Genomic DNA, 57671 nt, shown 5'->3' with positions numbered 1-57671 from the left:
ACGTCCTGCCTGGCGATAGGCATCTTGACCTTTGCCCGGTCCGGATCCGAGCGACCGTGCCATCCTCCCAGAGGCCTCCAGAGCAGATTGACTTGGTACTGGTCAAACAGCTCGAACATACGCTCGCTGGCCAGATAGCAGTACGGGCTGCGAAAGTTGAAATATAAACGTAGATCAATGGTATCGCTCATAATTCCCTGCTCCGTTGGCAGTGCCTTTGAGGCTTAGATAAACCTTCCGGTTACGGTCCCCAGCCCCTGATAACGCACGGTGATATTATCCCCAGGCTCCACCGTGATGGCGGCGGTTATGCCACCGGTCATGATGAAGGTGCCCGCGGGAATGTGCTCACCCCGCTCTGCCAGCAGATTCGCCAGCATCGCCACGCTGGAGGCCGGATGGCCGAGCACGGCGGCACCCGCGCCTACATCGACAACTTCACCGTTCTTCTCGACCACCACGCCCAGGGTTTTCAAATCCACATCCGCCACATCGGCCATCTGGCCGCCGGTGATAAACCGGGTTGATGAGGCGTTATCCGCCACGACACTCACCAGGTCGAACTTGAAGTTCTCATAGCGGGAGTCAATAACTTCCACGGCGGGAATCACAAAGTCCGTCGCCGCCAGCACTTGGCCGATATGGCAGCCGGGGCCTTTCAGGGGTGCCTTGGTGACGAAGGCAATCTCGGCTTCGATTTTCGGATGGATCAATTCCTGGGTGTTGACCACGCCGCCGTCCGGCACACTGAAATAGTCTGCCAGGAAGCCATAGATCGGAGTCTCCACACCCATCTGGGCCATCTTTGCCCAGGAGGTGAGGCCCATTTTCATGCCAACGATCTTGTTGCCACGCTCTTCCTTGCGGCGGCGTATTTCCCACTGCACGTCGTAGGCATCCTCGAAGGTCATGTCCGGGTAGTCATTGGTGACCTTGGTGATGTCGTGGGCCTGCAACTCGGCGTTTTCCACGTGTTCGGCCAGGGCCAGCACCTGTTCACGGCTCAGTGTCTTGCTCATGCGTTCTGCTCCTTTTGCGCCGCCAGCAGATCCAGCGCCACATCCACAATCATGTCTTCCTGGCCACCCACCATCCGGCGTTTGCCCAGTTCAACGAGAATATCCACAGTCTTCAGGCCATACTTCTGCGCTGCTACCTCCGAGTGGCGCAGGAAGCTGGAATAGACTCCGGCGTAGCCAAGCGCCAGGGTTTCACGGTCCACCCGAACCGGGCGGTCCTGCAGCGGCCGCACAATGTCATCAGCGGCATCCATCAGTGCGTACACATCGGTACCGTGCTCCCAACCCATCTTGTCGAAGGCGGCAATGCACACTTCCAGCGGGGCGTTACCCGCACCAGCGCCCATGCCGGCGAGGCTGGCATCGACACGGTCACAGCCTTCCTCGACAGCCACGATGGAGTTGGCCACGCCCAGCGCGAGGTTATGGTGGGCGTGGATGCCCGTCTGGGTTTCGGGCTTCAGGACGTCTTTCAGCGCCCGGAAGCGGTCGCGGATGTCGTTCATGTTCATGGCGCCGCCGGAGTCGACGACATAGAGGCAGGTAGCCCCGTAGTCTTCCATCAGCTTGGCCTGTTCCGCCAACCCTTGCGGGGTCTGCATGTGGCTCATCATCAGGAAGCCGACGGTGTCCATGCCCAGTTTGCGGGCGTGCTCGATATGCTGCTTCGACACATCCGCTTCGGTGCAGTGGGTGGCCACTCTGACGATTCTTGCGCCGGCGCTGTAGGCATTGTCCAGGTCGTGGACGGTGCCGATGCCGGGCAGCAGCAGGGTGGCGATTTTCGAGTGGGTGACTACGTCCGCCACCGCTTCGATCCACTCCAGGTCCGTGTGGGCGCCGAAGCCGTAGTTGAAGCTGGAGCCCTGCAGGCCGTCGCCGTGGGCTACTTCAATACTGTCGACTTTTGCCTTGTCCAGGGCCCGTGCAATGTCCTGCACGTTCTTGATGGAGTACTGGTGACGAATGGCGTGGCTGCCGTCCCGCAGGGTCACGTCGGAGATGTAGAGTTTCTTGCCGGGGTTATAAGTCATGGTTCAGTCTCCTCACTTGACCAGCGATTCGGCGATGCGCTCGGCAGTACCAAGAGCCGCGGAGGTCATGATGTCCAGGTTGCCCGCGTAGGCCGGCAGGTAATGGGCAGCACCCTCCACTTCCAGGAAGATGGAGGTCTTCAGGCCGCTGAACTTACCCAGGCCCGGGACGTTCATGGGCTGGTCTTCAGGAATCACATCAAACTGCACTTTCTGCTTGAGGCGATAGCCGGGCACATAGCGGTTCACCGCCTTCACCATCTCCTCGACGGAGGCTTCCACTTCGGCTTTGTCGGCGGCATCCGAAAGCACGTACACCGTGTCCCGCATCAGCAGGGGTGGTTCGGCCGGGTTGAGGATAATGATGGCCTTGCCCTTGCCGGCACCACCGACCACTTCGATGGCCTTGGAGGTGGTCTCCGTAAACTCATCGATGTTGGCGCGGGTACCGGGGCCGGCGGATTTACTGGAAATGGATGCCACGATTTCCGCGTAATGAGCCTTGGCGACTCGGGACACCGCCGCGACCATGGGAATGGTGGCCTGGCCACCGCAGGTGACCATGTTGACGTTGCCCTCGGCCAGATGTTCCTCCAAATTAACCACGGGCACGCAGTAGGGGCCGATGGCCGCCGGAGTCAGGTCGACCACGCGGATGTCGGGTTTGTGTTCCCGCAGCAGTTTGTCATTGTGAACGTGGGCGCCGGCCGACGTGGCATCAAACACAATGCCGATGTCGGCGAACTCGGGCATCTTCACCAGCCCTTCCACACCCTCGGCGGTGGTGGCCACGCCCATACGTTTGGCACGGGCCAGACCATCGGACTCGGGGTCAATCCCGACCATCACCCCCATCTCGATGTGCTCGGCGGTGCGCAGGATCTTGATCATCAGGTCGGTGCCGATATTGCCCGAGCCGATGATCGCCGCTTTGATTTTGTTGCTCATGATGTTGTCCTCTTCAATCCGGGTCAGGCGAAGCGCACGGAAGCACTGCCGATACCACCGATATCCACACGCATGTAATCACCGGCCTTGACCGGCTCCAGCGGAACCAGGGAACCGGACAGGATGACTTCACCGGCTTTCAGGGTGATGCCGAACTCGCCCAGGGTGTTAGCCAGCCAGGTCACGCAGTTCACTGGGGAACCCAGGGCCGCGGCACCGGCCCCGGCGCTCAGCACACTGCCGTTCTTTTCCACCACCATGCCGCAGGTCACGAGATCGACCTTGCGGGGAGAAACCGCCTGATCGCCCAACACAAACAGGCCACAGGAGGCGTTATCCGCCACCGTGTCCTGGATGGCGATCTTCCAGTCCTGGATGCGGGAATCGACGATCTCGAAGCAAGGCATCACACACTCGGTGGCGGCCAGCACATCGGCATTGGTTACCCCGGGGCCGCTCAGGTCTTTCTTCAGGATGAAGGCAATTTCGCCCTCGGCGCGGGGCGCAATCAGCCGGTCACTGATGGGCATGACTTCACCGCTGTTGAACACCATGTCGTCGGTCAGGTACCCGAAATCCGGCTGGTGCACGTTCAGCATGTTCTGCACCGCCTTGCTGGTGACACCGATCTTCTTGCCGATGACGGAGGCGCCATCCGCCAGCCGGCGTTCCAGCATGCGCAGGGAAATGTGGTAGGCGTCGTTGATGGTGATGTCTTCGCCACGGTCGGTCAGCGGTGCGACCGCCTCCCGGTTCAGCATGGCCTGGTAAAGCTCGTCACCGAAGGCCTGGATGCGTGTCTGTTCCATTACTCTGCTCCTGAAGCCACTTGATCGGCCTCGGTCAGGAAATCGTTCACCAGCCGGGCAAACCGGTTGGCATGTTCAATCTGGGTCCAGTGGCCGCAACGCCCGAATACATGCAACTGGGCTCGGTCGATCAGTTCAGCCAGTTTCAGTGAGGCGGCCAGCGGTATCACCTCATCTTCGCGGCCATGAAGAACCAGGGTTTCGTGGGGCAGCGCCCGGATGTCCTTCTCCTCGCTGGCCAGGTTGTCGACCCAACGCTGACGCGGTGCCGGGAACATGGCGGCAAAGGATTCCTGGAAACCGGGGCGGATACTGGCCTGATAGCGCATCTCCGCCAGTTCGTCGGTGAGCAGGCCTTTGTTGAAGGCAAACACATCCATCAGGCGACGCATGTTTTCAAGGGAAGGCTGGTAGCCCCAGACGTCATCCAGGCCCTCGGTGATCGGAAAGCTGACGCCGGCGGAGCCCATCAGCACCAGACGACGAACCCGCTCCGGGTACTCGATCGCCAGCGCCAGCGCCAGGCCGCCACCGAAGGAGTTGCCGACCAGATCCACCTGTTGCAGATCCAGTGCATCCATAACGCCGATGGCATGGGCCACCCAGCGCTCCCGGTTGTAGGTGTTGTCTTCCGGGCGTTGGGTATACCCGAAGCCGAGCATATCCGGCGCCACCACACGGCGATTCTTCGCCAGCTCCGGAATCACCAGGCGCCAGTTGGCCCAGGCGGTCACGCCGGGGCCGGAGCCGTGGATCATCATGACAGGAACACCGCCCTTGCCATGGTCATGGACGTTGGTGCGGTAGCCGGCGGCGGATATCTCACGCCCGATTTCCGGGCTGTTTTCAGGTGCAGTCATGGTTAGCTCACAATTTCACACAGATGTTTTTCATCTCGGTGTAGAACTCCAGGGAGTGCACACCACCCTCGCGGCCAATGCCGGACTGTTTGCTGCCACCGAAGGGTGTGCGCAGATCCCGCAGGAACCAGCTGTTGACCCAGATGATGCCAGCTTCGATCTGGCCCGCGACCCGGTGGGCGCGGGTAATGTTCTCGCTCCAGATTGCTGATGCCAGTCCGTAGGGAAGGCTGTTGGCCAGTTCGATGGCTTCCTCTTCGGTGTCGAATGGGCACAGGTGGACACAGGGGCCGAAGATTTCATCGGTAATCACCGTCGAACTTTCCGGCAATCCGGTCCAGATGGTGGGCTGAACCCAGGCACCACCGGCCAGCTCGGCCGGCATATCGGGAACACCACCACCGGTCACCACCGTGGCACCGTCATCAACGGCTTTCTGGTAATAGGACAGAACCTTCTCCCGGTGTTTGAGGCTGACCAGCGGACCCATATCCGCCTCGGCATCATCCGGCGGACCAATCTTCATGCCTTCCGCGGCTTCTTTCAGTCGGCCAACGAACTCGTCGAAGATGGAACGTTCTACATAAACCCGCTCAGTGCCAAGGCAAACCTGGCCACAGTTGGCGAAGGCTGAGCGCATGGTGCCCTCGATGGCCTTGTCCATGTCGCAGTCGGCGAACACCAGGCCGGCGTTCTTGCCACCCAGCTCCAGGGAGATATCCCGGATGCCCTTCGCGGCTGCCTTCATGATGACTTCGCCGGTGCCGGTTTCGCCGGTAAAGGTGAAACCATCCACTAGCGGATGCTCGGTGAGGAAAGCGCCGGCTGAATCCCCACCGAAGCCGTGAACCACGTTGAACACCCCGTCCGGTACGCCGGCGTCTTTCATCACTTCGCCCAGCAGGGCGGTGGTGGTGGGGGTTTCCTCGGAGGGTTTGACCACCACGGTGTTGCCACAGGCCAGAGCAGGCCCGACTTTCCAGGTCATCAGCAGCAATGGCAGGTTCCACGGGCTGATCACCCCGATCACGCCCTTGGGGCGGCGTACGGCGTAGTTCAGCGCGCCGGTACCGTCCGGCGTGGGCATTTCGAAGGATTCCGTGGGCACGTTCTTGATCATGTCCGCGAACACCTTGAAGTTGGCCGCGCCCCGGGGAATGTCGATGTGGCTCGCCAGGGATTTGGGCTTGCCGGTATCCAGGCATTCCGCTTCCAGGAACTCGTCAAACCGTGCGTTGATGCCGTCAGCCACCTTGTGCAGGATGCCGGTGCGTTCCTCCAGTGTCATCTTGCCCCAGGGGCCGCGCAGGGCCGCTTTCGCGGCTTTGACTGCGGCGTCCACCTCGTCACGTCCGGCTTCGTGAACTTTGCTGATCACCTTGCCGTTGGCCGGGTTGACGTTGTCGAACAACTTGCCGCTGGCCGAGCCAACATACTGCCCATTGATGTAGTGCTTGATGTCTTTCATTGCTGCCTATCCTGTTAAATTAGCCCTGTTGAGTCGGATATCAATCAGGTCAGAACCGTCAGGAACCGTTCGTTCAGTACCCGGTCGTGGTAGAAGATGGCCTTACCCAACTGCTCGGCCTGCCAAGTCACCGGTTTGTGATCCGGGTAGATGTAGTCACCACCACAGAACACCTCATTACGGTTACCGGACGGGTCGAAGAAGTAGATAGTCTTGCCGTGGGTCAGGCCGTGACGAGTCGGGCCGATATCGATGGAGGTATCAGTCATGGAGATCAGGTCCGCGGCGCGCAGTACGTCTTCCCAAGTCTCCAGGAAGAAAGAGGCGTGGTGGAACTTGCCCTTCTCCTCGTGGTGAATGAAGGCAATGTCGTGCTCCTTCATGGACACGGTCAGGAACTGGGCAATACGAGTGCCGTCGCCATCCAGAACCTGCTCTGCGAGATGGAACCCGAGCACGTTCACGAAGATGTCGTACACCGCCGCCAGTTCAGGCCCGTAAAACAGACAGTGATCAAACCGAACGGCCTTCATACCGTCCAGGCCACGGGGCCATGCTTCAGGGTTAACGTTATTGATGCCCCATTTGCCGGTGTAGAGCTTGTCGGCATAGAGTTCGAAGGCGTGACCGGAAGGCACGGTAAAACGAACCCGGCGGCCACAGTCTTTCAGATCACCTTCGGGAACCTGCTCAACATCAACGCCGAAGTCCACCAGGTCTTTCTCCAATTGAACCAGAGCGGCTTCGTCCACAACCTTAAAGCCCATAAAGTCACAGCCAGGCTCGTCCGCCTCGCGAAGTACCACGGAAAACTTGTCCACTTCGGTCCAGGCTTTGAGATACACACGGCCCTGGTCGTCGCGGTCGGTTTCGATAAGACCCATCAGGTCCGTGTAGTGTTTGACGGCTTCATCCATATCGAGAACACGGATCTGGACGTGGCCGGGACGCATTACACCTTTTTTCATGACAGTTACCTCAACGCTGTTGTTTTTGTCTGCTTGCTTGCGAGACCGGGCTGCGATGGCGGCCGGCACTCGATGGTCAAATCAGTCAGGGGATACACCCGGCAGGCCAGGACCTCCCTTTTTTTCAGGGCTTCCGGCGGAACATGGACCTTGCTCATCTTTCCGCACTCGAACTCTCCTGCCAGAACCTGGATCTTGCAGTAGCCACAGCCACCGCCCCGGCAGCCCACGGGCACGCACTTCATGCCCCGTTGTTCCATGGCCTTGAGCACACTCTGGCCTGCCTCGCACTCAAAGGACTTGCCGCTGCACTGCTCGGTAATCCGATAGACCTGAGCCATGCTTCACCTCCGGTCAGATCTTCTTGAACAGGGCCGAGCGCTGGGTTTCTTCCGCGCCGTCTGCCGCTGTCAGGAACTTCTCCATGAAGATGTCCCGCTCAAACAACCGGCCCTGCATCAATGCGGTAATCGCGGCATCGATCATCGGCGGCGGCCCGCACAGATAGGCCTTGTGCTCGGCAAAACGACCACCGAAGTGTTCCCTGGCCGCATCGTGTACATAGCCCCTGAATCCAGACCACTCACCGTCTTCGTCCGCCTGGCTCAGCGCCGGTACGTAGGTGAAGTTGTCGTTGTCCCGGGCCAGGCCTTCGAACAGCTCGCGGTTGTAGAGCTCGGCAAGGTTACGGGCGCCCTGGAACAGGGTGATCTGGCGGTCGTCGCCCTGCTCCAGCAGGTCAATGATCATGGATTGCGGGCTGGAGAGACCGGAGCCGCCGGCAATGAAAATCAGGTTGCCGGGCTGCGAACTGCGCACGAAGAACTGGCCGTATGGACCTGACAGATGCAGTTGCTCACCCACGTTCAGTTGCTGGTGAATGTAGGTGGTTGCGGCACCCCCCTCGACCAGTCGCACATGAAGCTCTACCTCACCCGCCTTGCTCGGCGGATTGGCCAGGGAGAACGCCCTCGCGCCATCCACACCGGGCAGTTCGATATTGATGTACTGGCCGGCCTGGAAGGTCATCTGGCGGTCCAGCTTCAGATGGATGCCCTTGATGGTTGGAGACAACTCGACGATGTCTGTGACGGTTGCGGTGTAGTCCTCCACCGGATAGCCCTCGAAGTCTTCGTCGACATCGATATCCGCCTCGATGGTGACGTCGCTTTCAACTGTGGCACAGCAGGCCAGCACCTTGCCTTCGTCCCGTTCCACATCCATCAGGGCAAACGGCGAGGCATCGCCGATTTCAACATCGCCCTCGATGACCTGGACCTTGCAGGTGGCACAGGTGCCATGGCCGCAGGCAAAAGGCAGCCAGACACCCTGGCGCAGGGCGGCGGCAAGGATGGTCTGGCCATCCTCGACCTCGATCTGCTCACCAATGGGTTCGATAGTAACGGTGTGACTCATAGCGCTACCCTCAGAATCCGGCGCCGGCAAGGCCGTTAAGGCCCGGCGTGGTTACCGTCAGCATGCTCTTGTGATCGATGCCGTTGTCTATAAGGCTGGCATCTGCATCCGGCGTAAACGGTTCATCATTCAGCAGCCACTGCGCCGCCAGGAAGTCAGCGTTCGCTGCATCCGGATGGGATGCCGTGGCCGGTTTCAGGATCTCTTCAACCATGGCTCCGAAGGTCATGTCCGGTTGCACCAGCAGGGCAAACGGAGCACAGAACATCAGATGATTCGGCCAGAGCACATACAGCAACTGCATGCCGTTGAAGTTCTCGACCTTATCCCGTGGTTCAAACTTGTAGTCGTATAAAGCGTTAACACTCATGGTGGTCACCTTGTTGTTTTTTGCGGGCGAATCACCCGGCGTCAGATGACACCGGGTAATCTCCGTATCAGGCCGCGTCCTGCTTGGACCCTTCAGCCTTGTCATCAGACGACTTGCCCTTGATGGACAACCAGCGTTTGTGGTCCGGCGAGCCGACATACTCGAAATTGTCCTCGCCAATATTGATGTGGTAGTACTTCTGAACCACCGTCTCGACGTCGCCGCCTTCACAGTTGCCCTGGTAGATCTGGTGTACCGGCAACCACGCCTGAACGTACTTCTCCGGCTCGTGCTTGAAGATGTCGCAGCAGGCTTCCGAGCAGAAGTGGTAACGCTCACCTTCGTAGTTCATCTGGCGGTGGCTGAGCTTGGTGGGCTCGCCCATCTCGGTAAACAGCGTCGGCACCTGGCATACCTGGCACAGTTGCGGCAGGGTGTTGTTGTAGAAGCGGCGGCCTTCAGCATGCTCTTTGGCCCAATGCTCGTAGCGCGGGCGGTAGTACTTGTCGAAAGTCTCCGGGTACTTCTCGGACATCCAGTCCATTTCTTCCTTGCCGGGAATCCAGGTATGGAAGTTGGTGGCCTGACTGTACTGGTAGAACGTGCCCCATAGCTGATGGCTGATGTGGTGCTTGGCATCGTTGGCCACATCCTGATATTTGGGCGGGCGGATGCCGTAGCGCTCAAGGTCTTTGAACAGGGCGCCGCCGTTTTGCTCGTAATACACTTCCCAGGCTTCCGACCAGGACATGACCTTGTTCGGCAGCATGTAGTCCATCATCATGCTGACCAGGCTCAGCAGGCGGAAACCGCGCCAGAACCATTTGTCGATCCAGCGCTGGACGATGGGCACGTTGTCCTCGTGCTGCTCGAGGATGAACTTGATCACCTCAAGACCCAGGGTCATGTGCCGCGCTTCGTCGGACTGCGCCGAGAAACCGAAGGTGACGGTGGCCATGTCGCCGTTGTAGGCAGCGCCGGACATGAACGGCACGAACAAAAGGTTAGTCAGCACATACTCGAAGGAGAACGAGATCGCGGTCAGGAACTCGAACGGACCGGCCGAACGGGCATCATCGAAGAACGACTTGGGCACCGACAGGAACCACACCCGGTCGTGCATGTAAGCCGCATCGTGCAGGCCATTAAAATGCTTGTTGTAATGGCTCATCGCATGCTGCTGGGTCTGGGAGTGGCGCAGCTCATCAATCGCCTGCATCTGACAGGCAACACGCGCCCCGGCCCCACTGAACTGGCGACCCACTTTGGCGTAGCCCTGGAAAGCCGCGTGTTCCAGGGGCGACACACCGGTCAGGAACAGTTTCAGCGCATTCACATAACGGGCGTCCGAGATGTTCTGGTGGCCGTTGTTCTGGGCAAAGGCATCGAAAATGGCGTACAGCTTTTTCTCTTTTTCAGCCTGGTACTTCCAGTAGGCGTCCATGGTCAGACGGAACGGATCTTCCCATTGGGACCAATCGGTAATCTTGATACCTTCAAAGTCCTCGTCCGGGAAAATGTCCTTCTTCTTTTGATAGGTTGGTTCCCAGGCCATGTCCCGGGTCAGGTACTGGTACTTGTCCTTGAGATTCAGCTTCTTGTTTTTAACAGCCATGATAAGTCTCCCAATTAGGTCCACTGAAGAATGAAGTGGTCGTCGTCTTCGTCGACATTGCCGCCGATACTGATCACGTCGATGAGCATTTCCTGAACATCCCATTCGCGACCGAGCTTCTCTTCCATCGTTTCCCGGTTGATCACCAGGCGCTTCTCGGCCTGGATCCGGATCATTGCCGGCTGGTGCTGAACTTCCGCTTCCGGATTGTCTTCGGCGATGGCTTCCACCAGGTAGCGGGCGTTGTCGTTGTCCTGAAAGGCAATAAATACGAGCTGGCTCATGCGGATACTCCCTGGCTCTGCAGCTGGAATTTCTTGAGACGGGTGGAGAGTTGAGCCCGGGTTTCATCCAGGGCCTCAATGCCGGTGCTGGCCTCGGCCAGGGGCTTGAGTGCGCTGTACACCTGAGGTTCCCACTGATCGATCCAGGCCTGGAGCTGTTCGCGGTTGGCATCGCTTTCCGCTGCCACAACCTTGATCATGGCGTTGGTCCAGCGCAGGGATTCCTTGTACCAGTCCCGCATGAATTCGGTGAGCATGGAAACATCTTCGGCATCCTGCTCGCCCAGCCACTGGTCCATCCTCTCGTACACCAGGGGAAACAGCAGGCCATCCACCAGCACGTTCTGGACCAGCGTCAACTCGAACCAGTCATCCACCACCAGGGTGTCTTCCACCAGCTTGCGCATTGGCTGCCACAGCTCGTCATCCATCCAGTAGCACTTGGATTCGTCCAGTGCTGCACCGGTACTGCCATCCAGCATCAGGGCAATTCGAGACAGGTACTGGCCAATGCCCAGGCGATCCATGGCGGTATATATGTGCATCTGCGAGACCGTCGTGGCGTTAACATCGCCCGCGATCTTGCTGTTGTTCATGTTGGCACCCAGCTCCACGTGGCGCAGAGGCACCAGCAACCTCAGGATCTGCTTCTGAGTGGCTTCGGGAAGTCGGGTCAGCAGATTGCGCTTTTCGCAGAACCCGAAGCTGGTCTCCGCGGCCTCCTGCATCTTGGCCCGGTTACCAACATAGGCGCCGTAGTAGAACTGGCGGGGATCGGTGACGGCGTACCAGTCTTCCATGCGGATCGACGTGCGTGTGGGGTCGTTCAGCGTGTGCTTTGAATCCCACAGCGGGCGGTAGTGAAAGTTGGTTTTGGCTTCCAGGTCATAGCTGGCTTCCTGGTAGCGGGAGGCCGGCTTGTCGCCGAAGCGACGGGCGATGTGCCCGTATGTCTGGCGGATGGGTTCCACCGAATTGGTTTTGATCTCAATGCTCATATCAACTTACCGTTTGTTGTTTTGAGTGGATGATCGATTTGGTGACGTTCAGCGGTGACCCTTCTCGCCGAAGCGCCACTTGACCATGTCCGCATCAATCTCGCGGATCATGTCGGAATCCATGTGAACGACATTGTTGTGCTTGCAGAAGATTTCGAACGCTTCGCGGGGAAGGACAAGCTCAACAAACAGTTCGGGATGTCCGATGGCAAAATCGAACTCTACGAATCTGTCCTCTGGCCCACTTCGGACCCGGATGTAGCGGGTCAGCTCGTCGAAGCTTTTTGCATGCTCAGTCATCGTTGACACCCTTGTGTTTGTTATGGGTTGCCACAGCTGGAGCAACCGCTGTGCCAAGCATCGAAACCTGCCGTCAATAAAAACCCAGACTTCTGTTTTAAAAGGCTTTATATAGAAAGGCGGGCGCTGATACAGAGTGGATTATCGAAGGGTGAGATCAGGAAGCCAGACGAATTTTTCATCATTTGATCAACATGAAATCGTGATCTGAGCAAATGCTCAGATCAGCAGCCAACCGTGACTTTCGCCTGAAATTTCATCATTTGATTGATTTGTGACAAGGATAGGGTGTTATATGAAAAAGGCGGCGTTCGGCTGCCTTCGCGCTGGACGACCTTTCCAGGACGCGACCCCATACAATTACAAACGGGGCTCCTGAGTATGGCTATTACCTACAAACCACAATTGCAGTATGTGGATTTTCAGGATCTTACGGAGCAGATCCGGTTCCAGAGCACGGAAGGCAAAATCTGGTTTGGCGAGCAACGCATGCTACTGATGCAAGTCAGTGCCATGGCCGCCTTTCGTCGCGAAATGGTGAATACCATGGGTATTGAGCGCGCGAAGGGCTTTCTCCTGCGCCTGGGATACCAGTCCGGACTGAAAGACGCCGAACTGGCCCGGAAGCTTCGCCCGCACTGCAGTGAACTCGACATCTTTCTCGCTGGCCCCCAACTGCATTCACTCAAGGGCATGGTCAAAGTCGTTCCCATGGAGATCGACATTGATCACGACTCCGGCAGCTTCTATGGCGAGCTGGAATGGGTTGATTCGTTTGAAGTGGATATCTGCCAGACAGAACTTGGGCAGATGGATGAACCGGTCTGCTGGTCACTGCTTGGATACGCCTGCGCCTACACCTCCTCGTTTATGGGCCGGGAAATCATCTTTCGCGAGGTCAGCTGCCGTGGCTGTGGTGACGAAAAATGCATGATCGTGGGCAAGCCTGCCGAGGAATGGGAGGACGCCGCCGAATTTGCCCAATACTTCAAGGCAGACACCATCATGGAAGAACTGTATGACCTCCAGAGCCAAGTCAGTTCTTTACGCAGCAGCCTCGAAAAGCAGGAGGGGCAGTATTACGGCATAGGCCAGTCCGCCTCCTACAACAAGGTCTGCAAGATGATCGACAAGGCCGCTCTGGGTAAAGTGTCGGTCTTATTGCTAGGCGAAACCGGCGTAGGCAAGGAAGTGATTGCCCGCAGCGTTCACCTTCGCAGTGAACGAGCCGAACAACCCTTTATCGCGGTCAATTGCGCCGCTATTCCCCCGGACCTGATCGAAGCGGAACTGTTTGGCGTGGAAAAAGGCGCCTACACCGGTGCCAACCAGTCCCGGCCGGGCCGGTTTGAACGAGCCAACACCGGCACCATTTTTCTCGACGAGGTGGTTGAGCTCACGCCCCGGGCTCAGGCCACACTGCTGAGGGTGCTGCAGGAAGGGGAGTTGGAGCGCGTGGGTGACAACCGCACACGGGCGGTCGATGTCCGGGTTATTGCGGCTACCAACGAAAGCCTTGAAAAAGCCGTGGAAGAGGGCCGTTTCCGCTCTGATCTGTTTTATCGCCTCAATGTCTTCCCCGTGAAAATTCCGCCGCTCAGGGAACGGCTGGAAGACCTGCCGCTGCTGGCCGAACATTTCCTCAATAAATTCCACTCTGAGTATAACAAGCGCACGCTCGGGCTCTCCGACAAGGCCCTTGAACTCTGCCTGCACTACCATTGGCCGGGAAATATCCGGGAGCTTGAAAACGTTATCGAGCGTGGCGTCATCCTGACCGACAACAATGAGTCCATCAGCCGCGAATCCCTGTTTGCAGGTGTTCCCGAGCCGCAACCTAGCCAGCCCCAGGGTATTGTCGACAGCCACGGACAACTTGTTGAAAAGACATCTGAAACGTCCAGGGGCGACTGGGCCAGCCAGATACTGGGCAATGGCATCGGCCTGGACGATGTCGAGGAAACGCTGATGCGGCGTGCCATGGAAGAGGCCAACCAGAACGTTTCCGGCGCAGCGCGTATCCTTGGTCTGAGCCGCCCCGCTCTCGCCTACCGGCTCAAGAAATCCGGCATTCTCGCCGAAAGCTGAACCACAACCGTCGCGCCATGACAGGGATGTCCACGGTTCGTTTTCTGGTTTGACGATATCAACAAACGCCCCACCCGTTTCATCATTTGATAAATCTCAATCCTATTAACTGCCCCACCAAACTTCCCTAAAGCTCTCTAAAACCGTCACCTTCACCATTAAATACAGACAGTTAACAGCGCGAAAACGTGCATGGCACACGCGTTGCTAAATCACCGTCAGTCGCGTTATCCACAAAAACAAAGACGGTGACATAAAATGCGAAATGCCCCCCTGCGCAAATGGCGCACTACCGGCGCAGCCGTATCGCTGGTCGGATTGTTTTCGGTTCTGTTAACGGGTTGCGAAGCGCCCCTGGATCTTGACGCGGTTCGAGATCAGTCGGGACAGGCCGTTAAACGGACCGATTTCTATCAAGCCATTGCTCGCAATGACGAGGTTATCGTGCTGACTGGCAACAACGGTGTTGTGTTGGTCAGCTCAGACAACGGAGAAAGCTGGAAACGGCAGACGCCAACGTCGGAAAGCTTCCTTGCGTTGGACGTATGCCCGGACAACAGCTTTATTGCGCTGACGTTCAACAACGAAATCTGGCATGGCGATACCAGCGGAGATAACTGGACGGCGCATTCCCTGCCCAGCCAGGAACAGATGATGACCGCCGCTTGCGCTCCGGACGGCAACTGGTGGGCAGCAGGTGCTTTCACCACTATTCAGGGCAGCGCTGACCAGGGTGAGACCTGGACTGAGACTTCACTCAACGAAGACGCCATCCTCAACAACCTCCAGTTCATCGATGCCGACCATGCTTTCATAACCGGTGAGTATGGCCTGGTACTCAAAACCACGGACGGCGGAGAGAACTGGGACTATGCCGGCTACCTTCCGGATGAGTTTTACGCCCATTCCAGCTATTTCCGTTCAGACAATGAAGGTTGGGTTGGCGGCCTGAACGGTTTCATCTACCACACCGCCGACGGCGGAGAGAACTGGGAGAAATCCCCCACCGGCATCAACGCCCCGATATTCGGTTTCGTTGCCGGCCCTTCAGGGTTATACGCCCTGGCGGATAACGCCACCGTATTGCAGCAGACGGGGCGATCCTGGCAGAAGATCTCCGCGTCCGACCAACCCCTGTATTTGCGTACCGGCCTGATTCTCCCCGACCACCGACTACTCGCCGCTGGTGGCCGTGGCCTGCTGCTGAACCTTGAAACTCCCGTGGCCCACTCGGCCAGCACTGACTGAGGAACTCCGCCATGCCTGGACTGCATCGATTCACCCATCTCCTGCATTCGCTGGAGCTATGGATCTTCAACAACCCGCGCAAGGTATTGAGCGTGATCGCCATCCTCACGCTGGCGTTCGCCCTGCGTATCCCCGGGCTGAAAATCTACACCGACTTCGCCGACCTGCTGCCGCAGCAACATCCCTATATCGAACTGCACAACAGCATCAAGGACAGCTTTGGCGGCGCCAACGTTCTTACGGTGGGTGTCGAATTCGAAGATGGCGACATTTTTACCAACGAGAATCTCGCCAAGATCGACCGAATCACCCAGGCCGTGGACAACCTGCCCGGGGTTAACCACAACCTTGTGTCCAGCGTGACTCACCGGAATTCCCGCAAAATCTGGCTTACGGAAGTCGGCAGCATCAACTCGGAACCCTACTACGACTCCACCTCCGGCGAGTACTCACGGGAAGCACTGGCTGCCATGAAAGCCGATGTGGCGGCCAACCCACGGGTGTACGGCCCCCTTGTGTCTCCAGATATGAAAATGGCCCTGGTCAAGGCGCAACTGATTGAAGGCAAGCTGGATTACGAAAAGACGTTTGCACAGTTACAACAGCTGCGTGAAGCGGAGGAAAGCGCGGGAGTCAGGATCTACGCCACGGGACAGCCAGTCCTGGTGGGGTGGGCCTACACGTACATGGAGCAGATCCTCCAGATCTTTATTTTCACCGTAATCACCATGCTGGCCTTACTCGTTTTCCATTTCCGCAAGGCCTACGGTGTGCTGATCCCCCTGGGCGGCGTTTTGGTCTCCACGATCTGGGGGCTTGGGATCATCAGCCTGCTCGGTTACAACCTGGATCCGCTCGGGCTGGTGATCCCCTTTTTGATTGCAGCCAGGGCGATGAGCCATGGCGTACAGCTCGTTGAACGCTACTATGCGGAAACCCGCGAACTGGGTAGTGGCCCCAAAGCCGCAAAAGCGACCTTTGACAGTCTTTTCCGCCCTGGTTCCCTGGGTGTTGTGTCGGATGCTATTGGCCTGTCGCTCATTGCCATCGGGTCCATTCCGTTGAATACCCATCTGGGCATCTATGCTTCCCTTTGGGCGATCACTGTTGTGTTCACGGTGCTGATCGGCGTGCCACTTCTGTTATCCATTCTGCCAACGCCCAAAGACCCGAACCTGCGCGAAACCGCCCTGCGCCATATCGGCGCCAGTTGCTCACGCACGGTTGCACGGCCAGGCGCGGCGAAAGTGGTGCTGAGTGTCGCGGCACTGGCGATGGCCGCAGGACTATTAGCGGCGTCCAACGTGCAGATTGGCGACTCGGAGCCAGGCTCTCCCATCCTGTATCCCGACCACGACTACAACGTTTCTTCCCGCGTGGTGAATGAGCGCTTCCCGGGCTCCGAGGAGCTCTACATCGTGGCGGAAACCGAAGAGAAAGGGGGCCTGAAACGTCCGGAGGTACTGGCTGCCCTTTCTGATCTGCAATCCCACATGCTGAAGGACCCGGAAGTGGGCGGCAGCAAAGGCCTGCCCGACCTCGTTAAGCAAGTTAACCGCCTGATGCACAACGACGACCCCCGTTGGTACCAGATTCCTCACGATGCGGGCTATGTCGGCGGGCTGATGTTTACCTACATGGCCTCCAGCCCGATTCCCGGGGCCCTTGATGAATTCAACGACACCGACGACCGCGTTGCCAACTTGGTGTTCTATTACAAGGACCGCCAGGGCGAGACCATCCGCCGTGCCATTCACATGGCCAAGGAATGGATCGCGGAGAACGGTGACAGCGTTGAGGGCCTGACCATCAAACTCGCGGGGGGAACCCTTGGTGTTGCCGCCGCAATGAACGAATCAGCCTTCGAGACCAATGTCATTGTTCTGCCACTGGTTTTCCTGCTGATCTTTGCCTTTGTCATGCTGTTCTACACCTCATTACACGCCGGGCTGATGATGCTGTTGGCGATGATTTTCGCAACCACTCTCACCTACGCCTATATGGGCTTTAATGCGCTCAATATTGACATCAATACCGTGCCGGTGATTGCCGTGGGTATCGGCGTCGGCATCGATTATTCCATCTACATGATGGACCGGATACGGGAAGAAATGGCCCGACTTGGCAACCTGAGGGACGCCGTCAGGCGAGCCATATCCACCACCGGCATGGCCATCAGTTTCACCGCGCTGACGTTGATGGCGGGCATCATCATGTGGGTCATTTTCTCAGACCTCCGATTCCAGTCTGATGCAGCATTGCTGCTGTGCGTCATGATCGTGATCAACGGCATCGCGGCCATGCTTCTGGTGCCTTCCTGGGTACTGGTCTTCAAGCCTCGCTTTGTTACCGATGTTTACGCCGACGAAGACGGCATTCTCCATGCTGATCGTCATCCACCAACACCATCTCCATCGTCCGGTTCCCCACGGGAACAAGAGGATGGGTTCGTGCCGGGAGAGCCGTACCGGGCCTGAGCCCGGTAGGACACTCCACTAAAACCTGTAACGAGGACATGCCATGCAAACAACAATAAAAGGCCTGAGGCTCTGGTGCTATACCCTTGCGGGAAGTGCCGGCCTGGCGCTGTTACCAATCAACTCCGCCGTCGCCCAGGAAGATACCCGGGTAAACGGCTTCTACGAGAATGCAACCTACGGCCGGGATGGCGTAGGGCTTTCAAAATTCCGCAACACACTACAGCTGGAAGCAGAGAAACGGGCTGGAGATGTCGGCATTTTCAGTAATGTCTCCGTCAACGCCACGCTCCGTGGTAGCTATGACGGTGTTTACGACCTTAATGATGACGAATACGGCCGCAATGCCGGTGGACCGGTCCGCCTGGAAAACCGGGCAGCGGGACCCAACGCCACCGTGCCCCACGGTGGCGGCCTGAAGCTGCCGAACTCCTTCAGTGAAGCGAACAACCCCAACGAAGGCATGATCGTGTTGGGTGAAAACCTGCATGATACCGACGGCGGTGTAGCCTTCGGCGTGCCGGTTCGCCCCTGTGACGAGGACGAACGAGGGTGTATCGACGGTTATTTGGACAAAGACACCAACGACATGCGATTCCAGGAGTTCAACGACCGCGCCGATTTCATCCGCGAACTCTACGTGGATTTCGATTACAACTTCTCGAACGGTAATATCCTCAGCACCCGATTGGGCAAGCAGCAAGTCATCTGGGGACGTACCGACCTTTTTCGGGTGTTGGATGTGATCAACCCGGTGGATTACTCCCGCAACAATATCTACGACGAACTGGAAGACATCCGGATTCCCATGTGGATACTCCGGACCGACTACCGCATGGGGCCAACCGAGGTGTTCGATGGCCTCGCCTTCGACGACCTTAATTTCCAGCTGGTATGGAACTTCGACAAGTTCCGCCCGCACGATATCGGCCAGTGCGGTCAGCCCAACGTTATTCTCGATGCCGGCTGCTTCTTCCGCGGCATGAACAGCCTCTGGGAAAATGGTGGCACAGTGGCCAACTTCGCAGGCGGCGAAGCGGCAACGGATTTCGGCCCCGGCCAGATCGGTATCCGCGAAGCGCACATGCCAAGCTGGAGCCTGGCGAATACCCAGGTCGGCCTCAAGATGGAAGGCGTTTATGGTGATCTGGGCTTCTCGCTCAACGCCCTGACCTATCGCTCCCAACTGCCCTCTCTTCGGGGCGGTATTCCCGCACAAAACGGCTTTACCGGTGAAACCGGTATATGGCCAAGCCTGATTGCCTTCGATATCCACTTCCCGAGGGTCAACCTGTTCGGTGGCTCCCTGGATTATTACGCCCAGAGTGTTGATACCGTCCTCAGGCTTGAAGCGGCCTATACCACCGGCGAGGAATTCGCCAATACGCTGGAGGAAGATCTCTACTCCGAGAGCGACGTGGTTCGCTACGTGGTCGGCGCTGACAAGAACATCTTCATTCCCCTCCTGAACGAACACCAGGCATTCCTGTTCTCCGGCCAGGTATTCGGTCAGCACATCCTGGATCACGAGCGCGAGCAGCGTCGGTTTGGTGAAGCCGGTATTCCCGACTGGAAAGAAAACTGGACAGGCACCCTGCTGATCAAAGGCTTCTACATGAATGGCCGCCTCAGCCCGCAGATCATCACCGCACATGATTTCCGAGCCGGGGCAACCGCGATCGCGCCGTCTGTTGAGTGGCTGGTCAGTGACAACTTCCGTGTCACGGCCGGTGCAAACATCAAGGTGGGTACCGGCGCGCGCAAATTCGATGACTGCCGTAGCTGCAACCCCTGGGATCCGTTCACCGCCACCTATCCGGGGCAACCGGCCGGGGAGTCTGCCGGCCTGGGTGGATACGAGCCGCTGGGCCGCTTCCAATCTGGCCCCATTGGAATGGCTCAGGAAGAAGACGAGCTTCAACTGACCATGCGTTACAGCTTCTGATATAGAGGAAACATCATGAAACGAGCATTCCGAAAATCCGTGTTTAATGGCCTGGTGATCGGTCTTACGGCGGGCGCCTTCTCCGCTGGCGCCTTTGCCAGTGACAAGGTCATCAACGAATCGTTCCATCCATACAAGGATCAAATGCCAAGCCACGAAGGGCTTAGCGCCGGCATGACCATCGACGAATCCAACGTGGCACAGTTCAAGGACGTGATCGATCCGGCCTTCTATACCTTCATCGAGAACGGCTGGACATCCATTGCCGTGGGAAAGACCACGTCCTTCGACCTGCACCCTGCCTATGTGGACGCAACCCGCAACGCCCTGGGTGAGGTTTCCCTGGGTGAGCAGGTCGGGGAAATTAACGGCTGGAAAGCCGGTCGCCCGTTCCCGCAGGAGCCGGATGCGGATGACCCCCGCGCCGGCGAAAAACTGGCCTGGAACTACAAGTACGGCTACAACTGGGGCGACAGTGCCGCCATCATGCCGTTCTACTGGAAGTACCGGGACATGGAATCAGCCAAGGTGGAGCGGACCATCAAATTCAACTTCCACTTCCTGAATTACAAGGGCCGAGTGATACAGGAACCCACCCCGGAAATCACGCCCAACCCGTCTGACCTGTTCCGCGCCATCTATGTACAGGTACTCGACCCAGCGGACGTCCGCAATACGCAACTTCTGATTCACCGGGCCGCCGACGACCTCAAACGTGATAACTCCTGGCTCTATTTGGGCTTCCAGCGCCGCGTGCGCCGCCTGGCCACAGGCCAGGTTACCGATGCCTTTCTCGGTTCGGACCTGATGATCGAAGACTTCGAGGGCTACAACGGCCGCATTTCCGACATGGACTGGACCTATAAGGGCACCCGTTACATGCTGATGCCGTTCTACAACCACAACGAGCTGAAGCTGGACGAAGAAACCCACAGCGACAGCAATGGTTACCAGGTGGTGGCTTTCAGTGGCAAGGGCGGCTGTTTCCCGGACATCACCTGGCAGCTCAGAAAGGTGTACGAAGTGGAGGCGAAACCGGTGGATGAAAGCCATCCGCTGTCGAAACGTATCCACTACATGGACGCCCAGACGTTCACCATTCCCCGCACCGTCGCCTATGACCGTAAGGGCAGCCTGTGGAAAACCTTCACCATCGGACAGGCCCATCCAGACCACCACCTGCCCAAGAACGAGGGTACCGGTGTATCCATTGACGACAGCTTCAGCATGATCGACGTGCAGGCCAGCCACTGCACCACCGGCCAGTTCAAGGGCCAGGTCGACCCCGAGCTGTCCCCCCCCAATATGTTCAACGTGCAGCATCTCCGCGCAACCGGCAGTTAAGGCTGGTGTACCCCTTGGGCCCGTATTATCGGGCCCTTTTTTATTCATTAAAGATGGCTCATCAGCGCCCGGATGCGACGATTGTCGGGGAACCGGCCCAGCAAAGACGCGATCACCTCACGGGCCTTATCCTTCTGGCCCAGCTGATACAGTGCCACCGCGTAGCGGTAGCCGAACAACCATTGCTCCGGGGCAAGCTCAGCGGCCTGCTCCAGATTTTCCAGGGCTGCTGGGTAGTCCTTCAGCTTCAGGTTTATCAAGCCACGCAGGTGAACCAGCTGCGCCTCACCCGGCGATGCCTCCAGCGTTGAGTCAATCAACTGGATCGCTTCACGGTTACGACCTCCAGAGCGGAGAACATCCGTTAGCTGAATGGCTGCCGGGACATAACCACGGTCTTTCTCCAGGGCACGGTCTAACGTCTTTTCGGCCTTGTAGATCATGTCGTTCGCCAATAGGTAGCGGGCCTTCAGGACAAGGCCCGAGGGAAGGTCTGACTGAACATCCAGGAAGCGCTCGTATTCGTTCCGGGCATTTTTCCAGGCCCCTGAATCCAGGGTTTGACCCAGCCTCACCAGCGTTTCGAAGGCTGCGATGCGTACCGCAAGGGATGGATCATTAAGGCCGACTACCGCCAATTTCAGGGCCTGATCTTCGGCCCCATGGCGCAGCACTCTGTAGGCACTCTCACGAATCACCGCATGTTTGCTCCGGAGCAGTTCCGCGACAAGTGATGGTTTGTTCCGGGCCAGCGCTTCACCCCATCGCTCCAACAGCGTAGCCCGGCGTAGTGCCGGTTTGTCAGAGTCTGTGAGGTAAGCCGTCACCTCTGCTATGTCCTGCTGCTGAACGTGATACCAGGTATCAGTCTCATAGAGTTCCGGGAACCAGCCACCCACTGTGGCTACTGACCAGTCGCGCTCCTTGTCAGAGTGGCACGCCAGGCACACATCCGGGCTACCACTAGCTTTCGAGACATCCGGCCGCGGCACCATGAAGCTGTGTTCACGGCGGTCATCAATCTTCATGAAGGTGGTTTCTGGCATGTGGCAGTTCACACACAGGGCCCCGCCGCTGTCTTCAGGATGATGGTGATGCTCCGGCGTATCAAAATCGCCGGCATCGTGGCACTGCGCGCAGACGGCGTTTCCCTCTGCTTTAAGTTCCCCGCTGTGGGGGTTGTGACAGTCGCTGCATACCACGCCGGCCTGAAACATTCTGCTTTGCTCAAAGGAGCCCAGCACAAACACTTCTTCCCGCACCCGGCCATCGGAATAATACAGCGGCTGCTCTGGCCGGCTCAGGCTATACTGGTCATGGACCTGGCCGCCCTTAGTGTCGGCCAGACTGGTCCTTAACGAGTGGCAACGCCCGCAGGTAGTCACCTGCGCATCACTGGATGATTTTCCCGTGTGTCGTGGCGGGCGGCCACCTTCACTGACCAGCCAGGCTCCCATCGCCGCCAGATCGACGCCGGCGCCGAGGGACCTGTCCTGGTGCTTGGCTTCGGCGTGTGCCTGTGCCGTTTCATGACAGGCAGTGCAGCTCACTGCAACGTGATCCCAGGTGGTATTGTAAGTATCGCTTTGCGTATCGTAGTTGCGCTCTAGCCCAGTGGAGTGGCAATCCGCGCACTGGTTGTTCCAGCTCTGGTAGATGCCGGTCCAGTGCATGGCATCTCCGGGATGGTTTTCACCCGCTTGATCCAGCCTGAACCAGCGCTGACCACCTTCGGGCTCGTCCCGGGAATCCCAGGCAATATTTAACGCCTGGAGCCTGCCATTACCGATATCGATCAGATACTGTTGTAACGGATAAACACCGAAGGTATATCGCACCGTCCATTGCTTTGTTTTCCTGCCTTCAGTGGTATGGATAACGTAGGTATTTTCAGTGCGGCTGAACCGGACCTCAAGATCGTCGTCGCTGTAGGTCGCCCCGGAGAAATCGCCTGATACAGAACCTGGGCTGGCAGGCGCCATCGCCGCCGCATGTTGCGACTCACTCCATTGTTCCACTTCATCTGCATGACAACCGGCGCAATCTGCCGGTTTAGCGACAACACCTGCGCTTGTTAATACCAGACAAAAGAACACCGACAAACACCGGTCAGGGTTAATCATATCGTTCAATCTCGCGTCGTGAACGTCGGGTATTTACCAGATGCTTAACTGATTATCGCGTCTGGATCGCCTTATTGGCTTCCGTTGCCTTTGTCCTGCAAGGCCCGAGCTGAGACCCACTACAGCTGGCCTGTCCATTGCTTATAATACTCAACAAAACGGATGGAAATTCCGAACAGAGCATACAAAAACAACGATATTGCGCTATGAAGAAAGACGACGTTCCCTTTTCCCACAACATCGGCGTTCAGTCCTCCGATTTTGAGGAAGCCCGTTGCTTTATCAACTCCCGCATCGATGATCGGGAAGTGTCACCGCTGTCCGCTAGTGGGAGCGCTAACAATCTGCTGACCTGCCAACCACTGGGGGGCTCTACTCTCTTTGGTGCTCAATGGTCGGAGAAAGTCCATGTCCAGTCGGATGCACAGTCAACCTTCCATGCGATACTGGTATTGTCAGGTCGCATTCACTGCAACGCACTGAACCAGGATATTCCCCCCAACAGTTTGCTTTTAATCGCGCCGGGGAAGCTCGCAGATCTGGTCTGGGAAAAATCCACCAGATCCGTCGTTATAAACCTCTCCAAACAAACGTTGATTGACAACCTGGGCGTTCCAAGCCTCGAACTCCTGCGGGACGACACGACCCTTGTGTCTGGAAACCACCAGGATGCTCAGTTGCTTAAAAACGGCATTGAGTGCCTGGCAGCGCAGCACCAGATTTATCAGGGAAACATCGGGGTTTCAGTTCAAAAACAATGGGAGAGTCTCCTGGTAGCTCAGTTATCAGATCAACTCCACCGGCCTGGAACCGAAAACCTGAATATTCTGCCAGCGCGTATCCGGCTCGCAACAGACTGGATTCTGGCGAATATTCGGGAACCCATATCAGTATGCGATTTGCTTCGTGTTACCGGAGCCAGAAGGCGCTCCCTTGAGTCCGGTTTTCGAACCTACCTGAACACCACGCCTGCTAAATTCATTCTTCGTCATAAGCTCAAAGGCGTAAGGGAAACGCTCCTGTCGGACCCGGATATCAACATCGGCGATGCTGCGTTCTCCTACGGTTTCAATCACCTCAGCCATTTCACATGCAAGTACCAGGAGGCCTTCGGCGAGCTGCCTTCGGAAACCGTGCGGCAGCGCCGAAATGCGCACTTCGTGTTGCCTAAAAAGGCCCGGTCCAGGACGGTATAGGCCGGGCAAGACGCTTTCATGTTCAGAAAGACAAGCTAAAGCCCACCGCATAGTTGCTTGGCAGAGTGTCGTACTGACCGGTCTCGGCCCAGACTTTCATCTGCGGTGCCACTCGCTGTTCCACCTTGAGGGTGTAAACGCTCTCATCTTCAGCGTTATAGTCATGGTTCTTTTCCTTGTACCCAATCGCAACACCCGCCCCACTACTCGCAACGTAGTTGGCCGATATACCGTAAGAGTCATAGTCTGCCTTACCATCAGGCGCCAGGGGGTATGGTGAGTTGGAGTTGTGTTCCCAAACCGCGCCCAGTGTCAGGCCCCCAAGGCTGTAGCTAGCTCCGGCGGCGGAGATCTGGTAATCGTCGGTGGCGAATGGTGGCAGTTGTTCCTGCATCAACATCGTTGTTCCAACCGCAAAATTAAGATTCTCACTCTTGTGAACCAGGCGAATTGCTCTACCGTCCACATCCTGATCGTTGCTGTCATTCAGCGTAATTGCCGCCACTACCAGTTTGGTCTTCATTAACCAGGGTGTGTGATAGGCAAATGTCCCGGATGTCCTGTCCGGCTGGGCAAAAATTCCGTCAGGGTGGAGATCAGCGTGGGGCTCGTTGAATTCGTAATGATTGATGGGGCTATAGATGTCTACCCACTGCCCACTCGTTCCGCGCGGCGCCACTACAAACATGCCGTAACGGGTCGGTAGCCAGAACTTTGCTTCTTTGACGTGTACCTCCGCTTCTCCTCCCGGATTGCGGCTATCAGCATCGTTGGCGGCCGCGGCCAGATCCACCTCAACTGCATAGTTCAGGTTCAGCCCCTTGTCGATGACCGCCTTGCCCCTCAATCCCAGCTCCAGTTCAAAAGCCTCAGCCTCGGCATCAGCACCTTCAATTTTCAGGGCACCGGCGCTCAGATAGCCGTACGCCTCCGGTTGCTCCAGCTCTACCGCTATTGCGGGGGTCGCGACAGCGGCGGAAACCGCAGCTGCCAAAACAGTTTTACGGATTGTCATACTAGTTCTCCTGCTTGTTTTTGCGGGGCGCGGTTACTCAACACACTTGCCGTACAGGCAGGTGGTGAAGCTGTAACCTACTTTCCTCATGTCCGCAGGATCAGCAGGAAAGACACCGTTGCGGCTAATGTATGCGTCCCACTCCACTAGCATTTCCTTGAGCTTTTCCGGCTTCTCCGCAGCCAGGTCGGTTGTTTCAGCAGGATCTTCTTCCAGGTTGAACAGCTGCCACTCTCCCTGGCCATAGGGCTCTTCCAGTAGCCGGATTTTCCAGTCGCCCTTACGCACCGCGGCACGGCCCAGCAACTCCCAACCAACAACGCGGTTTGTCTTGGCTTTACCATTCAGGCCTGGGAGCATGGACACGCCCTGGATATCGAAAATTTCACGGCCGTTATAGGGGCTTGTGGGCTGTTCAATACCCGCCAACTCCAGAAAGGTGGGCATAACATCCATCACGTGGAAGAACTCGTGGTTAATTTCGCCACCGGACTGACCCGGCAGGCTGAGAATGGCCGGAACCAGCAAGCCGCCCTGGGACGGGTATGCCTTCCACATAGGATATGGCGTAGCACTGACCTGCCCCCACTGAGCGCCATACCAGATGTAAGAGTCAGGACGGCCGATATTGTCGTAGCTGTTGTCGTACTCGGAGGCAATCCATTCCTTATTCCTGGGCAACACTTCCGGGCTATTGCCATCGGCACCGTTATCGGAGATGAACAGCACGACGGTGTTGTCCAGCTCGCCCGTCTCCTCCAGATAGCCCATCACACGGCCGATATTGTGGTCCATGTTGTCGACCATGGCCGCGTATACTTCCATCTTGCGGGCTTCAATCTTGCGCTGCTCATCAGTCAGTTCATTCCAGGTGGGAAGTTCATCAAACGGAACATTGGCTGAAAGCTCATGGCCTATGAGCCCCATCTCCTTCATCTTACCCACACGCTGCTTGCGAATTGCCTCATAGCCCTCGCCATACTGGCCCTCGTATTTGTTTATGTAGGACTCTGGTGCATGGAGCGGCCAATGGGGTGCGGTAAATGCAAGAAAACTAAAGAAAGGCTTGTCTTCTGCAGCATCGATATATTCGATGACCTTGTCGGCGTAGAAGTTAGATGAGTAGAAACCTTCAGGCGCCTCAACCTGCTTCCCATCCTCCAGATAGATTGCCTTTGGATCGACACCAATAATGGCGCGCCCATCATCAAAATGGCTGGCGCCACCTTGGACAAGCACCCAGGAGTTATCGAAACCACGAGCTGCCGGGCTCAGCTCTTCCGTCCGACCGAGGTGCCACTTACCGGCTATCGACGTACTGTAACCATTGTCTCGAAGGACTTCTGGAAGGGTTGCTACGAGATCGTTCAGATACCCTTCGTAACCGGGTTTACCTTTCTGCTCTGCAGTGAGTAGTTCAGCCATGTTACCGATACCGGCCTGATGGCTGTCAGTACCGGACAACAGCATGGACCGAGTAGGAGAGCAGGTTGGTGCGGTATGGAAGTTGGTCATGCGGACGCCTTCATCCGCCAAGGCATCCAGGCTTGGGGTTTCGATTTCCCCGCCGTAAGCGCCGATGTCGGAGTAGCCCAGGTCATCGGCCACAATCAGGAGAAAGTTGGGTTTGCCCGCATTATCAGCGGAGGCCATCATCGAGGCTGCCATTAGCCCCAGGGCCATACCCAACCGACGAAGCAGTGCATTGTTGTTATACATTTCATGCCCTCAGTCAGTTTGTTGTTGAGCCACCTGTGAGTGGTCAACTTCATTCTGCTGAGGGTTGTGGTGTAAGGGTTATCCCGTATGCGCAGGGCCTAACCAAAATGCGCAGAAATCTGGAAAGCGGGCGTCCCTGCCCAGACTGGAAGGGTGGTTTTATGCCTTATCAAAAATGAATAACCGTCCGAATACTCTTCCCCTCATGCATCAACTCAAACGCCTCGTTGATGTCCTCAAGAGGCATGTTGTGGGTGATAAACACGTCCAGTGGAATGTCTCCTTTCTCGGCCTTTTCGACATAGCCGGGCAGTTCCGTCCGGCCCTTCACGCCACCAAACGCAGAACCTTTCCAGACCCGGCCGGTAACCAGCTGGAACGGCCGGGTGCTGATTTCCTCACCGGCACCGGCCACGCCGATGATGATGGATTCACCCCAGCCTTTATGACAGCACTCCAGGGCTGAGCGCATCACGTTGACGTTGCCGATACACTCAAAGGAGTAGTCCACACCGCCGTCTGTCATTTCAACGATGACTTCCTGAATCGGCTTGTCGTAGTCCTTGGGGTTCACTACGTCCGTGGCACCCAGCTGTCTGGCGATATCGAACTTGCCGGGGTTGATGTCGATGGCGATGATGCGGCTGGCCTTGGCCATGGTGGCGCCAATAATCGCCGCCAGGCCGATTCCGCCGAGACCGAAGATAGCGACCGTCGCGCCTTCCTCCACCTTAGCTGTGTTCAGCACCGCGCCGATACCGGTAGTGACGCCACAGCCCAGAAGGCAGACTTTGTCCAGTGGTGCATCCTTGGGTATCTTCGCCAGGGAAACTTCCGGCAATACCGTGTATTCCGAGAAGGTGGAGCACCCCATGTAGTGATAGACAGGCTCACCCTTGTAGGAAAAACGGGAGGTACCGTCCGGCATCACTCCCTTGCCCTGGGTTTCGCGCACGGAACCACACAGGTTGGTTTTGCCAGACGTACAGAACTTACATTTTCCACATTCGGCGGTATAAAGAGGGATCACGTGATCACCCACTTCGACGGAGGTGACACCTTCACCAACCGCCTCAACAATGCCACCGCCTTCGTGGCCCAGGATGGCCGGAAAATTACCTTCGGAATCGGCGCCGGACAGCGTGTAGGCGTCCGTGTGACAGACGCCGGTGGCAACGATACGCACCAGCACCTCCCCTTTCTGGGGCGGGGCAACATCCACTTCCACAATTTCCAGCGGTTTGTTGGGGGCAAACGCCACCGCAGCACGGGATTTGATCACTGGCAGACTCCTTGAACGTGGTTCGGAATAAAATGTCTCGGGTTTTACGGGTTTGACGCTTACTAGACGACCGGTCTAATATACCAGCCATGACATCGAACGACACCCGCAATCACATCATCCACACCGGCGCCGACCTGATTGGTCAAAAAGGCTTCGGCGCGACGGGCATCAATGCCGTGCTGACCGCCGCCGGTGTACCCAAAGGGTCGTTCTACCATTACTTTAGCAGCAAGAACGATTTCGGGTTGGCTGTCATCGACACCTTTGCGCAGGAATACGACACCAAGCTGGATCGGATTCTGAACGACCACACCCGCTCGGCGGTGGACCGCCTTAGGGCCTACTTCGACACTGGTCTGGAAACCATGACCAGCTGCGAATTCACCCGGGGCTGCCTGATTGGCAATCTTGGCCAGGAGCTGGCCGGGCAAAACGAAACCTTCCGCAGGCGCCTGGACACCGTTTTCCAGGGTTGGGAAAAACGCTTTGAGCGTTGTGTTGAAGAGGCTCGCCAGGCCGGCGATATCGATGCATCCATCGACCCTGCCGACGTCGCCAGCTTTCTGCTTTCCGGCTGGGAAGGCGCCATTCTCAGAGCCAAGGTTCTGAAGTCTACCGAGCCCATGGAGCGGTTTGTGCGGGTCTTTTTCCGCCAATGTCTTGGCCTTCACTGAACGCCCACATTTTTTTCAGTCATTCCTAGTAGACTGGTCTAATTACACTCAGTTAATCCTCAAGGAGAGTGATCAATGAACAACGTAAACGACGCACTGTTTCAACCGCACGATCTCGGCACCCTGACGCTGCCCAACCGCGTTCTGATGTCTCCCCTGACCCGTTCGCGCTCCAGCCAACCTGGAGACGTACCGAACGAGATGAACGCGCAGTACTATCAGCAGCGGGCCGGTGCAGGGCTGATCATCAGCGAAGCAACCCAGGTGTCACCTCAGGGTAAGGGCTATGCATTCACGCCAGGCATCCACTCGGAGGAGCAAATCGAAGGCTGGCGCAAGGTCACCAGTGCGGTGCACATGGCGGGCGGACGCATTCACATGCAGCTCTGGCACGTTGGCCGAATTTCCCATACGGCGCTGCAGCCGGATGGCAACAAGCCTGTAGCACCATCGGCGATCAAACCCGAGGGCGCCAAGACCTTCATCAGCGCCGACTCCGGCATGGTGGACGTGCCCGAGCCCAGGGCTCTTGAAGCCGGCGAAATGGCGGACATCGTGGAGCAGTATCGCCAGGGCGCGCTGAACGCCAAAGCGGCCGGGTTTGATGGCGTTGAAGTACACGCCGCCAACGGATACCTGCTGGACCAGTTTCTCAAGAGCGGCAGCAACCACCGCAGTGATGAGTTTGGCGGCTCCGTTGAAAACCGGATGCGCCTGCCACTGATGGTGATCGAGGCCGTGATCGACGTCTGGGGCAAGGACAATGTCGGCGTTCGGGTCAGCCCGACCGGCAGCTTCAACGCCATGTACGACGAGGACCCGGTCGAAACCTTTGGTGAATTCGCGAAGCGGCTGAACGACCTGGGCATCAGCTACATCGAGGTCGTGGAAGACTCGTTCCAGGGCAACCATGCGAACGGCCGCCCGGAATCGGTGATCGATGCCATCCAGGCTGGATTCCACGGCACTTACATCGCCAACGGCGCCTACACCGCTGAGGAAGCTCGCAAACGGATCGGCAATGACCGCTGTGATCTGGTGACCTTTGGCCGTCCATTTATCGCCAACCCCGATTTGCCCGAGCGTTTCCGCCAGCATGCGGAACTGAACAAATGGGATGACAGCACCTTCTACGGCGGCGATGAGCGCGGCTATACCGATTACCCGACGCTGAAGGAACTTGAACCCAGCGTCTGAACATCACTTTCACACGAGTAAGGAGTCAAACCATGAGCAATACCAACGACCCAATCAATAGCAAAGTCGTGATTATCACCGGCGCCAGCAGTGGCCTGGGTGAGGCAACTGCCCGCCGCCTGGCAGCGCGAGGAGCCCGGCTGGTGCTTGCAGCCCGTCGCGAAGACCGCCTGTCCAAACTGGCAGAAGACCTGAAAGCCGAGGGTGCTGAAGTCACCTGGCAGGTGACCGATGTGACTGACCGAAACCAGGTGGAGTCACTGGCTGCCACCGCGAAAGAAACCTTCGGCCGGATCGACGTACTGATCAATAACGCCGGCCTGATGCCACTGGCACCGCTGGACGCCCTGAAGGTCGATGAGTGGGACCAGATGGTGGACGTCAACATTAAAGGCGTGATGTATGGCATCGCGGCTGTGCTGCCGACCATGCGGGAACAACACAGCGGGCATGTGATCAACCTGTCGTCCGTTGCCGGACACAAACTGTTCCCCGGCGCCGCTGTGTACTGTGCCACGAAATACGCGGTGAAGGCGCTGTCTGAAGGCTTGCGCATGGAAGCCGGCGACGAGATCCGCAGCACCAATATCTCACCGGGCGCCATCGACACCGAGCTGACCAGCACCATCACTGACCCGAACGCCAAACAGGCAGCGGATGAACTCTACAAGGTGGCGATTGATTCCGATGCGGTGGCGCGGGCCATCGTCTATGCCATCGAACAGCCTGCGGACGTGGATATCAACGAAATTATCCTGCGGCCAACGGCTCAGGAGCTCTAAGGCTGTTGCTTGCTGAACGCTGTCGGCGTGCATCTGGTTGATGCCGCCGACAGGCGGGTGTGATACTGGTTGTTCCATTCCAGACGGACACACCAAACATGACCACTGTGCAGCAGGCCCTGGCCCGCATTATCGATACCTGCCAACCGGCCACACTGGTGGTTTGCGGCGAGATCGCTGGTGAGGTTGGGGATCACTGGTGCCGGCACCACAGCGAGTCGGCCATGACCACCCTGGATACCAGCGCCCCCAACGATGCCTTCCCTCTGCCCGAGACCCAGGACCTGGCCCTGGTGACCAACACGCTCGAACACCTGAACCACGACGAGGGCCAAGTACTGCTGGGCCAACTGCGCAACTACGGCACCCACCAGATTGCCGTTGTGGTGAAAGACTGCCCCGGTTGGTCGTTTACGGACTTCATCGGGCTGGGCTTCCGCCGGCAGGCTGAGCTTGGTTACGAAGACAGCCCACTCACGCTCTACACCTACAACATCGACAGCTACAACCACAAACGCGCCTGGAACAATCCCGACAACTGGGCCAATCCTGAAATGTGGGACAAGGCCTGGTGGTAGCGGCCACGCTTACAGCGAGGCCACCACGTCAAGGTTGTGGCGACAGGCGCTCAGATAGGATGCCCCGAAAAGGTTGTAGTGATTGAGGGTGTGGTACAGGTTGTAGGTGGCCCTCTTGGTGTCGTAGACATCCGTTCTGGGGTAGACCCGGTCATAGGCACGATAAAAAGCCGAGGAGAAGCCACCAAACAGCTCTGTCATGGCAATGTCCGCCTCCCGGTCACCGTAATAAACCGCGGGATCAATCAGCCAGGGCCCGGCGCTGTCGAACAGGACATTCCCGGACCATAGGTCGCCGTGGAGCAGGCTTGGGTGTCCGCAATGCGCATTCAGAAACCGGGCGAGCTTGTCGCCCTGACGCTCAAGCACCGTTTCGAACTCGTCCCGGACATGGTCATTGCGGATCATGCCTACCTGCACACCCAGTCTATCTCCCCGGAAAAACGCACCCCAATCGTCCGTCAGGCGGTTCTTCTGTGGTGACATCCCAATCATGTTGTCGGCGTCGAACCCGTACTCGGGCTGACGTACCGCATGCATTTGCGCCAAGCCTTGGCCGAGTGCGGCCATGGCTTCCTCGCTCGCCGGGCCAGGATGGATCTTCGGAATCACCAGCTCGCGGGCTGATACGGCTTTCACCTCCGGCACACGCAATCCGCTGACACCGGCCGCCTTGAGGGTGTCTGCCAAAACCTCAAGACCGCGGGCTTCGCACAACAGCGCATCGGGAAAGGACGAAGGATTCTGTTTCACGTAATCGGTCATGCCACCAGTATAACCATGATCGGAAATCGCCTCGCAAACACCCTTGGCTTTGTCACAGGCTTCATGGATCATGGAGCTGCAAGGCCATCCCACACAGGAATAGCCCGATGACAGGTTTTAGCAAGCGCACGGCAAACGAACAGTTGAATCAAGAGGCGGACAAGGTTCACCGCAGAGATGTGGGCGCCCTGCTCGACCGCCAGCAGGCCATCGAGGACAAAGTCAGGAACAGTGGCAAACTGAGCCGGTTCAGCACTGACATCCGGCTGATGTTTTCCATGCTCAGGGACTACTGGCAGGGCAACTATCGCGAAGTACCCTGGAAAAGCATTGCGGCGATCGCCGGTGCCCTTGTTTACGTACTCAATCCCCTGGATTTGATTCCGGACCTGCTGCTGGGATTCGGCCTGCTGGACGACGCCGGTGTGGTGGCCGCATGCCTGGCCCTGGTGGAATCCGACCTGCTTCGTTACGCAGCGTGGAAAGATCTTAAAATAGAAACACAAACGCTTACGGATAGCGATTGATTCAATAGTGGACTACCGTTAATCTTCGAAAGCCCTCTGAATCACAAAACCCTTTGGAGCTAATGTGGATTTTGCCACCCTGATCGGCCTCGTTGGGGCCATCCTGCTTATCGCGTCTGCCGTCATACTTGGCGTGTCGCCGGATGTCTTCATCAACCCGCCCTCAATACTGATTGTGGTCGGTGGCACCATGCTTGTCGTGCTGGCGAAGTTCAGCCTGAGCCAATTTTTCAGCGCCTTCAAAGTGGCTGCACGGGTTTTCAAGTTTCGCCTGCCTGACACCCGTGAAAGCATTGATGAGCTGATAGAAGTGGCCAATATTGCCCGCAAGGAAGGTGTCCTGGGTCTGGAAGACCGTGAAATCGGCTCGCCCTTTCTTGGCCAGGGAATACAAATGCTGGTCGATGGTCAGAACGCCGAAACCATCAAACATCTGCTCTCCAAAGAACGCTTGCTGACGCTGGATCACAATCGGTCTGGCGCAAAAGTCTTTACAGCAATGGCAGACGTGGCCCCTGCCATGGGCATGATCGGCACACTCATTGGTCTGGTGCAGATGCTGTCCAATATGGAAGACCCGAAATCCATCGGCCCTGCCATGGCGGTTGCCCTGTTAACCACACTCTACGGTGCAATGATTGCCACCATGATCGCCACCCCCATCGCGGACAAACTCTCGCTGCGAATGACTGAGGAAGCGCGCCTGCAATCGCTCTATATTGATGCGCTGGTTGCTATCAAGGAAGGCACCAATCCACGGGTTATCGAACAGATGCTGTCGAGTTACCTGACGCCGAAAGAACGTGAGAAAAACTCAGAAGCCGAGACCGCAGGCGCTTAGCCATGGACGAATTACCAGAAGAGGAGAAAGCGGGCATTCCCGCCTGGGTAGTGACCTTTGCCGACCTGATGTCACTGCTGATGTGTTTCTTCGTGCTATTGCTGTCATTCTCGGAAATCGACGCTCAGAAGTTCAAACAGATCGCTGGCGAACTGTCGAAAGCGTTTGGCGTACAGCGCGAGGTGCCCGTCCTTGAAATACCCATGGGTACCAGCCCGATTTTCGATCAGTTTTCTCCGGCACCGCCCGAGCCCACCGTACTCAACGAAGTCAAACAGACGACAACCGAGAAACAGCCCGAGCTGGAAACCTTGAAAAGCCCTACCGACGTTGCCGTGGAGGCCGCGATTCAGGAGGAAATAGATAACACCCTGGAGCAGGTTCAGTCGGTTCTGGAACCCGCCATCAAAGACGGCCGGGTAAACGTCAGCCTCGAACAGCAGAGAATTGTTATTCGCGTGGAGGAAAAAGGCGCTTTTCCCTCCGGTTCGGCCGATCTGACCTGGGAGTTTGAAGGCCTGCTTCTGGAAATGGCCGACATACTGGTGGAGATCCCCGGCAAGCTGACCATCGAAGGCCACACCGACGATGTCCCCATCCGTACGCAGAGGTTCTACAGCAACTGGGATCTGTCCGCCGCCCGGGCAGCAGCGGTTGCCAATGCGCTCCTCGCCGAAGGCCGGTTGGAACCTGCCCGGCTGGCGGTCACGGGGCTTGCGTCTACGGAGCCTCGGGTGCCAAATACTTCCTCCGAAAACCGTACCAAAAATCGTCGTGTGGAAATCATCATCGACTTGTCCGGGCCGATCGAGGAACAGGAGATGCGGTTAAGGGAACTCATGAATCCCGAAGCCGATGTTTCCGCTACATCAGACTCCCGCAGCTCCGACGAATCGGACCAGGACGAATTACTGTGGTAAGAGGCCAGATTGGTGCATTAGCCCCATTGGTGCACCAATAAAAAGCACAAACACCCCGCCTTCAACTCAAACCCGCCCAACTTCAGAGCAGAAAATCACCTAATCGACTATCCGGCCTGAAATTGCCTCAAAATGGAACACTCCTTGCTTGGTGTGCACGCTATCAATGCACAACCCGCCCGTGACAGGCGGATAAAACCATAAAATCAGGAGCAACCACCCCGTGGATATCACGAGTGCAGTACATACCCTGACCGAAAGCGCCAACACGCTGTTCATTCTGATCGGTGCCATCATGGTACTGGCCATGCACGCTGGCTTCGCCTTCCTGGAAGTCGGCACCGTGCGCCACAAGAACCAGGTGAATGCCCTGGTGAAAATCATGACCGATTTCGGCATCTCCGCCGTGGCCTATTTTTTCATTGGTTACTACATCGCCTACGGCAGCCACTTTATGGCCGGCGCTTCGGAACTGACGGCCGCGAATGGCTACGATCTGGTCAAGTTTTTCTTCCTGATGACGTTCGCCGCCGCCATTCCCGCCATTGTTTCCGGCGGTATCGCCGAGCGTGCGAAGTTCTACCCCATGCTCATCGCCTCCGGGCTGATCGTGGCGTTTGTATATCCCTTCTTCGAGGGCATGATCTGGAACGGCAACTATGGTTTCCAGGCCTGGTTGGAGAACCAGTTTGGTGCAGCCTTCCATGATTTCGCCGGCTCGGTCGTGGTGCACGCCGTGGGCGGCTGGATCGCCCTGGCCGCCGTGCTCCTGCTCGGCGCCCGCAAAGGCCGCTACCGGAATGGCCGCGTGGTGGCCTTTGCCCCCTCCAACATTCCATTCCTGGCACTGGGCGCCTGGATTCTCACTGTCGGCTGGTTCGGCTTTAACGTGATGTCCGCCCAGACTCTGGATGGCATCAGTGGCCTGGTGGCGGTGAACAGCCTCATGGCCATGGTGGGTGGCGTTCTGGTGGCCATGTTGGTCGGCCGCAAGGACCCCGGCTTCATCCACAACGGACCGCTCGCCGGTCTGGTGGCGGTGTGCGCCGGTTCGGACCTGATGCACCCCGTCGGTGCACTGATTACCGGTGGCATCGCCGGCGCCATCTTCGTGTACATGTTTGAGTGGGCCCAGGACAAGATTGAGCGCCTGGACGATGTACTGGGTGTATGGCCCCTGCACGGTGTGTGCGGCGTATGGGGCGCCATTGCCGCCGGCATCTTTGGCCAGGAAGCCCTCGGGGGGCTGGGCGGCGTCAGCCTGATGTCGCAGATCATCGGCGCGGTTGCCGGTGTTGTGGTGGCCTTTGTCGGCGGCCTGATCGTCTATGGCATTGTCAACGCCATCTCCGGCCTGCGTCTCACAGAAGAAGAGGAATTCAACGGTGCGGATGTCAGTATTCACCGCATCGGCGCCACTTCACTGGAGTAACCGGTCAGTTCCATATACCCCACACCATCGTGGGAACCTGTCACCGTCACCGGGCTTTCCCAATACGGGTAGAGCCCGGCATTCCAGTAGTCGCCGGGCGGCGCGGCAATCTGGACATCCACGTTTTGCTGTGGCATCCGCAGACGCCACTCCACAGGAACCCTGCCCTGCGGCGACACTTGCCAGTTGAGTGGGCTCAGGCTGATGTCGTTCCCGTTCAACGTTTCAACCTGCCCATTGGCGTTTATCCAGCTACCAGACACGAACGCGCCCTGGTCTTCCCGCAGGCGAAACGCCATCAGTTTATGACCGTCGTTTAGATGCAGGGCGAACCAGTCCCAGCCCTGCTGGCCAGCTTTCAGAAACTGACTGCTCCACTCGCGATCAAACCAGCCCTTGCCGGAAACGGCCAGGGTTTCATCGCCAAGGGTCACCGTACCCTCAATGTGCAGATCCACCAGGCTGAAATACATTGAGCCCTCGCCACTGGCGGATTTGGCACTGAACCCGTTTTTTCCATGGGGCACCGGTTTGCCGGTGTTGCTCAGGCGCAGATCATATCGCCAGTCACCGCCCTCAACCTGCAAATGCCACTGCCCGGAATCCGGTTGCGATACCAGCCGCCAATCGTCCAGCCATACCTGCAACGGATCCGCCCTGGCCCCGGCATGCCCCAAATCACCCCGGGCCAGCTTTTCTTCAAACCAGTGTTCACCTTCAAATGACACGGCGGCGTGTGCCATCCACGCCGCGTCCAGGGGCCAGGCACTGGCCTCTGGTGGTTCTGCATTGGCGGGTCGCGGTTTCAGCGCCTGACGGAACTGGGTCCACTGCAGCCCCAGTGATCTGCCGTCCTGGGTTTCCAGGTTAGCGGTCAGGTACCACCATTCAATACGGTGTTGCGGATGGGGCCCCCAGTCCTCGGGAAAAGTCAGGGGGTCGCCTGGCTCCGGCTGCTGGAATTGCGATTGCTCCACCTCGCCTGTCTGCTGCGCAAGCCCCGCGAAGCCGGTGTCGTTCTCCGAATCCGTACAGCCCGCAAGGACGACCGCCAGTAGGCCGGCAACAACGCCGGTTTGGATATTCATGGCTCCACCTGTTTAATGCTGTCCATGTGGCCAAGCTGCCGGCGCATCAGATGGGCGATTATCAGCCCTGTCGCCACGGCCACCAAACCCAGTTCAATCCAGAACAACGGGTACAGGTCCATCGGCAATGACCACCCAAAAGCCAGCGGGTTGATGCGACTGACCAGCACCCAGGTCAGCCACACGCCCAGCGGTAGCGCAGCAATGGTCACCGTGAGGGTCAGCGCCACCGACAGGCGCCGGAGCTGACGCCTGACCTTCGATGCAGGCAGTCCCCAAACGCCCAGCAGCTGAAAGTATTTCACCCGGGTAGTGAAAAAGACCCATCCCATAATCAGCAGGGCCATCGCCGCCAGCAACAAGGTCAACAGGCTGATGGCGCGGGTAAGCAGGAACGTCTGGCTGAAGACCTTCGACGCCAGGGCCCGGATGCTGTTGTTGTCCCTGATGGTGAGTTCCGACGTCTGCCAGGTGTCCGACAGGCGCCCGCGGATGTCGGACATCGCCACGCCGCCGGGTGTCACCGAAAAGCTTTGGAAGTGGGGCTTGAAAGCCGCCGGCAGCGCAGAACCAGCCATCAAAATTTCCCCCGCAGGCCGCCCGTAGTCGGCGTAGATAGCCACCACTTCTGCATTACGATTGGTATCCGCTACTCTGATGTCGAGGGTGTCGCCCACCTCAAGCCGGTTGCGCCGGGCCAACTGCTCATTGATCATTACGCCATCGGATTCAAGCTTTAGCCAGGGCTCCTCAACACTTTCCAACAGAGACCATTTTGTCACCAGATCACTGATTGGCATCAGGGCAAGCAGGTCCACCGCAATACGCTCATCGCCAAGGCCGCGTTGGCTCCCGGAATCCGCCCTCGCAATGTGTGCCTGGCCACGGATTACCCGATGCCACGGCCCGATGCCGTCCAGGCTCTGCAATTGCGCAGCCGCCATGTCGGCGTCTGCATTCGCAGGCACCTCCACATAGAACTCCGCTTCCAGGCGCTGGGCCAGCCAGGTTTCGAAGGTGCCCTCAAAGGTCGTCACCAACGCCTGCACCGCCAGCACCGTGGCCATGGCAAATTGCAGTGCCACCACCGGCAACGCCAGGTGCCGGAACATCACCGCCAGTTCCCGTTGCCGCCAGCGGGCAAGTGGGTCTTCTCTTCGTGAGCCAGTGCGATTGGAAAGCCGTTGGGCAAGCAGCGCCAACCATCCAGGTGTCAGCCAACCGGCACCTGCAAACACCATCGCCGTTGAGGCAAAGACCCAGACCAGGTCCGGGGCCAGGGCAACCCCCACCAACCCGACCAGAAACATCAGGAAGGCAATCGTTCGCCCCCGGGCCTGGACCTGGCCAGCCATCGCCCGCCAACGCGCTGGCACCACCCAGTCCACCAGACAGACCGCCGGCACCAGAAAGAGCATGATGCCGGCCGCCCTCCAGGGCAGTGCTCCTTCGGCGCCGGCATAGACGGCCACATCAAACAGGCTGTCGAGGGCCTGGCCGAAACCGCTACCCAGCATCCCGGCAAGCCTTGCCCCCAACCATAACCCCGGCACAACGCAAATACCGGTCAGCACCAACAGCTCCAAGGTCAGCCACTGCGTTATCCGTTGGCGAGGCACTCCGAACCGGTGCAGCAGGGAAAAGCTGCCGTGCCGTTGAGCAATCCCCAATCGATGTACGCTGCGCACCAGAAGGCCCGTAATCAGAAGCACCAGGAGGCTCAGGGCATCCAGATTCAGCAGGAAACTGTCCGCCAGTTCACCGGTGGGTGGGCCCATGGAAAATTCACGCAGAATATAACCAGTTGGTAAATCCCTGTTCTCATCCCGCGCCAGCAGGTAAAGCCGGCTGCCGTACCCTTCTTTCGAAAGCTCTGCAGCCTCGCTGATATCGAGGAAAGGCGCACCATCCAACGTGTCGGCACCACTGCCGAGGCCAGTGTCACCGAAACACCCCATCGCCAACGGGTCGATGCCGATCACCCGCCCTTCCGGCGGCGGTCGCTGCAGCTCCAACCAGGGCGCCACACACACGCCGGCCATACGCAGGGCAGCAAAGTCATCCACACCCACCGGTCGCCCATCCGAGCGAATCACATGAGCGCGAGCCGCCACCGCATTCTCGCTCTGCAACAGACTATTGCGGGCCTGGTCGGTCAGTACCGTCACCCCGGTCCAAAGCATGGTTGCCAGCACAATCATCAACGCCAGAGCCAACAGCTGGATGGGGTGGCGGCGGTAGTGGCTGACGAAGGCGCGCGCAAGCATCATTGGTCAAACAGTCGTGCTGAGATCAAGCAAGTGGTCGCAGCGGGACGCCAGTTCCCTGTCGTGGGTAGCAAGCACCAGTGCACAACCGGTTTGCTGCTGCACCGTGAACAGGCAGTCTGCCACCTCATCAGCGGTGTGGCGATCAAGGCTGCCGGTGGGCTCGTCCGCCAGAATCAACGCCGGAGCCATGGCGAACACCATGGCCAACGCCGCTCGCTGGGCCTGGCCACCAGACACCTGATCCGGATAACGGTCGGCTTCCCCACCCACACCAAGGCGTTCCAGCCATCCACGCTCGCCGCCGGCAGGATGGCCGGCCAGGTGCGTGCGTAGGCGAACATTGTCCAGCAGCGAGAGGGCGGGCATCAGGTTAACGTCCTGGAACACCACGCCGATGGTGCGCCGGCGGAGTTCGGACCAGCGCACTTCGGCGCCTGCGCCAGTTGCTGCAAAGGACTCACCCGCGACGGCGATGCGTCCGTCATCCAGTGTCTGCAGGCCACACAACAGGTTCAACAAAGTGCTCTTACCGGAACCTGATCGTCCCACAACCGCCAGGGACTCCCCCGAACAAACCGACAGGGACAGATCCGCCAGCACGGGCACCCGCTGACCACCACTGATATAACCCTTGCTTAACCCTTCTACGGCCAATACCTGGCTTCCCATCATTCGCTCCGCTGACAGTGTCTTAGATACTATACCGCCCAAATGTCCTTGTGGATCCGGACCCAGGCGTTGGTAAATTCCAATTTACGGACATAAAATCTAAGACTTTAGTCTTAATAACCCTCACTTTTTGCTGAAAATCTGATCTAATTCGCCCCACTTTACTTGTGCTTACATTACCTACACATTTTTAACACCCGGATACATTGAGTTACCGGGCCACCACAGATCTCGCCTCATGGATAGCTACAAAGAACCCCTGAAAGCCCTGGCACGCCCCTATCGAAAGGCGGTATTAAAGGCGTTGCTGGTTCTCACCATGCTGGGGGGGATTCTGTTTGCCATACTGAACCTGCTTACGGGCAGTTATCCATTGGCCATTGTCGAACTCGCAATGGGTGCTTACGCCATTCTGGTTTTCTGGGCTGTACGCGACACCCGGCATCTTGAGCGTTGGATCATTGCTTACGCCATCCCGTTCTTCACCGCCATGATGTTCGCCATGACCATCCCCAAAGCCTCGGCCACCGTACACGCCTGGGTGCTGCTGATTCCGATTGTCTCTCACCTTCTGATGGGCCGTCGGCTCGGCCTGGCTATATCCGTGTTCTACATGAGCATCGCCGGCGTTATTTTCCTGCTCAGATATCACGATGAGCCGGCCATGATGCAAGCGCTGCCAGTCGCCAACATTGCCGTCATCTCCCTGTGCATCCTGGTGTTCTCCCACGTCTACGAAGTGACCCGGGAACAGTCACAGCGCCAACTGCTCAAGATTGCCCAGACCGACACCCTCACTGGCCTTGCCAACCGGGCCAGGCTCAGTGACATCTTCAAACGGGAGCAACAGCGCAGCCGACGCTATAACACGCCGATGACCCTGCTCGCGCTCGACCTCGATCATTTCAAAGAGGTCAACGACCGCTATGGCCACGACACCGGCGATCTGGCCCTGCAACACGTTGCCCGTATTTTCCGGGAATGCCTGCGTGCAACCGATCTGGCGGCACGCCTGGGAGGGGAAGAGTTTGGCATACTGCTGACCAATACCAATGGCCAGCAAGGCCTGGAGGTGGCTGAAAAAATCCGCATTGCGGTCGCCTCTACCCCATTGACCGTCAACAACGACGTTGTCCGCCTGACCCTCAGTGGTGGCGTAGCGGAATTCGGGCCAGACGGAGAGACCCTGCGTCAGTTGGTGAGAGAAGCCGACAAGCGCCTGTACGAAGCAAAGAATCGGGGCCGCAACCTGATCATCCCGGCGGAAGCGACTGACGGCTTTCAGGAGCCGCTGGAAACAGACACGCATCGCGCCTGAGACAGAATGCCGCATCCGACTGAAGACATTCCCGCAGTAGCACCATCGAAAACCCGCTAGAATGCATGCCATGGAATGGCTGACTCACTCACAAACAGGTTTTCAACAGGCGGCGCGCTACCTTCTCACCATGCGCCTGGCCATCGTGGTCATTCAACTGATCGCCGTTGCCATCGCCGACACCATGGTAACCCTGGCCCACCGGCCAGAAGCCCTGCTGATATGCCTGCTCTATACCGTACTGGCAACCCTTGGCTGGCTCTGGTTTACCCGCCGGCCTCCCCGTTTGACGGTTACGGTCAGCCTCGGGCTCGGCCTTGATCTCTTCCTGATCAGCGCCTGGCTGTTCCTCACCGGAGGCTACACCAACCCGCTTGTCTCGCTGCTGCTGCTTCCCATTGCCGTTGCCATCATCCTGGTCCCCCTGCGCGAAAGCATTGCTTTGACGGTCATCGGTTTTGGCTTCTACACCGCCATGGTGCTGTGGCACACGCCGCTGACCCATGAACACCACGACGCCGACCTGACCCAGCTGCACCTGATGGGCATGTGGGCCACCTTTGCCATCACCGCCACCATGCTGTTGCTGGTGGTTGGCTCGCTGGCCCGTCGGTTGCGCCAAAAGCAGGGACAACTGGCCGAATTCCGTGAGAACCGGCTCCGTGATGAACAGGTGATTGCCCTGGGCCTGTCCGCCGCGGCGGTGGCGCATCGGCTGGGCACGCCATTGAACACCATGGCCCTGCTGGTGGATGAAATGAAGTCCGTGCACACAGACCCTTCGCTTGCAGACGATCTCGGGCTGATGGAGAAGCAACTGGGCCTTTGCAGCAACCACCTGCACCAACTGTCTACCGCCGCCATGCAGGCCAAGGCCGCGCATCAGGAAATCCTTCCGCTGCACTTCTGGATGATGCGGCTGCGGGAGTCAGCCACACTGTTGTGGCCCGCCTCGCCCATCCACTGGCGGGCGCCGTTTCCCGACCAGCTCGTCGCCGTGGATGCCACTCTGGACCAGGCTATACTGAACCTTCTGGCCAACGCGCTGACCGCCAGCCCGTCCTGGGTGGCAGTCAGCGCTGGGGACAGCGACGAGGGGCGGGTCGCAATCGTGGTCGAGGATCATGGCAAGGGTCTGGAACTCTCACTGCAGAACACCGCCGGCGATGGCGTTGTGGACTCCGAACATGGCCTGGGGGTAGGTTTGTTCCTCTCCAACGCCACCATCCAGCGCCACGGCGGCACCCTCAAAGCCAGGGCGGACCGCACGGGCACCACCATGATCATCGACCTGCCACAGGCGCAGGACAGCACCCCGGACGGTAAGGAGGCAGAATGAACGGCCAGCCGACCTGGTTGCTGATCGACGATGATGAAGCCTTCGTACAGGTGCTCCAGCGTTCCCTGAGGCGTCAGAACATCGAGGCAGTCTGTGCCCTCAACCGCCTGGAGGCCATAGCAGCGCTGGAATCACAGACCTTTCACCGCTGCGTGCTTGACCTCAACCTGGCCGGCGAAAGCGGCCTGCAATTACTGCCGGAGCTACTGGCCCTTCAACCCGAACTGGAGGTGCTGGTACTGACGGGTTACGGCAGCATCGCCACCGCCGTGGAAGCCATGCGCCGGGGTGCCGTCAATTACCTGTGCAAACCGGTCACACTGAGCCAACTGACCGCCGGTTTCAGCCCACTGGACGGCCCACCGGCAACCCGTGAAGAACCCCCAACGGTGGAGGAAATGGAGTGGGAACACATTCAGCGAGTGCTAAACGAGCACGACGGCAATGTGTCCTCAACAGCCCGAGCGCTGAACATGCACCGGCGAACCCTGCAGCGGAAGCTTCAGAAGCATTCCCGCTGGCGCAACCAGTGACACTCTGAACACGCAGCCGTTGGGCGCCGGTTAAACGGCGTCAGGCCAGGCGCCGTAGCCAGGTTTCACGCCGCAGGTAGATCACCATGATAACGGCTTTCACCACTTCATCCGCAACAAAGCCGGCAAACACACCCCAAAGACCAAACCCAAGATAGAGCCCAAAATACCAGGCCACGGGCACACCGACACCGGCAAAGCCAATCAGGGTGATCACCATCGGCGCTCGGGTATCGCCACCGGCCCTCAAAATGCCCGGAATAATCATGGTTAACGCCGTGGCACCGCTGTAAAGAACGCTCAGAGCCACCATCCAGATCACCCGCTCCCGGGTTAAATCGCTGATCTCGTAGAACTGCAGGAACAAGGGAGTGAGCAATGCCACGATCAACGTCAGCAACGGCAGCACCAGCAACACCATGCGGATACCCATGGCGGTGTAGGCTCGTGCCCGCTGAGGATGCCGGCCACCCAGCGATTCCCCCAGGGCAATGCTAACGGCCTGCTGTAACCCGACACCCGGAGCCAGCGAAAACCCACGAATAATCGACGCTACCAAAAAGGCCGCGTAAGCTTCCGCACCCACCCGGTTAAACATCATGGTGTAAATGAACGCCGACCCCTGCCACAGAAAACCATCTACGGACAGCGGATAGCCCAGGTACAGGATTCGCCTGAGCCGTTGCCACGCCAGCCCGGAGACATCCCTTACCCGGGCATTGACCGCTGGATGGCGGAGAACGGCGCGTAGCATGAACACCGCCTGAAACAACCACGCCAGCACAGTGGCGATCGCAACACCGGGAAGCCCAAGAGGCGGAAACAGGGGCTCGGTTACGCCCTGAATGGCACCGCCAAACAGCAACAGGTAGTTACCCAGGGCGTTAAGTACATTGCCATACAGGGCCAGTCGCATGGGGGTGCGGGTGTTGCCCAGGGACTGGAGAACATACATGGCCACATGGGCAATCACCAGCGCAGGCAACCCCAGCCCGATGATCCACAGGTAGCCATAGCCAATGCCCGGCAGCCCGGAGCGCTCCGCCGGAGCACGGAACAGGTCCGTAGTCAGCAAAGCCAGAAGCGACTCGCCAAAGACAATATAGAGAGCCCCAATGGCCACGCCCGTAAACAGGCCTGCGGTCAGCAGGGTTGCCAGGGTCTCTCGGATCTCGGCGTGCTTCCGGGCGCCACGCAACTGGGCGGTAATCACGGCACCACCCTCAGTCAGGGCCGCATAGCAGAGTACCACCAGGAAGTTCAACTGCAGGCAGATTCCCAGCGCTGCGATGGTCTGCTCACCGAACTGACCCACCATCAGGTTGTCCACCACGCCGGTGAGCTGAAACAGATAGAACTGAATAATGATGGGCCAGGCCAGGGTCATCAACCGCTGGCGCACGGGGCCTGAACTGGGGACCATAGGCCGTTCCGGAAAGGGTATTGCCGAATACTAACAAGCCGGGCCTGGCTTGCAGTCCTCCCCGAACGCTATTTGGGGGGCGTAGGTTGCTCCATTCCAGTTTCGCTGCACAGTGGCTCAAAAGCTGCCTCACAACCTGGCCATTTGCCGTCTCAGCCACTCGATCATAGCCCGTTTTCTCGGACCGAAATCACGCCCCTCCGGATAGAGAAGATAATACCCCTCATCGTCAGGAAACTCGATTTCATGAAGCAGTTGCAACTCGTTCCTGGCAAGGTGGGCCTCAACCAGGATTCGCGGCGCAATACACACGCCCTGACCCGCCAAAGCCGCATCTATCGCTAGGCTTGTCTGCTCAAATCGCAGTACCTTGTCAGCGTCATCCAAGTTCGCGTGGCGGATCAGCTTTTCCCAGTTTCGGTGGGCATCATCAATAAGCCGGTGGGACGGCAGATCCGTCAGCGTTTGGACTACGGAATTGGCCATGGCATAGGACGGACTGGCAACAGCACAAAGCTCCACCGCCGCCAAGCATTCCGCGTGAAGCCCTTTCTCGAAGGGTGGGCTGGAAAACCGGACCACGAAGTCAGCTCCGTCGGGACCAAAGCTCGCACGCGTTTCACTAGCGGTAATCCGTAGTTCTATATCAGGACACGCCTCGCGAATAGCATCCATCCGCGGCAGCAGCCATTTTGAACCAAACGACGGCGGGACACTGATCACTAAATGCTGGGTCCTCGCCATGAGTGTCCGGGTGGACTCATCAATGATCCCTAGAGCCGTCCGGACGGACTGGTGGTAGGTCTGGCCCTGTGCGGTCAACTGAAGACCACGTGGCTGCCGGGAAAACAGTATCACCCCCAGATCGGACTCGAGACGCCGGACGCGCTGGGCAACGGCACTTTGCGTCAAATGCAGTTCCTCCGCAGCAAGCCGAAAGTTCTGGTGCCGGGCAACCGACTCAAAAATACGCAAAGCATTAAGGTTTGGAAGCATGTTACGCCAATCGTGACTGTAGATTCTCTACAGGCTAGCACAAGAAGATCTCACTGGTAGATGACGATTGAAGCGTGCAACCTGTAGCGCATGAACAAACAGCCTATCGGTAGGCATCAGAGGGATAACAGGATGCAAAAACATGCAACGTATCTCGCTTTCTTAGCGCTCGGCGTGATTTGGGGCAGTAACTTCATTTTCATGAAGTGGGCTGCTGACTTTATCAGCCCAATCCAGATCACCTTACTTCGGGTAGTTTTCGGTTTTATTCCGCTATTTTTCGTCGCCCTGCTGACGAAATCCCTAAGTTGGGCCCACCTTCGGCATGGGCACCACTTTATCGCAATGGCACTGCTGGCTACCGCACTTTATTACCTAGCCTTTGCCAAAGGCACTGCGCTGCTGCCCTCAAGCATTGCAGGTATGTTAAGCGGATCGATTCCCCTGTTTACCTTTCTTGCCGCCCTGGTGTTCCTGCGGGATGAACCGGTCAACGTTCATTCCGTCAGCGGCACGTTGCTCGGCTTTATCGGCGTACTATTGATTGCCAAACCCTGGCATGCCGGCGCCGGCCAGATTAGCCCCGAAGGTGTACTCTATATGGTTGGCGGAGCTCTCAGTGTCGGATTATCCTTCGTCTATGCACGCAAATTCGTCAAACCACTGAAGCTTAACCCCATAACCCTGGCCACTTACCAAACTGGAATTGCAATGGGTATGTTGCTTCTGACAACCGATATGGGCGGTATAGGTTCCGTATTCGATGATACCAGAGCCATGCTTGGACTCATTCTGGGCCTCGGCATTCTCGGCACCGGTGCGGCGTATATCATCTATTACTTTCTAGTCAATCAGATGGGCGCGATTGCAGCGTCAGGCGTTACTTATATTCCGCCTGTTGTCGCACTGACCATTGGTGCCGTACTTGTGGGCGAGGAGGTCAGAAGTCTAGATATACTGGCTATGGGACTAATTTTGACCGGGGTCTGGCGCGTGCAAGTCGCTCGCCAGAACGCCCCCTGATTCCGCATGCGGCCTTGACTGAACTGGCAGGACCGACGGTGACGATCAAGAAATAGGCCCCAGCAAGGTCACCAATGGGTTTCTCGAACGGAGGCGGCTTGCGGTATGGATTTTCAGCTATCAGCGCTAACAGTTCCTGGGCTTTTAGTTTGAGGCCGCTGTCGGCCAACTTCTTTGCATCTTTCTGGGCTTGTCTGGTGAAAACCAACTTCCATGTCACCAGTCCAGCTCCTCATCGCATTCATCCACGGGGGTATCCATCCCCTCACGAATAGACTCTCGCATACCTGGTACGGAGAGTAGGTAGAGCGTTTCCTGGATGGCCGACCAGTCTTCCTCGGAAACCAGGACGGCTTTGTTCCGCTTACCCATAATGACAATTGGTTGATGGGACTCGGCAGTTTCATCAATCAACCGATAAAGGTTGCTGCGCGCCTCAGTTGCTGTGATTCCGGCCAGGGCGTCACGTGGAGCTCCACCGCGTACTACAGTGCCTTGTTACACATGGCTATGGCGCAATTTCAGGAAGCATAACTGTGATCTGCTTTAGCGAATGGGTGCCAATATTAAATTCGACATGAATACACATATCTTCCCGATCAAAGCGCAGCCAAGGACCATATTTCCCCAATAATTCAATCTCTTTTTCTTCACCTGTTCTATCAGGGGCGCCAAGAAGACTCACTACATCATCTGGTGTCATCGAACCCTCAAGACCAAATGGCAAAGATGATGATGGTTTAGCTTGCAGGAAAATGGTCTCAACTACCCCATTGGTATCCAAGTTCATCTTCCATAAACCGTTTGTAGACTCGACGTGATGGAAATACACACCGTGCCCCTCATCCTCTTCCATTACAGTTCGCGTGAAAGAGTCGTCCTCTTCAGCAGTAAAGATTTTTCCAAGAAGATCTATGACATTCAACATATCGTGTAACGCCAAGCACAGCGGCGCCACGCCAGTGGCGTCCGGTGGCCGAAGGCCACGAACTGCTGCGCATTGTTATGTTGATTTTTGAACAACAAAAAACCAGAACACCGACGAACACAATACTCCGAAGGCGCCGAGTTCAATTGTTTGAAGCGTCATGTGGTAAACCCCGTCGTCGCCAAAAGGCTCAAGCAAGAATACGAAGAACGGGAAGGGTAAAATTCCGGCAATGCCATACCAAAACCACTTAGTTTTGTCGTATTTGGCCATTAAATAGTGGGCAGGCAATCCCCAGAGAACAATGAACAAGAGCAGAAATATTCCGCCGTAACTCGCCATAATCGATATCTGTAAGCCCAGAAGATCGCCTTCGCTCCCAAAGAGCCATGTAGAGGCCAACAAGGCGGCAAAAGTAGCTAGAAAAGAAACAATCACACCCTCACCAACACTGAGACGATTTATCAAGGTAGGCTCCTGCCAAAAACATAACGCCCGGCTCACGCGCCGGTTTGGAGCCGCGAAGCGGCGGAAAATCGGTCGCTGTGCAGCCGATTGTTATGAATCGAGCGACTTTACAAACTCTGCAGCAGCACGCGTATAAATATATAGATTTTGATTTTTCGAATTTAAATCATGCCTGAGCAAACCGATTTCCAGCAGGGTTCTCAAGTCATCTTCTAAGAAGCGTCGGTCTTCGATTTCAATAGCTCCGTTCTCGTGAGCGTCCATGAACATGAGGTTGGTGCCACCATACATAGGGACTTCAAGAATCTTGCTCGCACCCGATTGTTCAAACTGCTTCAAAAAACTGATGGCTTGACCTGAAAGGCCCGCATTTGGCCAGACCGCTGAGCTGATCTCAGAAAAGCCCTGAAATCCGCTGGCATAAGTGGCAAGACTTCTATCAAGAAGATCTATTTTCTCCGCCAATTTATCGTACTGAACACCAAGGAGGGCTTTAATTCCGACTGTAGTTACGCTATTGGACTCGATTAGTGACTTAATCTCTGCGTGCTGTGTTTCGACAAGCCAAGCAAGAAAATCATGGAATTCAGCCTGATCAGCGGACTTCTTTTCCCCTCTATACTGACCAACAAGACTGACCAATGTCGCAAAGGTCGCAGCGCCCGTTATCGGGTCCATATATTTCCTCCTTCATACGCCGAAGCACAGCGGCGACCTTGGAGTGGCAACGAAGGAGCCACGGAAAGGGCGTCCGGCGGCCATCGGCCGCGTACTGCTGCGACTTGTTATGAGTCAGTACTCACTCTGCAGTATTTGGTGCAATTCCCATAAATCACTCGCAATTTTGACACCCGTAGAGTTTTTAATTCTTCTCATAGTGTGTGCTATCGCACCTTGCCAGACCTGTCCTTCGAAATCTTTTGCGGGGCCATACTTGGTCATCATATTCATAATTTCATCCCACTTTGACTGCAAAGGCTGGGGGAAATGTGAGCTATTCAAGCTCAACATTGCATCATTGGCAGCGAGTAGACGGCTTCTAACATCACCTGGCGAAGTGCAAAGTTCTTGGACACCCTCTGCCACTCTGCCTTTTGCATATTGGTAACGGATATTCATAGTTCCCTTTGACTCTTAACGCCAGCGGCAGGGGCGCGACGAAAGGAGCGTCCCTTGACCGCACTTGTTAATGGCCGGTTACCCGGCGGTTGATCCCTGGCACCCAAACCCGAATGCCCTCTCCAATACAGCTTGCACTCACCCTAGCCCATGGCGCGAGGAACCAGAACACGAAGCTTTCAGATTTTGCAGTGTTTTGCGGGGAGACGAGCTGGACGGTGGTAAACATTTGAAAGCCACTCCCTGCTTTACTGCCTGAATCCTTCCGAGGCCTTGGCCATTAACGCCATTGTTCAGCGGCAGCCTTACCAGAGCGAAGCGATGACAAGGCTGTCCGGTTGAGGGCCTTTAGGCCCGGAACGAACTGAAACTATTGGTTAGATTCTTCTTGTTTTTCACCTTTGACGTTCAGCTTCCCTTCTGCCTGTTTGTCCGCTAAAGGGGCGACTCTCCTGAAGACTGACAACAAAATTTTCAGCTTCATCACCGGGTTATTCTGAGTTCTTTGATCAATTAAGCTCTCATGCTCCGGTGATAGTCCAAAAACCTTTACAAGCTCCTTCGATGATTTTTCACAGAATTCGATTTGTCGATTTTTTAGATCAAGCTCTTCCTTCGCCAAATTGATTTGGGAAAGCTTATGCTCAACTGCCCCTTTTTGAATGTTCCGATAGGTATCGTGGGCCGCATTTATTGATGAGCAAACTGCTTTGACAATTCCTGCAACGGTACTTGCGGCTAAAAGGAGGAGAGAAAGCTCAATAAATCCAGGTGATGCATACTGGATTCGCTGGACTTCAGGGCGACGCTCGCGGGGTATTTTATGGAACAACTGATTGAAAAAATTTACCGTACTGTATCCACCTTTCCATGGAAACTTTCCGTAGATATAGTCAATTTCTGCTCGCCGGGCAGATGATAATTGTGGCATCAGGGAGTAAGCGAAACCGTAAAGATGAATATAGTTTTTTGTGACATCGGAAAGTTCTTCCAAGCTCCACCGCCCATCCAGCTCAAGCTGGATCTTTTCTTCAACTAGCGGCATAAACCCTCCAAAAATCTAACTTTCTTGCTGAGTATCAGCCTTGGCGGAGCGAAGCGGCGACAAGGCTGCCATCTTGCGGACCTTGACCCGCGGAACCAAATAAAGCTACTGGTTAGATACTCTTGCAATCCGAGCCATCTCTCGGCTTTTGATCAGACCGGCCTCATATTTTGGATAGCTTCTTTTTTCCAAGTTAATCCGAGCCTGATTGAGGCAACGAAAATGGTCATCAAAGTCCCTTTCAAAAGTAGTGGGGCTCACTACAAGATCATGAACTGCATCCGCCAAATGCGCGACGAGGGCAAACTTAAACTGCAAAGATAGAATATTTTCCTGATTTATCAGTTGGAACTTTCCGTGCTCAATTAATGTTCCTCCATTGTTAAAGGGGTATACCCATTGACCATGGGCCAGCTTATTTCGAATTTCTATGATGATTTTAAGATCGTTGCTTAGAACATCTTGGAGGGCTGTTCGACGTGCAGCATGCGAAACACCTAACGTTCTGTCATTGAGTTGCGCATTAGGTACGTTGTGGTGTTTTCGAAAAGCTTGATCAACAGCTTCGTGCCATTGCTCGAGCTGAGAGGATTTAGCCTTTATCAACTCTCGCAGTTGATCATTAAATCCGAACTCTTCATGGAGGAGCTTGTTCAAGCGAGTCTCGGCCCAAGCGCCTATGAGGAAAGCGTAGAGACGGAGCAAAGACTGAAGACTTTTTTGCGGATCTTTCGACGCTATTTCTGAGCGAGCTAAGCGACCTGTATGGCCGATCGCCAGCTCTAACTCACGGAGATTAGCCACATGATACTTGTAAATTCTCGAAGGATTTCTTGTCATTGAAGCACTACCGCCAAAGACCACTCACTGAATGGCCTTTGGCGGTGAGGACTCGAACCTCACACATACTCTCCAAAAGGAGCGTGTTAGCCATTACACCATCGCCCGACCAAAACTGTAACAAAAAGCTCACAAGTTCGTAACCCATCTGAGAAAATCTAACGCTTGCAGCATGCGCGCCCATGGAATGGAGCCGAAGGCGCAATGTAATGGGCGTCGCCGTGCCTGCACTGGTTATGTCCTATCCACTGCATGAGAACTGCTTGTCACCATACATACAGGTATAATTTACCTCCATCCGAATCCCTTCGCATATTTTCTGAAGCACCCGATCATCGCAAGTGTCTTTAACTGGGATAATCTCCAAGAGCCTTTTATTCTGGCCTGGCACGTAAGTCGTTTCCTCAAAGGGTAGATGAAATTCGTATTGGAAGCCTTTCTCGAAAGGATCCACATCTAGCGATTTGAAAATTTCGAGATATGGATCGACCTTCGGGTTAACTATTTCTTCACCCTCATACTTAATTGAGAAGCCCTTCACTATTGCAGGGCCAAGGCCGTGATTTTGAAGGGTCAGTACGATTCCATTTCGTGCATCTAAGTGGACCTGCAAACGAGGACGTACGGAGAGAATGTTGTGTTTTCTGCTCAAGTATCCCTGCCAGATAGCTACACCCATCGCAGATAGTGCAATCACGACAGAGGCGATAGAGATCCAATCCGATGGTTCAAGTTTCATTCGATACCTGACTCTGACTCATTGGCACATAACGCCGAAGCACAGCGGCGCCACGACAGTGGCGTCCGGTGGCCGCAGGCCACGTACTGATGCGCCTTGTTAATGGCCGGTTACCCGGCAGTTTATCCCTGGCACCCAAACTCGAATGCCTGCTGCAATGCAGCTTGCACTCAGCCTAGCCCATCGCGAAAGGAACCAGAACACGAAACCTAATGATTTTGCGGTGTTTTGCGGGGAGAAGAGTTGAACTGAGGCGATAATTTGAAAGCAACTCCCTGCTCTACTACCTGATTCCTTCCGAAGCCTTGGCCCATTAACAGCGTATTATACGAACCCGTTCATATATCACCCATCCGTATAACTCCAATTTCAGCCGCGCTGTCCGATTTAATAAATCACTTTAAAATCAAAAACTAACCAGAACCTTCCACGGCTACCGCCGGAGTTATACGTCCTTGTTCGCCTCTAAGTTCCCCGCAAACAAGGGCGTATAACTCCACAACACTATAGTCTGGTTCCAACAGTATCAGATACTTACAAGGGGTTCCCGCTCCTAACCTGGAGTTTTGCGAACCGGTTCGTATAACTCCAGCGTGCAATATCGGTTGTAGGTTTGGCCTTTTCGACATTCAGGGGCTCGCGGAAACGCTAAAACATCGGTGTACAGCAAGCTCGCCCGACGATAATGCTAAACTGGCCGCAGACTTATACCACCTCCAAAAGCAGGGCAACGCATTGAGCCAACTGAAACCTCTCGTTTCCAGGGAATGGCAAGCTTTCTGGCTGGCCATCGGGTTCCTGACACGCATTCCGATGCTGGTGCGTATCGACTATTCCCCCCGCCTGATGAATCAGTGCAGTGTCTACTTCCCTCTGGTGGGGCTGGTGCTCGGCATCATTTATGCGGGACTGTACATGGCTGTTGTGCAGCTTTGGAGCCCGCTGGTCAGTCTTATCCTTATTCTGGGTTTCCATCTGTGGATTACCGGCGCGTTCCACGAGGATGGGTTGGCAGACAGTGTCGATGCGTTGGGCGGCGGGTATACCCTGGAGGCCAGGTTGCGGATCATGAAGGACAGCCGCATCGGCACCTACGGTACGGTGGCGCTGGTGGTGGCGTTGGTGCTGAAACTTGCGCTGCTGGCTGAAGCTCAACCGGTGTGGCTGGCGCTGATCCTGGCCCCGATGGTGTCGCGTCTCGCGCCACTGATGATCATGGGCTTCCTGCCGTATGTGACCGACCCGGACAAGAGCAAGAGCAAGCCGGTAGCGGAAGATTTTTCGCGTTCACGACTGGCGATTGCCACCGTGTTCACTGCGATTGTCTCTCTGGCCCTCATCCCGTTTGAGACCAGGGCACTGCTGTGGCTCGTTATCGCTACGCTGGGTACGGCCATTGTCTGGGGCGGGTATCTACGCCGCCAACTGGGTGGCTATACCGGCGATACCCTCGGGGCCAGTGTGGTGTTTGCGGAGCTGGTCATGCTGCTTGGGCTTGCGATGTAAAGGTTCAACGGTCAGTTCCGAATCCGGCGAGTTTTTCCGGATTTCGCTGGTACACTTTCCATCATGGACACATTAAACGATGACCTTTGCTACCAGGCACTGAAAACCCGTGACGCCCGATTCGACGGTCGCTTCTACACCGCTGTGTTGACCACCGGGATTTTCTGCCGCCCCATTTGCCCGGCGGTGACGCCCAAGCGGGGGAACGTGCGTTTTTACCCGTCTGCAGAAACGGCCATGGCCAACGGCTTTCGACCCTGCCTGCGGTGCCGGCCAGAAGCGGCACCAGGTAGCCCGGCTGCCGCCGGGGTTCATACAACCGTGGCCCGGGCAGTACGGCTGGTGGACGAAGGCGCCCTGGATAACGGCTCCGTGGCGGGCCTGGCCGAGCGGCTGGGCATTACCGACCGCTACCTGCGCCAGCTCTACAAACGCCACACCGGAGCCACCCCACAACAGCACGCCCAGGCCCGGCGTTTACTGCGGGCCCGGCAGTTGATTGTCGACAGCAACCTCAGCATGACCGAGATCGCGGAGATTGCCGGTTTCAGCAGCCTGCGCCGCTTCAATCACACCCTGAAAGAAGCCTACGGCAATGCACCGACGGCATTCCGCAGAGGTCTCAAGCCACCGCTCAAAGCCACACAGAACGGTGCAGACGATCTTTTTCTGCCGGCACACGACGACCTGGTTCTGTTCCTGCGGGCCCGGCCACCGTTCGACAGTGAGCAGTTACTGACCTTCTTTCGGGCACGGGCCATTCCGGGCCTGGAAGCGGTTGGCGCGGACCACTACGCGCGATCGCTCTGCATTGCTGGGCAACCGGGGCTGGTCATCTGCCGCCCAAGCGACAATCCCCCGGGGGTGCAGGTTATCCTTCGTGGGCCGGCACGGCAGTCCATTCTGGAGGTGAGTGCGCGGATACGCCGTTTGCTTGATCTGGATGCGGACCTGCCCGGCATCAGCGAACACCTGGCGCAGGACCCGCTATTGGAACCACTGGTCGCACGGCATCCCGGCCTGCGCGTTCCGGGCAGTTGGGACCGGTTCGAGTTTGCGGTTCGGGCCATTCTGGGGCAGCAGGTGTCCCTCTCCGCGGCGCGAACCCTGGCCGGGCGGCTGGTGGCTCGTTATGGGCGGCCCCTTCCCGACGATCTTGCCGGGGGCACGGGTATTACCCATAGATTCCCGGAACCGGCAGCACTCGTCGGCCAGCCGTTGAACAAACTGGGCATGCCCGGCAGCCGTGCAGACACCCTGGAACGAATCACCGCCCGGTTTGCCGAACCCGGTTTTGCCGAGCAGGATGGCAACACCCTGCTGGCGCAGTTGGCCCCCATGCGGGGCATCGGCCCCTGGACACTCCACTACCTGGCCCTGCGCGGTCTGGGGGATCCAGACGCGTTTCCCGCCAGCGATCTGGGCATACTCAAGGCTTCGGCCCATCTGGGCGGCCCGCAAGACGCCAAAGCCCTGACGCGCCACGCCGAACGCTGGCGGCCATGGCGGGCTTACGCAGCGCAGTACCTGTGGACATCACTGAACACCCATCCACCCCGGCAGGAGACACCATCATGACAACTCAAATTCATGTCAGCCGCTTCCCCAGTCCCGTTGGCCCCCTGAGCCTGGCCACGGTGGATGACCAACTGGTGCACCTGGACTTCGACGACAACGAAGAGCGCATGCACTCGCTGCAAAACCGCCGGTTCCGGCAGCCGGAGTGGCGCGAGCAACCGAACAGCGCCCCCGGGACCATTATCAAGTGGCTGAACGCCTACTTCTCGGGGGTGATCAAGCCCCTGCCGTGGAAGGACATCCGCTTGACCGGCACCGAGTTCCAACAGCAGGTCTGGCAGGGGCTGACGGGGATTCCAGCGGGTGAGCACCGCTCGTACAGTGCGCTGGCAAACACCCTGGGCAACCCGAAGGCGGTGCGCGCTGTCGCTCGCGCCAATGCCCTCAACCCCATTGCCATTCTGATCCCCTGCCACCGGGTGATCGGAGCCAATGGTACGTTGACGGGCTACGCGGGCGGCCTGGAACGCAAGGCGTGGTTGCTGGACCACGAATCGCGGAACCTGAAGAGGGTTTAACCCCACGGGGCTGTGCATTTGCGGCGATAATGGCGACAATCACCGCACGGATTTATCGTGCAAGGATCAGGAGCCCAGCCCCACATGTCATCGCAATCGCCTGTCGCCCCCACACAGGGCAAGCCGGAAGACAAACGCGCGCTCTGGTCCTGGGCGCTCTACGACTGGGCCAACAGCGCCTTTTTCACCATCATTCTGACCTTTGTCTTCGCTCAGTACTTCAGCGTGTCAGTGGTGCAGGACGAGGTAAAAGGCACGGAAGCCTGGGGCAACATCGTTGGCATTGCCGGTGTGTTCATCGCAATCCTGGCACCGATATTGGGGGCCATTGCAGACCAGTCCGGCCGTCGCAAACCCTGGTTTATCAGCTTCACCCTGCTTTGCGTGGTCTCCTGCGCCATGTTGTGGACGGTCACGCCGGAGCAGAATCAGTTCTGGAACGCAGCACTGTGGGTTGGCCTGGGTACACTCGGTGCCGAGTTTGCGTTCATTTTCTACAACTCCATGCTGCCGGATCTGGCAAGCCCGGCGCGAACCGGGCGCTGGTCAGGCTGGGCGTGGGGGCTGGGTTACACCGGCGGTGTGCTAAGCCTTATCGTGGCGCTGTATGGCTTTATCGAAGCCGATGCCAACCTGTTCGATCTCAATCGGGACAACGCTGAGCATGTGCGTGCCACGTTTGTGCTGGTAGCGGTGTGGTATCTGGTATTTGCCCTGCCGGCCTTTATCTTTGTTCCGGACCGCCCATCCACCGGCCTGGGAATTGCCGCCGCCACCCGCGCCGGGTTCCGGCAACTGAAGGAGTCCATCGCCCAGGTTCGCCAATACAAGGACATCGTGCGCTTCCTGATCGCCCGCATGCTCTACACCGATGGCCTGGCCACTATCTTTACCTTCGGCGGGGTGTACGCGGCGGGTACCTTCAATATGGGCTCTACGGAAGTGCTGCAATTCGCCATCGCCCTGAACGTCACCGCCGGCTTGGGCGCACTGGGCTTCGCCTGGGTGGATGACGCCCTCGGCGGGCGCAACACTATCCTGCTGTCACTGGTGGGATTGGGCTGCAGTGCCCTCGCCATTCTGGTAGTGGACGGCGCCACCGCGTTCTGGGTATGGGGCATGATCCTGGGCATCTTCGTGGGGCCATTGCAGTCCGCCAGCCGTTCCCACCTGGCCCGCATCGCCCCGCCGCACCTGCAAACGCAGATGTTCGGCCTGTTCGCGTTCTCTGGCAAAGCCACCGCGTTTGCTGGCCCGCTGTTGGTGGGTTGGGTCACGGCCGTTACTGACAGCCAGCGCTGGGGAATGAGCACCATTCTGGTGTTCCTGGTGATTGGCTTCCTGCTGATGTTGACCATACCGGCCAGCGAAACACGGGAATCGGAAGCAACCGGCTAACACCTTCAGGGCGCGGCGCTGGCTATCCATCCGATAATGGCGACCGCGGCCAAAAGTCCGAGCCACAACCACACGCCGCGATGTACAAGTTGGATAGCCGCATCAATGGTCTCGGCCGATGCCGGTTCACCCTCACCAAGCACGGGCCGTTGCTTGATGCCTGAGGCGTAGGGCGCAGGGCCACCGAGTACAACACTCAAAGCCCCGGCCCCTGCCGCCATGACCGGGCCGGCATTCGGGCTGTCCCAGGCCGGCGCCTGTGCCCGCCAGCAACGAAAGCCGCCACGAACATCACCAAGCAGGCTGTAGGTCAGCGCCGTGAGGCGAGCGGGTACCCAATTCAATACATCGTCCAGCCTCGCCGCAGCGCGACCAAAATACTGGTAGCGATCCGTTCGATATCCCCACATGGCGTCCAGGGTGTTCACCAGCCGGTGAAGCAATACGCCCGGAACGCCGGCTACGAGAAACCAGAACAGGCTGGCAAACACGGCATCGGCGCCGTTTTCCAACATGGACTCGGTCGCGGCTATCGCAATGCCATTGTCATCAAGCGCCGCTGCATCACGACTGACGATACGGCCAACCTGCTCCCGGGCATTCTCAAGATCGCCCCCATGCAACGCGT

At 57.3% G+C, this 57671-nt stretch carries 56 protein-coding genes, 1 tRNA gene and 1 pseudogene (2 of these 58 only partly in view); 22 read left to right on the top strand and 36 right to left on the bottom strand.

All coding sequences use genetic code 11. The features are described from left to right. From JJO78_RS02825 to JJO78_RS02755, 15 genes are all read right to left on the bottom strand, one after another. Positions 1–191, bottom strand: the 5' end (the start) of a protein-coding gene (locus tag JJO78_RS02825) for a 2-hydroxychromene-2-carboxylate isomerase (RefSeq protein ID WP_075195483.1). The gene continues 403 nt to the left of window position 1, outside the view; only the first 191 of its 594 coding nucleotides appear in the window; its start codon is at positions 189–191; its stop codon lies off the left edge, out of view. Positions 192–224: 33 nt separating this feature from the next. Further along, entirely contained in the window at positions 225–1019 is a 795-nt protein-coding gene (gene dmpH / locus JJO78_RS02820; protein ID WP_075195484.1) for a 2-oxo-3-hexenedioate decarboxylase, read from the bottom strand. Beyond that, complete coding sequence (dmpG, locus tag JJO78_RS02815) at positions 1016–2053, bottom strand: 4-hydroxy-2-oxovalerate aldolase (protein WP_075195485.1); 1038 nt, start codon at positions 2051–2053, stop codon at positions 1016–1018. Before dmpG ends, dmpH begins: the two co-directional genes overlap by 4 nt. 12 nt (positions 2054–2065) lie before the next feature. Continuing rightward, complete coding sequence (locus tag JJO78_RS02810) at positions 2066–3001, bottom strand: acetaldehyde dehydrogenase (acetylating) (RefSeq protein WP_041333571.1); 936 nt, start codon at positions 2999–3001, stop codon at positions 2066–2068. Between the two features lie 23 nt (positions 3002–3024). After that, positions 3025–3810, bottom strand: a complete 786-nt coding sequence (gene dmpE, locus JJO78_RS02805) for a 2-oxopent-4-enoate hydratase (RefSeq protein WP_075195486.1) — start codon at positions 3808–3810, stop codon at positions 3025–3027. Further along, the gene (locus JJO78_RS02800) at positions 3810–4670 is read right to left on the bottom strand and encodes an alpha/beta fold hydrolase (RefSeq protein WP_041333570.1); all 861 of its coding nucleotides are present in this window, start codon (positions 4668–4670) and stop codon (positions 3810–3812) included. Before JJO78_RS02800 ends, dmpE begins: the two co-directional genes overlap by 1 nt. A 7-nt stretch (positions 4671–4677) precedes the next feature. After that, on the bottom strand, positions 4678–6138 hold the full coding sequence (locus JJO78_RS02795) for a 2-hydroxymuconic semialdehyde dehydrogenase (protein ID WP_041333567.1): 1461 nt from the start codon (positions 6136–6138) through the stop codon (positions 4678–4680). Positions 6139–6182: 44 nt separating this feature from the next. Continuing rightward, positions 6183–7106 (bottom strand): catechol 2,3-dioxygenase, encoded by a 924-nt coding sequence (locus JJO78_RS02790; RefSeq protein WP_075195487.1) that lies wholly within the window; start codon positions 7104–7106, stop codon positions 6183–6185. 5 nt (positions 7107–7111) lie between these two features. Then, positions 7112–7447 carry a 2Fe-2S iron-sulfur cluster-binding protein gene (locus JJO78_RS02785; protein WP_041333564.1) on the bottom strand — a complete coding sequence of 112 codons (336 nt, stop codon included), beginning with the start codon at positions 7445–7447 and terminating at the stop codon, positions 7112–7114. Between the two features lie 13 nt (positions 7448–7460). Continuing rightward, the gene (locus JJO78_RS02780) at positions 7461–8522 is read right to left on the bottom strand and encodes an NADH:ubiquinone reductase (Na(+)-transporting) subunit F (RefSeq protein WP_041333561.1); all 1062 of its coding nucleotides are present in this window, start codon (positions 8520–8522) and stop codon (positions 7461–7463) included. A gap of 10 nt (positions 8523–8532) precedes the next feature. Continuing rightward, the gene (locus JJO78_RS02775; RefSeq protein WP_041336570.1) at positions 8533–8892 is read right to left on the bottom strand and encodes a phenol hydroxylase subunit P4; all 360 of its coding nucleotides are present in this window, start codon (positions 8890–8892) and stop codon (positions 8533–8535) included. A gap of 67 nt (positions 8893–8959) precedes the next feature. Further along, complete coding sequence (locus JJO78_RS02770; RefSeq protein WP_075195488.1) at positions 8960–10507, bottom strand: aromatic/alkene/methane monooxygenase hydroxylase/oxygenase subunit alpha; 1548 nt, start codon at positions 10505–10507, stop codon at positions 8960–8962. Between the two features lie 14 nt (positions 10508–10521). Continuing rightward, complete coding sequence (locus JJO78_RS02765; RefSeq protein WP_041333559.1) at positions 10522–10791, bottom strand: MmoB/DmpM family protein; 270 nt, start codon at positions 10789–10791, stop codon at positions 10522–10524. Beyond that, positions 10788–11789 (bottom strand): aromatic/alkene monooxygenase hydroxylase subunit beta, encoded by a 1002-nt coding sequence (locus tag JJO78_RS02760; RefSeq protein ID WP_041333558.1) that lies wholly within the window; start codon positions 11787–11789, stop codon positions 10788–10790. The genes JJO78_RS02765 and JJO78_RS02760 overlap by 4 nt, the downstream gene beginning before the upstream one ends. A 48-nt stretch (positions 11790–11837) precedes the next feature. After that, the gene (locus tag JJO78_RS02755) at positions 11838–12089 is read right to left on the bottom strand and encodes a phenol hydroxylase subunit (RefSeq protein ID WP_041333555.1); all 252 of its coding nucleotides are present in this window, start codon (positions 12087–12089) and stop codon (positions 11838–11840) included. A 381-nt stretch (positions 12090–12470) separates the two neighbouring features. On the opposite strand from JJO78_RS02755, the gene JJO78_RS02750 reads away from it, so the two are divergent. The 5 genes from JJO78_RS02750 to JJO78_RS02730 all read left to right on the top strand — a co-directional run bounded on the left by JJO78_RS02750 (position 12471) and on the right by JJO78_RS02730 (position 21191). After that, complete coding sequence (locus tag JJO78_RS02750; protein ID WP_075195489.1) at positions 12471–14177, top strand: sigma-54-dependent Fis family transcriptional regulator; 1707 nt, start codon at positions 12471–12473, stop codon at positions 14175–14177. A gap of 258 nt (positions 14178–14435) precedes the next feature. After that, the gene (locus JJO78_RS02745; protein ID WP_041333553.1) at positions 14436–15425 is read left to right on the top strand and encodes a WD40/YVTN/BNR-like repeat-containing protein; all 990 of its coding nucleotides are present in this window, start codon (positions 14436–14438) and stop codon (positions 15423–15425) included. 11 nt (positions 15426–15436) lie between these two features. Beyond that, a complete protein-coding gene (locus JJO78_RS02740; protein ID WP_075195490.1) occupies positions 15437–17902 on the top strand; it encodes an efflux RND transporter permease subunit in 2466 nt (821 codons plus the stop codon). A gap of 43 nt (positions 17903–17945) precedes the next feature. After that, a complete protein-coding gene (locus JJO78_RS02735) occupies positions 17946–19847 on the top strand; it encodes a DUF1302 family protein (RefSeq protein WP_075195491.1) in 1902 nt (633 codons plus the stop codon). A 15-nt stretch (positions 19848–19862) separates the two neighbouring features. Further along, positions 19863–21191: a DUF1329 domain-containing protein gene (locus tag JJO78_RS02730; RefSeq protein WP_007152875.1), complete on the top strand. Its 1329-nt coding sequence runs from the start codon at positions 19863–19865 to the stop codon at positions 21189–21191. 47 nt (positions 21192–21238) lie between these two features. Here JJO78_RS02730 and JJO78_RS02725 read toward each other — a convergent pair whose 3' ends face one another. Then, a complete protein-coding gene (locus JJO78_RS02725) occupies positions 21239–23314 on the bottom strand; it encodes a tetratricopeptide repeat protein (protein WP_127402338.1) in 2076 nt (691 codons plus the stop codon). A gap of 206 nt (positions 23315–23520) precedes the next feature. On the opposite strand from JJO78_RS02725, the gene JJO78_RS02720 reads away from it, so the two are divergent. After that, the gene (locus tag JJO78_RS02720) at positions 23521–24510 is read left to right on the top strand and encodes a helix-turn-helix transcriptional regulator (RefSeq protein ID WP_075195493.1); all 990 of its coding nucleotides are present in this window, start codon (positions 23521–23523) and stop codon (positions 24508–24510) included. Between the two features lie 22 nt (positions 24511–24532). On the opposite strand, the gene JJO78_RS02715 is transcribed toward JJO78_RS02720, so the two are convergent. The 3 genes from JJO78_RS02715 to JJO78_RS02705 all read right to left on the bottom strand — a co-directional run bounded on the left by JJO78_RS02715 (position 24533) and on the right by JJO78_RS02705 (position 28526). Further along, the gene (locus JJO78_RS02715; RefSeq protein ID WP_075195494.1) at positions 24533–25525 is read right to left on the bottom strand and encodes a porin; all 993 of its coding nucleotides are present in this window, start codon (positions 25523–25525) and stop codon (positions 24533–24535) included. Positions 25526–25558: 33 nt separating this feature from the next. After that, positions 25559–27244, bottom strand: a complete 1686-nt coding sequence (locus JJO78_RS02710) for an arylsulfatase (protein ID WP_273622771.1) — start codon at positions 27242–27244, stop codon at positions 25559–25561. 169 nt (positions 27245–27413) lie between these two features. Continuing rightward, positions 27414–28526 carry an S-(hydroxymethyl)glutathione dehydrogenase/class III alcohol dehydrogenase gene (locus tag JJO78_RS02705; RefSeq protein WP_273622770.1) on the bottom strand — a complete coding sequence of 371 codons (1113 nt, stop codon included), beginning with the start codon at positions 28524–28526 and terminating at the stop codon, positions 27414–27416. Positions 28527–28615: 89 nt separating this feature from the next. Here JJO78_RS02705 and JJO78_RS02700 point away from each other — a divergent pair, with 89 nt between their 5' ends. The 4 genes from JJO78_RS02700 to JJO78_RS02685 all read left to right on the top strand — a co-directional run bounded on the left by JJO78_RS02700 (position 28616) and on the right by JJO78_RS02685 (position 31760). Then, positions 28616–29203 carry a TetR/AcrR family transcriptional regulator gene (locus tag JJO78_RS02700; RefSeq protein ID WP_091641575.1) on the top strand — a complete coding sequence of 196 codons (588 nt, stop codon included), beginning with the start codon at positions 28616–28618 and terminating at the stop codon, positions 29201–29203. 75 nt (positions 29204–29278) lie between these two features. After that, positions 29279–30400 (top strand): alkene reductase, encoded by a 1122-nt coding sequence (locus JJO78_RS02695; RefSeq protein WP_273622767.1) that lies wholly within the window; start codon positions 29279–29281, stop codon positions 30398–30400. 32 nt (positions 30401–30432) lie between these two features. Further along, the gene (locus JJO78_RS02690) at positions 30433–31182 is read left to right on the top strand and encodes an SDR family oxidoreductase (protein WP_273622766.1); all 750 of its coding nucleotides are present in this window, start codon (positions 30433–30435) and stop codon (positions 31180–31182) included. A 98-nt stretch (positions 31183–31280) separates the two neighbouring features. Next, complete coding sequence (locus JJO78_RS02685) at positions 31281–31760, top strand: DUF6231 family protein (protein WP_273622764.1); 480 nt, start codon at positions 31281–31283, stop codon at positions 31758–31760. Positions 31761–31769: 9 nt separating this feature from the next. On the opposite strand, the gene JJO78_RS02680 is transcribed toward JJO78_RS02685, so the two are convergent. Beyond that, positions 31770–32597, bottom strand: a complete 828-nt coding sequence (locus JJO78_RS02680) for a fructosamine kinase family protein (protein WP_273622763.1) — start codon at positions 32595–32597, stop codon at positions 31770–31772. 35 nt (positions 32598–32632) lie between these two features. On the opposite strand from JJO78_RS02680, the gene JJO78_RS02675 reads away from it, so the two are divergent. From JJO78_RS02675 to JJO78_RS02660, 4 genes are all read left to right on the top strand, one after another. Continuing rightward, entirely contained in the window at positions 32633–33052 is a 420-nt protein-coding gene (locus JJO78_RS02675) for a YkvA family protein (RefSeq protein WP_075195505.1), read from the top strand. 64 nt (positions 33053–33116) lie between these two features. Next, positions 33117–33893 carry a flagellar motor protein PomA gene (pomA, locus tag JJO78_RS02670; protein ID WP_273622761.1) on the top strand — a complete coding sequence of 259 codons (777 nt, stop codon included), beginning with the start codon at positions 33117–33119 and terminating at the stop codon, positions 33891–33893. A 2-nt stretch (positions 33894–33895) separates the two neighbouring features. After that, positions 33896–34813 (top strand): MotB family protein, encoded by a 918-nt coding sequence (locus tag JJO78_RS02665; protein ID WP_273622760.1) that lies wholly within the window; start codon positions 33896–33898, stop codon positions 34811–34813. 223 nt (positions 34814–35036) lie between these two features. Continuing rightward, positions 35037–36245 carry an ammonium transporter gene (locus JJO78_RS02660; RefSeq protein ID WP_273622759.1) on the top strand — a complete coding sequence of 403 codons (1209 nt, stop codon included), beginning with the start codon at positions 35037–35039 and terminating at the stop codon, positions 36243–36245. Here the strand turns inward: JJO78_RS02660 and JJO78_RS02655 are convergent. Genes JJO78_RS02655 through JJO78_RS02645 form a run of 3 tightly spaced genes read right to left on the bottom strand, consistent with a single transcriptional unit; the run spans position 36215 to position 40272 of the window. After that, a complete protein-coding gene (locus JJO78_RS02655) occupies positions 36215–37333 on the bottom strand; it encodes a lipocalin-like domain-containing protein (RefSeq protein ID WP_273622758.1) in 1119 nt (372 codons plus the stop codon). The two genes, JJO78_RS02660 and JJO78_RS02655, sit on opposite strands and share 31 nt — an antisense overlap. After that, the gene (locus tag JJO78_RS02650; RefSeq protein WP_337251845.1) at positions 37330–39603 is read right to left on the bottom strand and encodes an ABC transporter permease; all 2274 of its coding nucleotides are present in this window, start codon (positions 39601–39603) and stop codon (positions 37330–37332) included. The genes JJO78_RS02655 and JJO78_RS02650 overlap by 4 nt, the downstream gene beginning before the upstream one ends. A gap of 3 nt (positions 39604–39606) precedes the next feature. Next, positions 39607–40272, bottom strand: a complete 666-nt coding sequence (locus JJO78_RS02645; RefSeq protein ID WP_273622757.1) for an ABC transporter ATP-binding protein — start codon at positions 40270–40272, stop codon at positions 39607–39609. Positions 40273–40510: 238 nt separating this feature from the next. On the opposite strand from JJO78_RS02645, the gene JJO78_RS02640 reads away from it, so the two are divergent. The 3 genes from JJO78_RS02640 (at position 40511) to JJO78_RS02630 (ending at position 43462) form a co-directional block, all read left to right on the top strand. Further along, the gene (locus tag JJO78_RS02640; protein WP_273622756.1) at positions 40511–41590 is read left to right on the top strand and encodes a GGDEF domain-containing protein; all 1080 of its coding nucleotides are present in this window, start codon (positions 40511–40513) and stop codon (positions 41588–41590) included. Between the two features lie 70 nt (positions 41591–41660). Then, complete coding sequence (locus tag JJO78_RS02635) at positions 41661–42929, top strand: sensor histidine kinase (RefSeq protein WP_273622755.1); 1269 nt, start codon at positions 41661–41663, stop codon at positions 42927–42929. Next, positions 42926–43462, top strand: coding sequence for a response regulator transcription factor (locus JJO78_RS02630; RefSeq protein ID WP_036202210.1), 537 nt, complete (start codon positions 42926–42928; stop codon positions 43460–43462). Before JJO78_RS02635 ends, JJO78_RS02630 begins: the two co-directional genes overlap by 4 nt. Positions 43463–43502: 40 nt before the next feature. Here JJO78_RS02630 and JJO78_RS02625 read toward each other — a convergent pair whose 3' ends face one another. Together JJO78_RS02625 and JJO78_RS02620 are read right to left on the bottom strand one after the other, a co-directional pair. Beyond that, a complete protein-coding gene (locus JJO78_RS02625) occupies positions 43503–44885 on the bottom strand; it encodes an MATE family efflux transporter (RefSeq protein WP_036202209.1) in 1383 nt (460 codons plus the stop codon). A 129-nt stretch (positions 44886–45014) separates the two neighbouring features. Continuing rightward, positions 45015–45881, bottom strand: coding sequence for a LysR substrate-binding domain-containing protein (locus JJO78_RS02620; protein WP_273622754.1), 867 nt, complete (start codon positions 45879–45881; stop codon positions 45015–45017). A gap of 132 nt (positions 45882–46013) precedes the next feature. Between JJO78_RS02620 and JJO78_RS02615 the strand changes: the two genes are divergently transcribed. Further along, positions 46014–46904, top strand: a complete 891-nt coding sequence (locus tag JJO78_RS02615; RefSeq protein ID WP_273622753.1) for a DMT family transporter — start codon at positions 46014–46016, stop codon at positions 46902–46904. Positions 46905–46956: 52 nt separating this feature from the next. Here JJO78_RS02615 and JJO78_RS02610 read toward each other — a convergent pair. From JJO78_RS02610 to JJO78_RS02565, 10 genes and pseudogenes are all read right to left on the bottom strand, one after another. Further along, a pseudogene (locus tag JJO78_RS02610) lies at positions 46957–47124 on the bottom strand (Txe/YoeB family addiction module toxin); the annotation flags it as partial. Continuing rightward, on the bottom strand, positions 47121–47363 hold the full coding sequence (locus JJO78_RS02605) for a type II toxin-antitoxin system Phd/YefM family antitoxin (RefSeq protein ID WP_075878843.1): 243 nt from the start codon (positions 47361–47363) through the stop codon (positions 47121–47123). The gene JJO78_RS02605 and the pseudogene JJO78_RS02610, both read right to left, overlap by 4 nt. A gap of 49 nt (positions 47364–47412) precedes the next feature. Next, positions 47413–47862: a hypothetical protein gene (locus JJO78_RS02600; protein ID WP_273622752.1), complete on the bottom strand. Its 450-nt coding sequence runs from the start codon at positions 47860–47862 to the stop codon at positions 47413–47415. Positions 47863–47907: 45 nt separating this feature from the next. Continuing rightward, positions 47908–48300 (bottom strand): hypothetical protein, encoded by a 393-nt coding sequence (locus JJO78_RS02595; protein WP_273622751.1) that lies wholly within the window; start codon positions 48298–48300, stop codon positions 47908–47910. Positions 48301–48390: 90 nt separating this feature from the next. Further along, positions 48391–48978: a hypothetical protein gene (locus JJO78_RS02590; RefSeq protein ID WP_273622750.1), complete on the bottom strand. Its 588-nt coding sequence runs from the start codon at positions 48976–48978 to the stop codon at positions 48391–48393. A gap of 114 nt (positions 48979–49092) precedes the next feature. Next, a complete protein-coding gene (locus JJO78_RS02585; protein WP_273622749.1) occupies positions 49093–49419 on the bottom strand; it encodes a hypothetical protein in 327 nt (108 codons plus the stop codon). A 370-nt stretch (positions 49420–49789) separates the two neighbouring features. After that, positions 49790–50464, bottom strand: a complete 675-nt coding sequence (locus tag JJO78_RS02580; protein ID WP_273622747.1) for a hypothetical protein — start codon at positions 50462–50464, stop codon at positions 49790–49792. 105 nt (positions 50465–50569) lie between these two features. After that, entirely contained in the window at positions 50570–51304 is a 735-nt protein-coding gene (locus tag JJO78_RS02575) for a hypothetical protein (protein WP_273622746.1), read from the bottom strand. Between the two features lie 38 nt (positions 51305–51342). Beyond that, positions 51343–51412 (bottom strand) — tRNA-OTHER (locus JJO78_RS02570). 133 nt (positions 51413–51545) lie between these two features. Then, positions 51546–52043, bottom strand: a complete 498-nt coding sequence (locus JJO78_RS02565) for a hypothetical protein (protein ID WP_273622745.1) — start codon at positions 52041–52043, stop codon at positions 51546–51548. A 735-nt stretch (positions 52044–52778) separates the two neighbouring features. Here JJO78_RS02565 and cobS point away from each other — a divergent pair. The 4 genes from cobS to JJO78_RS02545 all read left to right on the top strand — a co-directional run bounded on the left by cobS (position 52779) and on the right by JJO78_RS02545 (position 57043). Beyond that, positions 52779–53549, top strand: a complete 771-nt coding sequence (gene cobS / locus JJO78_RS02560) for an adenosylcobinamide-GDP ribazoletransferase (protein ID WP_273622744.1) — start codon at positions 52779–52781, stop codon at positions 53547–53549. A 63-nt stretch (positions 53550–53612) separates the two neighbouring features. After that, positions 53613–55127, top strand: coding sequence for a DNA-3-methyladenine glycosylase 2 family protein (locus JJO78_RS02555; RefSeq protein WP_273622743.1), 1515 nt, complete (start codon positions 53613–53615; stop codon positions 55125–55127). After that, positions 55124–55645: a methylated-DNA--[protein]-cysteine S-methyltransferase gene (locus JJO78_RS02550; protein WP_273622742.1), complete on the top strand. Its 522-nt coding sequence runs from the start codon at positions 55124–55126 to the stop codon at positions 55643–55645. The genes JJO78_RS02555 and JJO78_RS02550 overlap by 4 nt, the downstream gene beginning before the upstream one ends. 84 nt (positions 55646–55729) lie before the next feature. Beyond that, positions 55730–57043, top strand: a complete 1314-nt coding sequence (locus tag JJO78_RS02545; RefSeq protein WP_273622741.1) for an MFS transporter — start codon at positions 55730–55732, stop codon at positions 57041–57043. A gap of 5 nt (positions 57044–57048) precedes the next feature. Here the strand turns inward: JJO78_RS02545 and cbiB are convergent, their stop codons facing one another. Then, positions 57049–57671, bottom strand: partial view of an adenosylcobinamide-phosphate synthase CbiB gene (cbiB, locus tag JJO78_RS02540; protein WP_091641614.1) — the 3' portion only. Its footprint extends 319 nt past the window's final position; 623 of the gene's 942 nt are visible here — the last part of the coding sequence; its start codon lies off the right edge, out of view — the gene reads right to left on this strand; its stop codon occupies positions 57049–57051.

The organism is Marinobacter sp. DS40M6 (genome assembly GCF_028581595.1).
Classification (GTDB): Bacteria; Pseudomonadota; Gammaproteobacteria; order Pseudomonadales; family Oleiphilaceae; genus Marinobacter; species Marinobacter salarius.
The sequence above is the reverse complement of the archived record's forward strand: the minus strand, read 5'-3'. Positions and strand labels throughout refer to the sequence as shown.

Coding starts and splice junctions, on each gene's coding strand:
- dmpH (WP_075195484.1), bottom strand. CDS start 1,019: ATGAGCAAGACACTGAGCCGTGAACAGGTGCTGGCCCTGGCCGAACAC.
- dmpG (WP_075195485.1), bottom strand. CDS start 2,053: ATGACTTATAACCCCGGCAAGAAACTCTACATCTCCGACGTGACCCTG.
- JJO78_RS02810 (WP_041333571.1), bottom strand. CDS start 3,001: ATGAGCAACAAAATCAAAGCGGCGATCATCGGCTCGGGCAATATCGGC.
- dmpE (WP_075195486.1), bottom strand. CDS start 3,810: ATGGAACAGACACGCATCCAGGCCTTCGGTGACGAGCTTTACCAGGCC.
- JJO78_RS02800 (WP_041333570.1), bottom strand. CDS start 4,670: ATGACTGCACCTGAAAACAGCCCGGAAATCGGGCGTGAGATATCCGCC.
- JJO78_RS02795 (WP_041333567.1), bottom strand. CDS start 6,138: ATGAAAGACATCAAGCACTACATCAATGGGCAGTATGTTGGCTCGGCC.
- JJO78_RS02790 (WP_075195487.1), bottom strand. CDS start 7,106: ATGAAAAAAGGTGTAATGCGTCCCGGCCACGTCCAGATCCGTGTTCTC.
- JJO78_RS02785 (WP_041333564.1), bottom strand. CDS start 7,447: ATGGCTCAGGTCTATCGGATTACCGAGCAGTGCAGCGGCAAGTCCTTT.
- JJO78_RS02780 (WP_041333561.1), bottom strand. CDS start 8,522: ATGAGTCACACCGTTACTATCGAACCCATTGGTGAGCAGATCGAGGTC.
- JJO78_RS02775 (WP_041336570.1), bottom strand. CDS start 8,892: ATGAGTGTTAACGCTTTATACGACTACAAGTTTGAACCACGGGATAAG.
- JJO78_RS02770 (WP_075195488.1), bottom strand. CDS start 10,507: ATGGCTGTTAAAAACAAGAAGCTGAATCTCAAGGACAAGTACCAGTAC.
- JJO78_RS02765 (WP_041333559.1), bottom strand. CDS start 10,791: ATGAGCCAGCTCGTATTTATTGCCTTTCAGGACAACGACAACGCCCGC.
- JJO78_RS02760 (WP_041333558.1), bottom strand. CDS start 11,789: ATGAGCATTGAGATCAAAACCAATTCGGTGGAACCCATCCGCCAGACA.
- JJO78_RS02755 (WP_041333555.1), bottom strand. CDS start 12,089: ATGACTGAGCATGCAAAAAGCTTCGACGAGCTGACCCGCTACATCCGG.
- JJO78_RS02750 (WP_075195489.1), top strand. CDS start 12,471: ATGGCTATTACCTACAAACCACAATTGCAGTATGTGGATTTTCAGGAT.
- JJO78_RS02745 (WP_041333553.1), top strand. CDS start 14,436: ATGCGAAATGCCCCCCTGCGCAAATGGCGCACTACCGGCGCAGCCGTA.
- JJO78_RS02740 (WP_075195490.1), top strand. CDS start 15,437: ATGCCTGGACTGCATCGATTCACCCATCTCCTGCATTCGCTGGAGCTA.
- JJO78_RS02735 (WP_075195491.1), top strand. CDS start 17,946: ATGCAAACAACAATAAAAGGCCTGAGGCTCTGGTGCTATACCCTTGCG.
- JJO78_RS02730 (WP_007152875.1), top strand. CDS start 19,863: ATGAAACGAGCATTCCGAAAATCCGTGTTTAATGGCCTGGTGATCGGT.
- JJO78_RS02725 (WP_127402338.1), bottom strand. CDS start 23,314: ATGATTAACCCTGACCGGTGTTTGTCGGTGTTCTTTTGTCTGGTATTA.
- JJO78_RS02720 (WP_075195493.1), top strand. CDS start 23,521: ATGAAGAAAGACGACGTTCCCTTTTCCCACAACATCGGCGTTCAGTCC.
- JJO78_RS02715 (WP_075195494.1), bottom strand. CDS start 25,525: ATGACAATCCGTAAAACTGTTTTGGCAGCTGCGGTTTCCGCCGCTGTC.
- JJO78_RS02710 (WP_273622771.1), bottom strand. CDS start 27,244: ATGTATAACAACAATGCACTGCTTCGTCGGTTGGGTATGGCCCTGGGG.
- JJO78_RS02700 (WP_091641575.1), top strand. CDS start 28,616: ATGACATCGAACGACACCCGCAATCACATCATCCACACCGGCGCCGAC.
- JJO78_RS02695 (WP_273622767.1), top strand. CDS start 29,279: ATGAACAACGTAAACGACGCACTGTTTCAACCGCACGATCTCGGCACC.
- JJO78_RS02690 (WP_273622766.1), top strand. CDS start 30,433: ATGAGCAATACCAACGACCCAATCAATAGCAAAGTCGTGATTATCACC.
- JJO78_RS02685 (WP_273622764.1), top strand. CDS start 31,281: ATGACCACTGTGCAGCAGGCCCTGGCCCGCATTATCGATACCTGCCAA.
- JJO78_RS02680 (WP_273622763.1), bottom strand. CDS start 32,597: ATGATCCATGAAGCCTGTGACAAAGCCAAGGGTGTTTGCGAGGCGATT.
- JJO78_RS02675 (WP_075195505.1), top strand. CDS start 32,633: ATGACAGGTTTTAGCAAGCGCACGGCAAACGAACAGTTGAATCAAGAG.
- JJO78_RS02665 (WP_273622760.1), top strand. CDS start 33,896: ATGGACGAATTACCAGAAGAGGAGAAAGCGGGCATTCCCGCCTGGGTA.
- JJO78_RS02655 (WP_273622758.1), bottom strand. CDS start 37,333: ATGAATATCCAAACCGGCGTTGTTGCCGGCCTACTGGCGGTCGTCCTT.
- JJO78_RS02650 (WP_337251845.1), bottom strand. CDS start 39,603: ATGATGCTTGCGCGCGCCTTCGTCAGCCACTACCGCCGCCACCCCATC.
- JJO78_RS02645 (WP_273622757.1), bottom strand. CDS start 40,272: ATGGGAAGCCAGGTATTGGCCGTAGAAGGGTTAAGCAAGGGTTATATC.
- JJO78_RS02640 (WP_273622756.1), top strand. CDS start 40,511: ATGGATAGCTACAAAGAACCCCTGAAAGCCCTGGCACGCCCCTATCGA.
- JJO78_RS02635 (WP_273622755.1), top strand. CDS start 41,661: ATGGAATGGCTGACTCACTCACAAACAGGTTTTCAACAGGCGGCGCGC.
- JJO78_RS02630 (WP_036202210.1), top strand. CDS start 42,926: ATGAACGGCCAGCCGACCTGGTTGCTGATCGACGATGATGAAGCCTTC.
- JJO78_RS02625 (WP_036202209.1), bottom strand. CDS start 44,885: ATGGTCCCCAGTTCAGGCCCCGTGCGCCAGCGGTTGATGACCCTGGCC.
- JJO78_RS02620 (WP_273622754.1), bottom strand. CDS start 45,881: ATGCTTCCAAACCTTAATGCTTTGCGTATTTTTGAGTCGGTTGCCCGG.
- JJO78_RS02615 (WP_273622753.1), top strand. CDS start 46,014: ATGCAAAAACATGCAACGTATCTCGCTTTCTTAGCGCTCGGCGTGATT.
- JJO78_RS02590 (WP_273622750.1), bottom strand. CDS start 48,978: ATGGACCCGATAACGGGCGCTGCGACCTTTGCGACATTGGTCAGTCTT.
- JJO78_RS02585 (WP_273622749.1), bottom strand. CDS start 49,419: ATGAATATCCGTTACCAATATGCAAAAGGCAGAGTGGCAGAGGGTGTC.
- JJO78_RS02580 (WP_273622747.1), bottom strand. CDS start 50,464: ATGCCGCTAGTTGAAGAAAAGATCCAGCTTGAGCTGGATGGGCGGTGG.
- JJO78_RS02575 (WP_273622746.1), bottom strand. CDS start 51,304: ATGACAAGAAATCCTTCGAGAATTTACAAGTATCATGTGGCTAATCTC.
- JJO78_RS02565 (WP_273622745.1), bottom strand. CDS start 52,043: ATGAAACTTGAACCATCGGATTGGATCTCTATCGCCTCTGTCGTGATT.
- JJO78_RS02555 (WP_273622743.1), top strand. CDS start 53,613: ATGGACACATTAAACGATGACCTTTGCTACCAGGCACTGAAAACCCGT.
- JJO78_RS02550 (WP_273622742.1), top strand. CDS start 55,124: ATGACAACTCAAATTCATGTCAGCCGCTTCCCCAGTCCCGTTGGCCCC.
- JJO78_RS02545 (WP_273622741.1), top strand. CDS start 55,730: ATGTCATCGCAATCGCCTGTCGCCCCCACACAGGGCAAGCCGGAAGAC.